This is a genomic window from Streptomyces sp. NPDC127092, assembly GCF_042722475.1.
GTDB lineage: Bacteria > Actinomycetota > Actinomycetes > Streptomycetales > Streptomycetaceae > Streptomyces.
This window is the reverse complement of sequence record NZ_JBHXFE010000019.1, coordinates 57,156-113,830: the sequence shown is the minus strand read 5'-3', so window position 1 is coordinate 113,830 and position 56,675 is coordinate 57,156. Positions and strand designations below refer to the sequence as shown.

Annotated in this window: 49 protein-coding genes (2 of these 49 cut by a window edge); 22 read left to right on the top strand and 27 right to left on the bottom strand. The window is 73.7% G+C overall.

Annotated features, from left to right (window positions below; all coding sequences use genetic code 11):
• The 9 genes from ACFWJO_RS17990 to ACFWJO_RS17950 form a co-directional block, all read right to left on the bottom strand.
• A protein-coding gene (locus ACFWJO_RS17990) for a [LysW]-aminoadipate kinase (protein WP_386866148.1) crosses the window boundary here: on the bottom strand, positions 1-387 show its start. Its footprint begins 486 nt before the window's first position; the window shows 387 of its 873 coding nt (coding positions 1-387); its start codon is at positions 385-387; the stop codon falls past the left edge of the window.
• A 21-nt stretch (positions 388-408) separates the two neighbouring features.
• Positions 409-1,434, bottom strand: a complete 1,026-nt coding sequence (argC, locus tag ACFWJO_RS17985) for an N-acetyl-gamma-glutamyl-phosphate reductase (RefSeq protein WP_386866146.1) — start codon at positions 1,432-1,434, stop codon at positions 409-411.
• Positions 1,435-1,543: 109 nt separating this feature from the next.
• A complete protein-coding gene (lysW, locus tag ACFWJO_RS17980) occupies positions 1,544-1,723 on the bottom strand; it encodes a lysine biosynthesis protein LysW (RefSeq protein WP_384411245.1) in 180 nt (59 codons plus the stop codon).
• 54 nt (positions 1,724-1,777) lie between these two features.
• A complete protein-coding gene (locus ACFWJO_RS17975) occupies positions 1,778-2,746 on the bottom strand; it encodes a transketolase family protein (protein WP_386866144.1) in 969 nt (322 codons plus the stop codon).
• A complete protein-coding gene (locus ACFWJO_RS17970) occupies positions 2,743-3,588 on the bottom strand; it encodes a transketolase (protein WP_386866142.1) in 846 nt (281 codons plus the stop codon). The genes ACFWJO_RS17975 and ACFWJO_RS17970 overlap by 4 nt, the downstream gene beginning before the upstream one ends.
• Positions 3,585-4,880, bottom strand: coding sequence for a DegT/DnrJ/EryC1/StrS family aminotransferase (locus tag ACFWJO_RS17965; RefSeq protein WP_386866140.1), 1,296 nt, complete (start codon positions 4,878-4,880; stop codon positions 3,585-3,587). Before ACFWJO_RS17965 ends, ACFWJO_RS17970 begins: the two co-directional genes overlap by 4 nt.
• A 43-nt stretch (positions 4,881-4,923) precedes the next feature.
• The gene (locus ACFWJO_RS17960) at positions 4,924-5,976 is read right to left on the bottom strand and encodes a BtrH N-terminal domain-containing protein (RefSeq protein ID WP_386866138.1); all 1,053 of its coding nucleotides are present in this window, start codon (positions 5,974-5,976) and stop codon (positions 4,924-4,926) included.
• A complete protein-coding gene (locus ACFWJO_RS17955; RefSeq protein WP_386866136.1) occupies positions 5,973-6,557 on the bottom strand; it encodes a hypothetical protein in 585 nt (194 codons plus the stop codon). Before ACFWJO_RS17955 ends, ACFWJO_RS17960 begins: the two co-directional genes overlap by 4 nt.
• A gap of 158 nt (positions 6,558-6,715) precedes the next feature.
• A complete protein-coding gene (locus ACFWJO_RS17950) occupies positions 6,716-7,447 on the bottom strand; it encodes a sulfotransferase family protein (RefSeq protein WP_386866134.1) in 732 nt (243 codons plus the stop codon).
• A gap of 278 nt (positions 7,448-7,725) precedes the next feature.
• Here ACFWJO_RS17950 and ACFWJO_RS17945 point away from each other — a divergent pair, with 278 nt between their 5' ends.
• Genes ACFWJO_RS17945 through ACFWJO_RS17925 form a run of 5 tightly spaced genes read left to right on the top strand, consistent with a single transcriptional unit; the run spans position 7,726 to position 16,143 of the window.
• Positions 7,726-8,604 (top strand): RimK family alpha-L-glutamate ligase, encoded by an 879-nt coding sequence (locus tag ACFWJO_RS17945; RefSeq protein WP_386866132.1) that lies wholly within the window; start codon positions 7,726-7,728, stop codon positions 8,602-8,604.
• A complete protein-coding gene (locus ACFWJO_RS17940; RefSeq protein ID WP_386866130.1) occupies positions 8,601-9,722 on the top strand; it encodes a M20/M25/M40 family metallo-hydrolase in 1,122 nt (373 codons plus the stop codon). Before ACFWJO_RS17945 ends, ACFWJO_RS17940 begins: the two co-directional genes overlap by 4 nt.
• Positions 9,719-13,825 (top strand): amino acid adenylation domain-containing protein, encoded by a 4,107-nt coding sequence (locus ACFWJO_RS17935; RefSeq protein WP_386866128.1) that lies wholly within the window; start codon positions 9,719-9,721, stop codon positions 13,823-13,825. The genes ACFWJO_RS17940 and ACFWJO_RS17935 overlap by 4 nt, the downstream gene beginning before the upstream one ends.
• 10 nt (positions 13,826-13,835) lie before the next feature.
• Entirely contained in the window at positions 13,836-14,990 is a 1,155-nt protein-coding gene (locus ACFWJO_RS17930; protein ID WP_386866126.1) for an acyl-CoA dehydrogenase family protein, read from the top strand.
• Between the two features lies 1 nt (position 14,991).
• Complete coding sequence (locus ACFWJO_RS17925; protein WP_386866124.1) at positions 14,992-16,143, top strand: acyl-CoA dehydrogenase family protein; 1,152 nt, start codon at positions 14,992-14,994, stop codon at positions 16,141-16,143.
• A 91-nt stretch (positions 16,144-16,234) separates the two neighbouring features.
• Here the strand turns inward: ACFWJO_RS17925 and ACFWJO_RS17920 are convergent, their stop codons facing one another.
• Positions 16,235-16,885 carry a response regulator gene (locus tag ACFWJO_RS17920; RefSeq protein ID WP_384411266.1) on the bottom strand — a complete coding sequence of 217 codons (651 nt, stop codon included), beginning with the start codon at positions 16,883-16,885 and terminating at the stop codon, positions 16,235-16,237.
• A gap of 486 nt (positions 16,886-17,371) precedes the next feature.
• Between ACFWJO_RS17920 and ACFWJO_RS17915 the strand changes: the two genes are divergently transcribed.
• Positions 17,372-18,415: an inosamine-phosphate amidinotransferase 1 gene (locus ACFWJO_RS17915; protein ID WP_386866122.1), complete on the top strand. Its 1,044-nt coding sequence runs from the start codon at positions 17,372-17,374 to the stop codon at positions 18,413-18,415.
• Here the strand turns inward: ACFWJO_RS17915 and ACFWJO_RS17910 are convergent.
• Complete coding sequence (locus tag ACFWJO_RS17910; protein WP_386866120.1) at positions 18,412-19,164, bottom strand: class E sortase; 753 nt, start codon at positions 19,162-19,164, stop codon at positions 18,412-18,414. The two genes, ACFWJO_RS17915 and ACFWJO_RS17910, sit on opposite strands and share 4 nt — an antisense overlap.
• 253 nt (positions 19,165-19,417) lie before the next feature.
• Here ACFWJO_RS17910 and ACFWJO_RS17905 point away from each other — a divergent pair, with 253 nt between their 5' ends.
• Positions 19,418-20,593, top strand: coding sequence for an aromatic acid exporter family protein (locus ACFWJO_RS17905; RefSeq protein WP_386866201.1), 1,176 nt, complete (start codon positions 19,418-19,420; stop codon positions 20,591-20,593).
• A 63-nt stretch (positions 20,594-20,656) separates the two neighbouring features.
• Here the strand turns inward: ACFWJO_RS17905 and ACFWJO_RS17900 are convergent, their stop codons facing one another.
• Both ACFWJO_RS17900 and ACFWJO_RS17895 read right to left on the bottom strand, forming a co-directional pair.
• A complete protein-coding gene (locus tag ACFWJO_RS17900; RefSeq protein WP_386866118.1) occupies positions 20,657-21,523 on the bottom strand; it encodes a potassium channel family protein in 867 nt (288 codons plus the stop codon).
• Complete coding sequence (locus ACFWJO_RS17895) at positions 21,520-22,905, bottom strand: nicotinate phosphoribosyltransferase (RefSeq protein ID WP_386866116.1); 1,386 nt, start codon at positions 22,903-22,905, stop codon at positions 21,520-21,522. Before ACFWJO_RS17895 ends, ACFWJO_RS17900 begins: the two co-directional genes overlap by 4 nt.
• A 282-nt stretch (positions 22,906-23,187) precedes the next feature.
• Here ACFWJO_RS17895 and ACFWJO_RS17890 point away from each other — a divergent pair, with 282 nt between their 5' ends.
• Positions 23,188-23,610: a ribonuclease domain-containing protein gene (locus ACFWJO_RS17890; RefSeq protein WP_386866114.1), complete on the top strand. Its 423-nt coding sequence runs from the start codon at positions 23,188-23,190 to the stop codon at positions 23,608-23,610.
• Between the two features lie 96 nt (positions 23,611-23,706).
• Here ACFWJO_RS17890 and ACFWJO_RS17885 read toward each other — a convergent pair whose 3' ends face one another.
• Together ACFWJO_RS17885 and ACFWJO_RS17880 are read right to left on the bottom strand one after the other, a co-directional pair.
• Entirely contained in the window at positions 23,707-24,501 is a 795-nt protein-coding gene (locus ACFWJO_RS17885; protein ID WP_386866112.1) for a DUF2470 domain-containing protein, read from the bottom strand.
• A gap of 90 nt (positions 24,502-24,591) precedes the next feature.
• On the bottom strand, positions 24,592-25,698 hold the full coding sequence (locus ACFWJO_RS17880; RefSeq protein ID WP_386866110.1) for an MFS transporter: 1,107 nt from the start codon (positions 25,696-25,698) through the stop codon (positions 24,592-24,594).
• A gap of 246 nt (positions 25,699-25,944) precedes the next feature.
• Here ACFWJO_RS17880 and ACFWJO_RS17875 point away from each other — a divergent pair, with 246 nt between their 5' ends.
• The 3 genes from ACFWJO_RS17875 to ACFWJO_RS17865 all read left to right on the top strand — a co-directional run bounded on the left by ACFWJO_RS17875 (position 25,945) and on the right by ACFWJO_RS17865 (position 29,990).
• Positions 25,945-26,697 carry an AraC family transcriptional regulator gene (locus ACFWJO_RS17875; protein WP_386866108.1) on the top strand — a complete coding sequence of 251 codons (753 nt, stop codon included), beginning with the start codon at positions 25,945-25,947 and terminating at the stop codon, positions 26,695-26,697.
• 86 nt (positions 26,698-26,783) lie between these two features.
• Positions 26,784-28,640, top strand: coding sequence for an ABC transporter ATP-binding protein (locus tag ACFWJO_RS17870; protein ID WP_386866106.1), 1,857 nt, complete (start codon positions 26,784-26,786; stop codon positions 28,638-28,640).
• A 165-nt stretch (positions 28,641-28,805) separates the two neighbouring features.
• Positions 28,806-29,990 carry an aminotransferase class V-fold PLP-dependent enzyme gene (locus tag ACFWJO_RS17865; RefSeq protein WP_386866104.1) on the top strand — a complete coding sequence of 395 codons (1,185 nt, stop codon included), beginning with the start codon at positions 28,806-28,808 and terminating at the stop codon, positions 29,988-29,990.
• Here ACFWJO_RS17865 and ACFWJO_RS17860 read toward each other — a convergent pair.
• The 4 genes from ACFWJO_RS17860 to ACFWJO_RS17845 form a co-directional block, all read right to left on the bottom strand.
• Positions 29,981-30,436, bottom strand: coding sequence for a MaoC family dehydratase (locus ACFWJO_RS17860; RefSeq protein WP_386866102.1), 456 nt, complete (start codon positions 30,434-30,436; stop codon positions 29,981-29,983). The genes ACFWJO_RS17865 and ACFWJO_RS17860 overlap by 10 nt on opposite strands.
• Before the next feature lie 127 nt (positions 30,437-30,563).
• Positions 30,564-32,060 carry a long-chain fatty acid--CoA ligase gene (locus ACFWJO_RS17855; protein WP_386866100.1) on the bottom strand — a complete coding sequence of 499 codons (1,497 nt, stop codon included), beginning with the start codon at positions 32,058-32,060 and terminating at the stop codon, positions 30,564-30,566.
• Between the two features lie 11 nt (positions 32,061-32,071).
• A complete protein-coding gene (locus ACFWJO_RS17850; protein WP_386866098.1) occupies positions 32,072-32,959 on the bottom strand; it encodes an amidohydrolase family protein in 888 nt (295 codons plus the stop codon).
• Positions 32,956-33,885, bottom strand: a complete 930-nt coding sequence (locus ACFWJO_RS17845) for an SDR family NAD(P)-dependent oxidoreductase (RefSeq protein WP_386866095.1) — start codon at positions 33,883-33,885, stop codon at positions 32,956-32,958. The genes ACFWJO_RS17850 and ACFWJO_RS17845 overlap by 4 nt, the downstream gene beginning before the upstream one ends.
• A gap of 153 nt (positions 33,886-34,038) precedes the next feature.
• On the opposite strand from ACFWJO_RS17845, the gene ACFWJO_RS17840 reads away from it, so the two are divergent.
• Entirely contained in the window at positions 34,039-34,485 is a 447-nt protein-coding gene (locus ACFWJO_RS17840) for a MarR family winged helix-turn-helix transcriptional regulator (RefSeq protein ID WP_386866093.1), read from the top strand.
• A 4-nt stretch (positions 34,486-34,489) separates the two neighbouring features.
• On the opposite strand, the gene ACFWJO_RS17835 is transcribed toward ACFWJO_RS17840, so the two are convergent.
• Entirely contained in the window at positions 34,490-35,311 is an 822-nt protein-coding gene (locus ACFWJO_RS17835; RefSeq protein WP_386866091.1) for an alpha/beta fold hydrolase, read from the bottom strand.
• Positions 35,312-35,391: 80 nt separating this feature from the next.
• Positions 35,392-36,729 carry a hypothetical protein gene (locus tag ACFWJO_RS17830; protein ID WP_386866089.1) on the bottom strand — a complete coding sequence of 446 codons (1,338 nt, stop codon included), beginning with the start codon at positions 36,727-36,729 and terminating at the stop codon, positions 35,392-35,394.
• 113 nt (positions 36,730-36,842) lie between these two features.
• Between ACFWJO_RS17830 and ACFWJO_RS17825 the strand changes: the two genes are divergently transcribed.
• Positions 36,843-37,481: a LysE family translocator gene (locus ACFWJO_RS17825; RefSeq protein WP_386866087.1), complete on the top strand. Its 639-nt coding sequence runs from the start codon at positions 36,843-36,845 to the stop codon at positions 37,479-37,481.
• Between the two features lie 73 nt (positions 37,482-37,554).
• Here the strand turns inward: ACFWJO_RS17825 and ACFWJO_RS17820 are convergent, their stop codons facing one another.
• Entirely contained in the window at positions 37,555-40,008 is a 2,454-nt protein-coding gene (locus tag ACFWJO_RS17820; protein WP_386866086.1) for a discoidin domain-containing protein, read from the bottom strand.
• Between the two features lie 205 nt (positions 40,009-40,213).
• Positions 40,214-41,254 (bottom strand): LacI family DNA-binding transcriptional regulator, encoded by a 1,041-nt coding sequence (locus tag ACFWJO_RS17815; protein WP_386866084.1) that lies wholly within the window; start codon positions 41,252-41,254, stop codon positions 40,214-40,216.
• A gap of 154 nt (positions 41,255-41,408) precedes the next feature.
• On the opposite strand from ACFWJO_RS17815, the gene ACFWJO_RS17810 reads away from it, so the two are divergent.
• The 6 genes from ACFWJO_RS17810 (at position 41,409) to ACFWJO_RS17785 (ending at position 49,841) form a co-directional block, all read left to right on the top strand.
• On the top strand, positions 41,409-42,704 hold the full coding sequence (locus ACFWJO_RS17810) for an ABC transporter substrate-binding protein (RefSeq protein WP_386866082.1): 1,296 nt from the start codon (positions 41,409-41,411) through the stop codon (positions 42,702-42,704).
• A 14-nt stretch (positions 42,705-42,718) separates the two neighbouring features.
• Positions 42,719-43,591, top strand: coding sequence for a carbohydrate ABC transporter permease (locus tag ACFWJO_RS17805; protein WP_386866080.1), 873 nt, complete (start codon positions 42,719-42,721; stop codon positions 43,589-43,591).
• A gap of 3 nt (positions 43,592-43,594) precedes the next feature.
• The gene (locus ACFWJO_RS17800) at positions 43,595-44,437 is read left to right on the top strand and encodes a carbohydrate ABC transporter permease (protein WP_386866078.1); all 843 of its coding nucleotides are present in this window, start codon (positions 43,595-43,597) and stop codon (positions 44,435-44,437) included.
• Positions 44,438-44,482: 45 nt separating this feature from the next.
• Complete coding sequence (locus tag ACFWJO_RS17795) at positions 44,483-45,742, top strand: glycosyl hydrolase (RefSeq protein WP_386866076.1); 1,260 nt, start codon at positions 44,483-44,485, stop codon at positions 45,740-45,742.
• A gap of 176 nt (positions 45,743-45,918) precedes the next feature.
• Positions 45,919-48,954 carry an alpha-mannosidase gene (locus ACFWJO_RS17790; protein WP_386866074.1) on the top strand — a complete coding sequence of 1,012 codons (3,036 nt, stop codon included), beginning with the start codon at positions 45,919-45,921 and terminating at the stop codon, positions 48,952-48,954.
• Positions 48,955-49,046: 92 nt separating this feature from the next.
• Positions 49,047-49,841, top strand: coding sequence for a maleylpyruvate isomerase family mycothiol-dependent enzyme (locus ACFWJO_RS17785; protein WP_386866073.1), 795 nt, complete (start codon positions 49,047-49,049; stop codon positions 49,839-49,841).
• Between the two features lie 29 nt (positions 49,842-49,870).
• Here ACFWJO_RS17785 and ACFWJO_RS17780 read toward each other — a convergent pair whose 3' ends face one another.
• Positions 49,871-50,806, bottom strand: a complete 936-nt coding sequence (locus ACFWJO_RS17780; RefSeq protein WP_386866071.1) for a ketopantoate reductase family protein — start codon at positions 50,804-50,806, stop codon at positions 49,871-49,873.
• On the bottom strand, positions 50,803-51,357 hold the full coding sequence (locus tag ACFWJO_RS17775; protein ID WP_386866069.1) for a winged helix-turn-helix transcriptional regulator: 555 nt from the start codon (positions 51,355-51,357) through the stop codon (positions 50,803-50,805). Before ACFWJO_RS17775 ends, ACFWJO_RS17780 begins: the two co-directional genes overlap by 4 nt.
• A gap of 204 nt (positions 51,358-51,561) precedes the next feature.
• Here ACFWJO_RS17775 and ACFWJO_RS17770 point away from each other — a divergent pair, with 204 nt between their 5' ends.
• The 3 genes from ACFWJO_RS17770 (at position 51,562) to ACFWJO_RS17760 (ending at position 55,333) form a co-directional block, all read left to right on the top strand.
• Entirely contained in the window at positions 51,562-52,782 is a 1,221-nt protein-coding gene (locus tag ACFWJO_RS17770) for an ROK family protein (protein WP_386866199.1), read from the top strand.
• A 342-nt stretch (positions 52,783-53,124) separates the two neighbouring features.
• Complete coding sequence (locus ACFWJO_RS17765) at positions 53,125-54,588, top strand: ABC transporter permease (RefSeq protein ID WP_386866067.1); 1,464 nt, start codon at positions 53,125-53,127, stop codon at positions 54,586-54,588.
• 52 nt (positions 54,589-54,640) lie between these two features.
• Entirely contained in the window at positions 54,641-55,333 is a 693-nt protein-coding gene (locus tag ACFWJO_RS17760) for an ABC transporter ATP-binding protein (RefSeq protein WP_386866065.1), read from the top strand.
• Between the two features lie 12 nt (positions 55,334-55,345).
• Here ACFWJO_RS17760 and ACFWJO_RS17755 read toward each other — a convergent pair whose 3' ends face one another.
• Both ACFWJO_RS17755 and ACFWJO_RS17750 read right to left on the bottom strand, forming a co-directional pair.
• Positions 55,346-56,335, bottom strand: a complete 990-nt coding sequence (locus ACFWJO_RS17755; protein WP_386866063.1) for a M23 family metallopeptidase — start codon at positions 56,333-56,335, stop codon at positions 55,346-55,348.
• Positions 56,336-56,349: 14 nt separating this feature from the next.
• Positions 56,350-56,675: the final stretch of an SPFH domain-containing protein gene (locus tag ACFWJO_RS17750; RefSeq protein ID WP_386866061.1), read on the bottom strand. 847 nt of this gene lie beyond the right edge of the window; only the last 326 of its 1,173 coding nucleotides appear in the window; the start codon falls outside the window, past its right edge; the stop codon is at positions 56,350-56,352.

Genomic DNA, 56,675 nt, shown 5'->3' with positions numbered 1-56,675 from the left:
CGTCCTGCCGTCCACGACGGACCGGACGGCGGCCTTGCGGCGGGCGCGCAGCATGCCGCCGTCCAGGCCGGTGAGGCCGACCGAGGGCACGCCGAGCCGGGACAGCTCGGCGACCATCTTCGGCTTGACCGAACCGGCCAGGGCGAGGACGACCACTTCGAGGGTCGCCGGGTCGGTGTACCTGGTGGACACGTTGTCCGGGGCGACCAGCCGGCGCTGCGGCACACCGAGCTTCCCGGCCAGCCGGGCGATCTCCGCCGAGCCCCCGTGCACCAGGAGAACGGATTCCCCGGCCCGGACGAGCGCGGCGACGTCGGCGCAGATGCCCGCGGCGTCGACGGCCGGGTTGCCGCCGCACTTGACGACGGTCAGCGGTCTGGTGGTCACAGTGTCTCCAGTCGCCGGGGCTCAGACGGGATGCAGGCCGGGGAAGGACAGGCCGAGGTTCTCCGGCCAGCCCATGCGGATGTTCAGGCACTGGACCGCGTTGCCCGCGCCGCCCTTCATGAGGTTGTCCAGTGCGGCGATGGTCACCAGCCGGCCGGCCTCCTCGTCGACGGCGAAGCCGACGTCGCAGAAGTTCGACCCGAGCAGGATCTTCGGCTCCGGGTAGCGGAACGTGCCGCGCTGGTGCGCCACGACCCGGACGAACGGCTCGTCCCGGTAGTGCTCGCGGAACGCCCTGCGCACCGCGGACCTGTCCGCGCCGGGGCGCAGCGTGGCGTGGCAGACGGTCTGCACGCCGCGCACGGCCTCGACCCCGGTCGCCGTCATCGCGGCCGAGATGCCCAGGTGCCGGGAGATCTCGGCCTCGTGCCGGTGCCCGGTCGGGGCGAACACCCGCATGGCGCCGCTGCGTTCGGCATGGAGGTTCGCCTCGCCCGCGGTGGCGCCGGAACCGCTCGAACCGGTGCGGGCGTCGAACTGCGCCTCCGGCTCGACCAGGCCCTCCGCCGCGAGCGGGTGCAGCGCGAGCACGCCCGCCACCGCCATGCAGCCCGGCACGCTGACCAGGTCGGCGGTGCGCAGCCGGTCCCGGTACAGCTCGGGGATCCCGGGCACGAAGTCGCCCAGGAGGTGCGGCGCGGCGTGCTCGGTGCCGTAGTAGCGCCGGAAGACCTCGGGGTCGTCGAGCCGGAAGTCCCCGGTGAGGTCGAAGACCTGCTTGGCCTGTCCCGTCCAGCGTTCCATCTGGGTCATGGCGGCGCGGTGCGGCGTGGCGAGGAAGACCACGTCGCACTCCTCCACCTCGTCCGCCGTGCAGAACGTCAGGTCGGTGGCGGACCGCAGGTTCGGGTGCACGCCGTCGACGCGCCTGCCGGGGAACCGGGAGGACACCGCGTGCGCCACCTCGACCTCGGGATGGCCGATGAGCAGGCGCAGCAGTTCCCCGCCGATGTAGCCGGCCGCGCCGACGACCGCGACGCGGATCACGTCGTACGCCCGGTGAGCGCCGTACGTCCGGTGGGCGCCGGGCGACCGGTGGGCGCCGGGCCGCTGGTGAGCGCCGGGCCGCCGGTGGGTGTCGTCCGTCCTCGCACGGTCACTCGCCCCAGTCCTCTTCGACCTCGGGCGCGAGGGCGAGGACCGCGGGGCTCAGCGCCACGATCTCCAACTCGCTGCGGCAGCCGGCGCACTCGACGATCTCGTTGAGCCGCACGGACGCGCTGAGCTGCACCTCGTCCTCGCACTCGGGGCAGGCCTGGGTCGTTGTGGTCGTCATCGGTGGTGTCCCTTCGGGTCGGTGGTTCCTCGGTGGTGCCTCGGTGGTGGTGGCTCAGTGGGGGGTGCCGGCCAGGGCCGTGGGGCCGGGGGCCGTCCTGTCGAGCGCGGTGCGGACCGTCCTGACGACCCGCTCCGCGGTGAGGTCGTAGTGCGCGACGAGGTGTTCCTGGTTGCCGACCTCGTCGACGAACCGGTCGGGCATGCCCAGCCGCAGCACGCGCGTGGGTGCTTCCTCCGCCAGCGCCTCGGCCACCGCGCCGCCGAGGCCGCCGCCGCGCCAGTGCTCCTCGAGCGTCACGACGAGACTGGCCGGTCCGGCCGCCGCCACGAGCGCCTCCGTGTCGAACGGCCGCAGCGTGTGCAGGTTCAGGACGGTGGCCTCGATGCCGAGCCCGGCGAGGGTGTCCGCGGCGTCGAGGCAGGCGAGCACCGGGTACGGACCGCAGCACGCGAGGACCACGTCGCCGCCCCGGCGCAGCGTCTGCGCCCTGCCGATGACCGGGGGAGGGGCCGTGTCCGGCAGCGCGGGTGACGGCTTGCGGCCGAGCCGGACGTAGAGCGGTCCCGCCAGGTCCAGACTCTGCTCGACGAACGCCTCCGTGGCGGCGGCGTCGGCGGGCACGACCACGGTCATGCCCGGCAGCGTCCGCATCACGGCCAGGTCCTCGAGTGCCTGGTGGGTCGGGCCGAGGTGACCCGCGGCGAGACCGCCGTGGGTGGCCATGACGCGCACCGGCAGCCGGTTGTAGGCGATGTCGATCTTGATCGCTTCCAGGGCGCGGGACGTCGCGAAGGCGGCCATCGTGTTGACGAACGGCATCCGCCCGCACGCCGCCATGCCCGCGGCGATGCCCATGAGGTTGTGCTCGGCGATGCCGAGGTTGAGGTACTGCTCGCCGGCCGCCGCCGCGTGGTCCGCGCTGAACAGACCGGTGTCGCTGTCCAGGCAGATCAGTCCGGGGTTCGGGCCGAGCAGGGAGAGGAGGGAGTCCCGGTAGGCCTCTCGGGTCGCGCGGCTCATCCTTCGGCCTCCGAGGTCTTTCGTAGCGCGGCCGTCGCCCGCGCGTGGTTGCGCGGGGACAGCGTCACGTAATGACTGGCCGCCCGTCCGGCGAGGAACGGCAGCCCCTGGCCCTTGACCGTGCGGGCGATGAGCACGCTCGGCTTGCCCGGTTCCCACGGCCCGGCGGACAGGTGCTCCGCCAGCTGGTCCGCGTCGTGGCCGTCCACCTCGCGCACCGACCAGCCGAAGGCGCGCCAGCGGTCGGCCAGCGGTTCCATCGGGGCGATCCGCTCGGTGGAGCCGGTCAGCTGCAGCCCGTTGCGGTCCACCACGGCGACCAGCCGGTCCAGGCGCAGTGACGCGGCCGCGATGGCCGCCTCCCACACCGAGCCCTCCTGGAGCTCGCCGTCGCCGAGCAGCACGAAGCTGCGCGCGTCACGGCCCGCGTACCGGTGGGCGAGCGCGAAGCCGCAGGCCAGCGCGAGACCGTGGCCGAGCGAGCCGGTCGGCAGCTCGACGCCGGGCACCGCGCGCACCGGATGGCCCATCAGCCGGCTCCCCGGCCGCCCGTACGTGGCGAGTTCCCCGACCGGCAGGAAGCCCCGCTCGGCCAGCGTCGCGTACAGGGCGACGGCGGCGTGGCCCTTGCTCAGCAGGAAGCGGTCGCGGTCCGGGTCGTCCGGCCGCTCCGGGTCCACGTTCATCACCGAGAAGTACAGGGCGGTGAGCACCTCGGTGGCGGAGAACGCACCGCCCAGGTGCCCGCCCTCCGGCCCCGCGCACATGTCGACGACGTGCGCGCGGATGCGTGCGGCGACCGTCTCCAGCGACTCCCGCGTCGGAGTCCGGGTGGCGGTCACGACCGGGCCGCCGCGAGGGTCGCCACCATGTCGCGGTTGGCCCACACCTTCTCGAAGGCGTCCGCGTAGAGGCGGAGCAGCTCGCCGGAGCCGGGATGGAGGTGACGCTTCTGCAGGGTCAGCGAGTCGGCGATGACCGCCCGGGCCACCGGGTAGCCCTCGCCCTTCACCGGTGCCGGCGCGCCGGTCACCGTCCACGGGTAGCCGGAGCCGAAGCCGACCCGGTCGACGAACACCTTCTGGTCGGGCAGCGGCATGAGCTGGTACTGCGACATCGGCACGCCCTCGGCGCGCAGCAGCCGGCGCAGCGCCGAGCGCAGCGCCTCGGGCCGTACCCCGTCGAGGCCGAACGCGGCCGGGTCGAAGCGGAACCGCAGGATGTGCCAGGCGTGGGTGGTGTCCGGGAGCGCGGTCGGCACGCGCAGGCCGGGCAGCTGCGCGAGCCGGCCGAGGAACTCGGTGACGTTGCGCTGCCTCATGTTCTCGTAGTCGTCGAACCGGGCGAGCTGGGCGTCGGTGAACGCGGCCTGGAGGGCGTTCATCTTGTGGTTCCAGCCGAGGCCGTACGAGATGTAGTCGCGGTCGCGGCCGGCCTCGATCACCTCGCCGAACTGCCTGCCCTTGCGTACGGCTTCGGCGAGACCGGCGTCGCCGGTCACGAGCAGTCCGCCCTCGCCGCAGGTGGGGATGTTCTTCGTGGCCTGGAGGCTGAACGCGCCCGCGTCGCCGATCGAGCCGACCGGCCGCCCGCGGTGGGTGGCACCGGGCGCCTGCGCGGCGTCCTCGACCACGGCGAGGCCGTGCCGGCGGGCGATGTCGGTGATCCGGTCCATGTCGGCGGGGGCGCCGTGCAGGTGCACCGGGACGATCGCCCTGGTCCGGTCGGTGATGCGGCGCTCGATGTCGTCCGGGTCGATGTTGAACGTGACCGGGTCGATGTCGGCGAACACCGGAACGGCCATCTGGTGCACCGGCGCGAGCCCGGTGGCGATGAAGCTCATCGCGGGGACGATCACCTCGTCGCCCGGTCCCACGCCCAGCGCGGCCAGCGCGAGGGAGAGCGCGGCGGTGCCGGTGGACACCGCGACGCAGTGCTCGTGGCCGAAGTGCCGTGCCCAGCGCTCCTCGAGCGTGGAGACCGGGTTCGCGCCGTCCGAGTTCGACACCAGCCTCGCGCCGTCGAGCGCGTCGAGGACGGCCTTGCGGTCCTCGTCCTCGACCAGCGGCCAGTCCACGTGGCGCCGGTCCCTCGGCACGGCCGCGGTACCGCCGAACGCTGCCAGCTTGCTCATCACTGTCCTCTCGACATGGTCACGGTGGTCGGCCGGGGCACGGTCACAGGCGGGTCGCCGCCGCGCCGACGGCGTCGACCGCGGTCGCGTACCGGGCGCGCAGCACGGTGGCGTGGTGCGCGATGTCGGCCGCGACCCCGCGGGGGTCGTCGAGGCCGTGCGCGCCGGTGATCCGCAGGCCGGTCCACGCGTGGGCGACGGCCTCGACCGCGCGTCCGGCGCCGGCCAGCTCCGGGTCGCCCCATTCCCGGCCGCAGCGGCGCAGCAGCTCGCCGTGGAGGGCGGCCTGCGCCTGCATGCCCCAGCCGAACGGGTACAGCTCGCGCAGCGCGTCCGCGTCACCGGCGCGGCAGCGGCCGGTGAGTTCCGCGGCGAACGCGTCGAGTCCGGCGAGTCCGGTACGGGCCGGGCCCGCGGTGGTGAAGCCCTCGACGTCGGTGCGCAGGAAGCCGCCGAGCACCTCCGGAGTCAGCGGCGGCGGCACGGCGTCGAGCCGGACGTCGAGGCAGCGCCTGCCGATCCGCGAGTCGCTGAAGAACGCGTCCTGGTGGTCGGTCGGGTTGGCCGAGCCCCAGCTGCGCAGGAAGGCCTCGACGGGGACGGCGCCGCGGAAGGCCGGCGGCATCGCGTCGGAGACGTACACGACCCCGCGGACCTCGTCCAGGCCGTAGACCACCACCAGGTGGGCGGCGTGCACGTCGCTGTACGCGGGCCGGAACGGCAGGTGGTAGTTGTCCACCGCGGCGATGACCGGCCGGTCGTCGGCCAGGCTCTCGCGCACCTCCCGCCAGACGTCGTCCTCGTCGGCCGGCTGCCACCAGCGCGCGTGCAGGTCGTGGTGCGGCGCGAGGGCGGCGCCGAGGTCGGTCTCACCGGACTCGCCGGGCAGGCACGGGTAGTAGAACTCCTCGGACCTGACGTCCCCCGGCAGGTGCAGGAACCGCCAGCCCGCGCCGAGCACGGCCAGCGGATCGGCGCCCGCACGGGCCACGATCGCGCCGAAGGTGGACTGCAGGCAGCTGATGGGGTCGCGGTACCACAGCTCGGGCTCCGGCCCGGTGATCAGGTACGTCCTCGCCGTCACGTCGCTCGTCATGCCCCGGCCTCCGTCCGCTGCAGGGTGACCGCGAAGACGTGCACCGCGATGTTGCGGGGCAGCCGGACGCCGGTTAGGCCGGCCCGCCGGGTGACGGGCACCCGCTGCGCCCACATCAGCGCGGAAACGTTGCGCTGCACATGGTGCGGGTAGTGCATGACGAGGCTCTCGAAGGCCTTCACCTCGCCGAACCACGCGGGCGCCGCCCAGAAGTCGGAGACCCGCAGCGGCTCCAGGTCGACCGCGCCGTCGGCGAAGTGCATCCCGACGGTGTCCTCGCAGCGCCGCTCCGAGGCCGCGAGCACGTGCACCCAGTCGTAACGGCCCTCCGGCACCTCGAGGAACTGGCCCTCGCACCGCACGTTGTCGGGACCGTCCAGGACCGGAGGGAACCGGAAGGGAACGCCCGCCACGTGCACGAGGCTCCCGCCCGCGGGCAGGTATTCGGCGGCGAACGAGTTCCCCCAGACGTTGAACCGCCCCGCCTTGGTGTCCGTCGCCGCGGAGACGGCGGTGTTGTTGCGGTGGCCGGAAATGTCGACCGGATCGCACAGCCGGGTGACGGCGGAAGAAACCGGCATGTCCGTCACGTGATCCCCCTCACTGGAATGCCGTTCGGAGTTCCCGAACGAGGCCGCTGATTCGCGCTGTTCGTCCACACCGTGATGACCTCGAATGCCTGAAATCGGCGCCCCGTCCCAACCGACGGGGAATTTCGCCGGCCATTCCGGCGGGGCGGTCACGGGCGAAGTGCGGCGGCGCGCAGCTCCTCGTAGAACGGCAGGTGGTAATCGCGGTAGGCCCGCAGCACCGGGTCCGCCTCGACCGTCTCGGCGCCGCGGCCGGAGCCGCGCGTGAAGCCGGCGGTCCGGCTGGTCGACTCGTGCCAGCGGCTGGTCGCCTCCCACTCCGAGCGCATGCCGGGCTGCCAGTTCAGCGCGTCCGGCAGGAAGGGGATGCCCACCGCGTCGCAGTACGCCCGCACGGTCTCGGCCGGCCGGTCGAGCAGGTCGTCCGAGTCGATCACGACCGGCGTGACGCCGGTGGCGGCCCGTACGGCCAGGAAGATCTCGTGCAGCCGGGCGAAACCGATCTCGTCACGGCCCAGGTCCGGGTTGAGCTTGTGGTGGGAGGCGATGGCCTCGGCCGGGTGACGGATGATGAAGGTGTGCGTCGCGGCCGCGAGGAAGGCCTCGTCGGCGAGCAGCGCCGGATAGGCGAAGTCGGTCGTGTCCTTGAAGAACACCGGCTGCCGGGCCGCGATGCCGCGCAGCTCCGCGAGCACGTCCTGCTCGCTGCGCGCGACCCGCTCGCCGACCTTCACCTCGCCGAAGTCGACCACCTGGGAGAACGGCTCGTGCACGACGACGCGGTCGCCCCGCTCCGCCATCATCCGCGCGAACGCGGTGGAGCGGGATCGGGGCGCGCTCCACAGCGCGAGCACCGGTATCCGCTCTGGTGTGTGGTCCACGATTTCCCCTTCGCTCTGGCCCGCCCGTCGTGAAACCGGACGGAAAGCGCGCGGTGAACTCCGCGGTCCCCGGCCGGAATCCCGTCAAGCGTGACACGGGTGGCGGCCGGCCCGGGTAAGCGAAATGAGCAGCCGGAGGAGAGCAAAGTAAACACAATGCGTCCCCGCCGTTGAACTTGTCGCGGACGCGCGCCGCGGCGACTCGCCCGTAACGTCCCTCCGACGCGGCAGACCGGTCGTGCCGTCCGGTCCACCAGTGGTCCTACTACGGAGGTCACGTGTCAGCGACAGCAGAGCACCCGGGCGACGGCGGCATCGCCGTACTCGCCAGCAGGGTCGGCGCGGACGAGAAACGGCTGTTCGACGCGTTCGACCGGCGCGGCGTCGCCTTCCACCACGTCGACACGCGCACACAGTGGTTCCCGGCCGGACAGCGCGACCTCCCCTGGAGCCTCGCCCTGAACCGGGAGATCGGCCAGGCCCGCGCGGCGTACGCGGCCCGCTGCCTCGCCGCGGCCGGGGCCGAGGTGGTCAACAGCGCGGAGGCGACCGAGGTCTGCGGCGACAAGTGGCGCACCACACTGGCCCTCCAGGCGGCCGGACTGCCGATCCCGCGCACCGCGCTCGGCCTCACCCCGCAGGCCGCGCTCACCGCCCTCGACTCCCTCGGCTACCCCGCGCTGATCAAACCGCTGGTCGGCTCCTGGGGCCGGCTGATCGTCCCCCTGAACGACCGGGCCGCCGCCGAAGGCGTGCTCGAATACGTCGGCGCGCTGCCGAGCCCGCAGTCGCACCTCGCGTACGTGCAGGAGCTCGTCGACAAGCCCGGCCGGGACATCAGGGCCGTCGTCGTCGGCGGCGAACTCCTCGGCGCCGTCTACCGGACCGGCGAGTCGACCCGCACCAACGTGGCGCTCGGCGGCCGGACCCTGCCGTGCGAGGCGACACCGGAGCTCACCAAGCTGGCGGTCGAGGCCGCCGCGGCCGTCGGCGCCGACATCGCCGGCGTCGACCTGATCGAGGACCGCGACGGCCGGCTGCTCGTCCTCGAGGTCAACCACCGCGTCGAGTTCTCCGGCTTCCAGTCCGCCCTCGGCGACCGGGTCGACGTCGCGGACCGCATCGTCGAACACCTACGGGAGCGAGCGCAACGATGAACTGGGCATTCACTTCGTCCGGCAACGTCACCGAGACGTGCGCCGTCGGGCTGCTGCGCGGGATGCTGGAGATCCCCTCCTCGTCCTACCAGGAGCGTGCGCTGGCCGACTACCTGGCCGAGGCCATGACCGACCTGGGCTTCCAGGCCCACATCGACACCGTGGGCAACCTCATCGGCGTGATCGAACGCGGCGACGGCCCGACCCTGATGCTGCTGGGCCACCTCGACACCGTCCCCGGCCAGATCCCGGTCCGCTCCGAGGACGGCCGGCTGTACGGCCGGGGCGCCGTCGACGCCAAGGGACCGCTCGCCGCGATGATCTGCGCCGCCGCCGGCGCCGCCGGCTTCCCCGGCCGGATCGTCGTCATCGGCGTCGTCGAGGAGGAGACCCCCAAGTCGCGCGGCGCGATGGCGATCCGCGCCACCCACGACCGGCCGGACGCCCTGATCGTCGGCGAACCCAGCGGCTGGTCGAGCGTGGTGATCGGCTACAAGGGCAAGCTCGACCTGCGCTACACCGTCACCTGTCCCGCCACCCACCCGAGCAACCCGGAGCCCAAGGCGTCGGAACTGGCCGTGGAATCCTGGAACGCGCTGGTCGACCTGCTCGGCCCGGACGCGGGCCACGACGCCTTCGCCAAGCCCGGCGCCACGCTCGTCCAGCTCAACGCCGACCTCACCTCGGCGACCGTCGACCTCAGCGTCCGCACCCCGCCGGGCTTCGACGTGGAAGGGCTCGTGACCGGACTGCGCGAGCGGCTGCCCGCCGGCCGGCTGGAAGTGCTGAACTCGGTGGAGGCCTGCCGGGCCGACCGCTCCAACCCGGCGGTCCGCGCGCTGGTCTCCGGCATCCGCCGGGTGCACGCCCAGCCCCGGCTCGTGGTGAAGACGGCCACCTCGGACATGAACACCCTCGCCGAGGTCTGGGACATCCCCATGGCGACCTACGGCCCGGGCGACAGCAGACTCGACCACGCCGACACCGAGCACATCGTGCTGTCCGACTTCCTGCGCGGCATCGACGTCCTGTCCACCGCCATCGCGGAACTGGCGGACCTGCCCGTCCGCCCCGACGCCCAGGCCACCGACGCGCTGCCCGAAGGGAGTCTGCGTTGACCGGAACGACCCAGCGCCTCGCCGCGCTGCCCGCGGAGCGCCGCGCACGGTTCCTCGCCCTGCTGAAGGCGACCGTGGAGGAAACCGCGGCGCAGGGCCCGACGCCCCGCGGGAACACCGGCCCCGCACCGCTGTCCGCCACGCAGGAGACCCTGGGGGAGCCCGGCCGCCCGGCGGCCGACGGCCCCGCCGACCGGCTGCCGCTGTGCCTGCGACTGCGCGGCGACCTGGACGCGGGCGCCCTGCGAACGGCGCTCGCCGCGGTCGTGGCCCGGCACGAGGCGCTGCGCACCGCGGTCGTCCCGCGCGAGGGCGGCCCCGTGCAGGTGGTCGCCCCCCAGGTCCGGGTCGACCTGACACCGGCCGAGGCGCCGGGCGACGACCACGAGCGGCGGCTCGCCGCCGCCCGGGCCCTGGTCGAGGAACGGATCGCGGAACCCTTCGACGTGGGCCGGGCGCCGCTGTGGCGCGCGCTGCTCGTCCGGGTCGCGCCCGACGACCACCTGTTCCTGTTCGTCGCGCACCGCGTGGTGTGCGACGAGCGGTCGCTCGCCCTCCTGGCCGGCGAACTGGCCGAGGTCTACCGCGCGTCGAAGGACGGCGACGCACCGCGGCTGCCCGCGCTCCCCGTGCAGTACCCGGACCACGCGGCGTGGCAGCGCGACCGCCTCGACGGCGCCGAGCTCGACCGCCTGGCCGGCTACTGGCGCGACAGGCTCGCGGGCGCCGAGGTCCTGGAGTTCCCCACCGACCGGCCGCGCGGCGACACGCCCGCGTACGCCGGCGACGCCCTCGGCTTCACGGTCGGACACGAGGCCCTGGAGCGGGCGAGGACCCTGGCCCGGGAGGAGGGGACGACGCCGTACGACGTCCTCCTCGCCGCGTTCTTCACCCTGCTGCACCGCTACTCCGGCCTGGAGGACCTGGTCATCGGCTCGCCCGACGCGAACCGGCGGCACGCCTCCGTGGCCTCGGTGATCGGACCCTTCGCCGACACGACGGTGCTGCGCGGGGACGTCTCCGGCGACCCGGCCTTCCGGGAACTGGTCCGACGGGTCGGCCGCGTGGTCTCCGAGGCGCACGAACACGGCGGACTGCCGTTCACCGAGCTGGTCCGCGCCGTCGACCCGGCCCACGACCCCTCGCGCTCACCGCTGTTCCAGATCGTGTTCGCGGCGCGGGAGGCGGACGCGCCGGCGGAACTGCCCGGCCTCACGACGACCCGCGAGGACGTCCCCACCGACACCTCCCGGCACGACATGAGCTGGACCCTGGTCGAGCCGGCGGCGCCCGGCACCGACGCCGTCCTGCACATCGCGTTCAACACCCACCTCTTCGACGGCGAGAGCATCGCCCGGTTCGCCCGGCACTACGACGGACTCCTGCACACCCTGACCGCCGACCCCGACGCGCCGCTGTCCGCGGCCGACGTGCTCAGCCCGGCCGACAGGGAGTTCCTCGACCGGGTCGGCAGCGGGCCGGTGCGCCCCGTGCGCGAGACCACCGTCGTCGAGCAGTTCGAGGCCCGCGTCCGGGAGGCCCCGGACCGCGTGGCGCTCGTCGTCGAGGACGTCCCCACGAGCTACGCCGAACTCAACGCCCGCGCGAACCGGCTCGCCGCCCTGCTGCGCGAGCGCGGCGCCGGGCCGGGCACGCGGATCGGCCTGTGCCTGCGCAGGAACGCGGACCTGACCACGGCCATGCTGGCCGTCCTCAAGACCGGCGCGGCCTACGTGCCGCTCGACCCGACGCACCCGCCCGCGCGCGTCGCGGAGATCGCCGCCGACTCCGGTCTGCACACCGTGGTCGCGCACGCCGCCGTCGCCGCCGCCGTCAGCGCGGTCACGGCGCCCGTCGTGACCCTGGACGAGGTCCGCGCCGACCTCGCGGCGATGCCCGACACCGACCCGCCGCTCGCGGCGCAGCCCGGCGACCTCGCGTACGTCATCTACACCTCCGGCAGCACCGGACGGCCGAAGGGCGTCCTGCTCGAACACCGCGGCGTGGTCAACTTCATCGACTCCGCGCGCGAACTGTTCGACCTGACACCGGCCGACCGCGTGCTCGGCTTCGCGTCGATCACCTTCGACGTCTCCGTGTTCGAGACCTTCTCCGCGCTGCTCACCGGTGCCCGGCTCTGCCTGGCGACCGACGACGAACGGCTCTCCATCGACCGGCTGCAGTCGCTGATGGAACGCGCCGGCATCACCGTCATCGACCTGCCGCCGACCGTGATGCCGCTGCTCGCCCCGGAGAGGTTCACCGACCTGCGGATCGCGTTCGTCGGCGGCGAGGCCTTCAGCGGCGAGCTGGTGAACCGGTGGAACCCGGGCAGGCGGCTGTTCAACGGCTACGGCCCGACCGAGTGCACCGTGACGATGATCGTCGAGGAGTGCCCCGGCACCTGGGACGCCTCGCCCCCGATCGGCCTGCCCATGACCAACCACGTCGCGCACGTCCTGGACCGCGACCTGCGCCAGGTGCCGGTCGGCGTGCCCGGCGAACTGGTCATCGGCGGCGCCGGACTGGCCCGCGGCTACCTCGACCGGGACGAGCTGACCGCGGAGAAGTTCGTCGCCGACCCCTTCGGCACCGCCCCGGGCGGCCGCCTCTACCGCACCGGAGACCTGGTGAAGCGGCTGCCGGACGGCCGCCTCGTCTTCCTCGGCCGGATCGACCAGCAGGTCAAGATCCGTGGCCTGCGGATCGAACTCGGCGAGGTCGAGTCGGCACTGGCCGGAGTGACCGGCGTCGGACAGGTCACCGTGCGGCCGTGGACCGACGACGCCGGCGACAAGCACCTCGTGGGCTACCTGACGGGCGTCGCCGAGGAGCAGCTGCCCTCGGTGCGCGAACAGCTCGGCACCGTCCTGCCCTCGTACATGATCCCGTCGTACTTCGTCGTCCTCGACGAACTCCCGCTCACCAGCAGCGGCAAAGTCGACTGGCGCAAACTGCCCGCGCCGGACCCGGAGTCGGCGGGCGACGGCGCGGGCGACGAGCCGCGCACCGCGACCGAACGGGTCCTGCTCCACGACGTGCTCGGCCCGCTGCTGCGCAACGCCCGCCTCGGCGTGCACGACGACTTCTTCCTCGCCGGCGGCAACAGCCTCCAGGCCGCCCAGCTGATGTCGGCGATCAACCGCCGGTTCGGGGTGGAGATCGCGCTCGGCGACTTCTTCGCCTCGCCCACCGTCGCCCACCTGGCCGCCACCGTCGACGCCGGCCGCGCCGCGCGGCGCGGCGCGGACGACGATCCGCTCGGCCACCTGGAGCACCCGTCCGACGAACCGGACCGGCACGCCGCGGGGGCCGCGGCCGGCGACCGGGCTCCGGTGCTGATGCGCCCGCCCGGCCCCGCGCAGGTCGTCCTGCTGCACCCGTCCGGCGGCGAACTGTTCTGCTACGTACCGCTGGTCAGGGCGCTGCGCGAGGGCATCGGCGTGGCCGGCTTCGCCGCCGACCCACGGGACGCCGCCCTGCCACCCGAGGACGGTGTGACGGCGACCGCCGCCCGGATCGCGCGGGCGCTCGTCGCCGCCGGACCGCCGGAGGCGTACTGCCTGGCCGGCTGGTCCTACGGCGGCGTGCTCGCCTTCGAGGTCGCCCGGCAGCTGGAACGCGACACCAGGGCACGCCCGCCGGTCGTCCTCCTCGACGCCTCCTACGACGAGGACCTCGTGCCGCTCGACGAACGGACGGTACGGCAGCGGTTCGTGCACGACGTCGCCCGGCTGGCCGGCCAGGACGGCCCGGCGGTACGCGCGGTCCTCGACGACCCGGCGGCCGGCGAGGCCGGCATCCGGCGGACGCTGACCGCGCTCGGCGTCGAACTCGAGCTCGGGGACGAGGAACTGGCCGCCCGTTACGCGACCTTCCGCGCCTGCGCCCTCGCACAGCAGGCGTACCGCCCCCCGAGCCCGTACGGCGGACCCGTCACGCTGCTCACCGCCTCCAACCACGCGGCCGTCGCGGCGGAATGGCGCACCGCGTGCACGGGCCCCTTCCGGTCCGGCGAACTGCCCGGCGACCACTACACGCTGTTCACGGAACCGGCGCTGAGCCGGATCGCCGCCGCGATCGAATGCACACTCGCCACCTGAGGAGACGCCCATGCGGTTCGGATTCACCGAGGAACAACAACGGTTCCGGGCGGACGTGCGCAGGGCCCTGCGCTCCGCCGAGGTGCGCGCCGCGGTCGCGGACGCCACCCCCGCGGACGGCGTCGAGCCGGACCAGCGGCCGCTGTACCGCCTGCTCGGCAAGCTCGGCCTGCTCGCCGTGCACTGGCCCGCCGAGTACGGCGGATCGGGCCGGCCGTTCACCGACGCCGCCATCGTCGCCGAGGAACTGGTGCGCGCGGACGTGCCGGACACCCTCCACGTCAACACCATCCAGATCATCGGCCAGTTCCTCCTCATGGCCGGCAGCACCGAGCAGAAGCGACGGCACCTGCCCGCCCTGGCGAGCGGCGAGCGCTTCGGCTCGGTGCTGTACACCGAACCCGACGCCGGCTCGGACCTCGGCGCCCTGAGGACGGTCGCCGAGCCCGACGGCGACGGCTACCGGATCACCGGCACCAAGGTCTTCAGCCTCAAGACCCGCTTCGTCGACCTGGGCCTGTGCGCCGCCCGTACGACACCGGGAGCCGGCAAGTACCAGGGCATCAGCCTGTTCCTGGTCGACATGAACGCCCCCGGCGTCACCGTGACCGTCATCCCCAGCGTCAACGACGAGCAGTTCCACCACGTCGAGCTCGACGGCGTCGCCGTGTCCGGCGACGACCTCATCGGCGCACGCGACCAGGGATGGCCCCTGCTCAACCAGGCCCTGGCCATCGAACGCACCGGCCTCGACTACCACCTCAAGGCGGAACACTGGCTGGACGCCGCCCTCGAGGCGCTGGTCGACCAGGCGCCCGACGCGCCGCACGACGCCCACCTCGAACGGATCGGCCGCTGGGACGGCGCGCTCCTCGCGGACCACGCCCTCGCCTGGGAGGTGATCACCGGACTCGCGCACGACCGCGTCGACGAGGTCGCGGCCGCCGTCGCCAAGTACCACAGCAGCGAACTCGCCCAGGACATCGCCGCGTGGGCCGCCGACATCCCGAGCCCCCGGCAGCGGGCCGACCGCACCAGAGCCGCCGTGATCCTCGACTCCGCCGGCCGGGAGGCGCCCGGCCTCACCCTGTCGGCGGGGACCTCCGAGGTAATGCTGCAGATCATGGCCGCCGCGTTCGACTCCATCGGACAGGAGAAGCGCTGACATGGACCTCACCCCCGATCCGCTGCTCGTCCAGCTGCGCAAGGCCGTGCGCGGCTCGCTCGCCGCCCTCCCCGTACGGCCGGAGGTGCACGGCGCGCCGGTGGCCGACGGAGCCTCCGGCCCCGCGCGGACCGTGCTCGACCGCCTGGGCGCGGACGGCTTCGAACGGCCCGCCGCGGCCGGCGGCCTCGACCTCGGTCTGACGGCCGGCGTGCTCGTCAGCGAGGAACTCGGCCGCGCGGCACGCGGCAACCCGTACCGGGCCGACGCGCTCGCCGCCGACGTGGGCGGCCCGCCGGGCGCGGCCCTGGCCGGCCTGGAAGCGCTGCCGGCCGGCACCGGGATCACCGCCCGACCGCGCGACGGCGGCTGGGAGCTGACCGGCACCGTCACCGTCGACGACCCGGAAGCCGGGCGGCCGCTCCTCGTGGCCACCAGGACGGACGCCGGTCCGGTGCTCGTCGCGGTGCCGGCCGGTGCACCCGGCGTCCGCGTCGACGGCGGGTGCTGGCCGCCGGCCGTCCGCTTCGAGGCCACGCCGGTCACCGCGGCCGACGTCGTCGGCTCGCTGGACGACGCCCCGGCCGGCCCGCTCGCGCGGGCCCGGCTCCGGCAGGCCGCCTATCTGCTCGGCATCGCCGACGGCGCGCACGAGATCGCGGTGCGCTACGCCGGTACCCGGCGGCAGTTCGACACCAGACTGCGCGATCTGCCGGCGGTGGCCTTCCCGCTGGCGCGTGCCATGGTGGCCCTGCGCGCGACGAGGGCGGCGGTGTACCGGGGCGCCTGGCTGGTCGACGCCGCGCACGACCGGACGGCCACCGGCGAGGTCGCGGACGCCGCAGGCGGCACCGAGGGCCTCGGCAGCGTGGACGCCGCCGCCGGCACGGCGCCCGTCGTGGCGCTCGCGACGGCCGCCGAGACCGCGCGCGACGTCGTACGGCTGTGCATGCAGAGCTGCGGCGTACGGGCGATGACGACGGAGCTCGGTCTGCACCGGTACTTCCGGCTGGCCGCCGCCGAGTCGAGCCGGTACGGCGAGCCCGCCGCGCTGTGGCGGCTGGCCGGCGCCGCCCGCCTCGACCGGGCCCGGCGCGCCGTCGGGGAGAACGGCGCGGGGCGCTCGGTCGTGGCGGCGGGCCGGCCGGGGTGAGATCCACCCCGCCGAAGTCTGGCCGCGCCCCTGGCCTTCCGCCGGCCGGTACGCGTCCGATGAGCCAGGCGCTGATCCCGCCGGACAGGCCCTAGATCAGCCCGGACTGGTAGGCCAGAGACACGAGCTGGGCGCGGTCGCGGACGCCGAGCTTGGTGCGCACCCGGTAGAGGTGGGTGCGCACGGTGGCCACGCCGATGGTGAGCTCGCGGGCCACCTCCTCGGTCGACATGCCCCGTGCCACCATCTGGGTCACCTCCCGCTCCCTCGGCGTCAGTTCGGTGACCTCCGGGTACGGCGCCGACTCCGGCGTGTCGGGCTGCTCGCGGAACCACGTGACCAGGCGGTGCGCGATGTCCGGTGCGAGCATGGTCCGGCCGGCCGCCGCCGCCCGGATCGCCGTGACCAGTTCCTGCGGGCTGGCGTCCTTGCCGAGCAGGCAGCTCGCGCCGGCGTGCAGTACGTCGCTGACCGTCTTGTCGGTGTCGGACCGGGTGAACACGACGATGTTCGGCCGCGTCTCCTCCTTGCCGAGCCTGCGGATCATCTCCAGTCCGTCGATGGTCCGCAGGCTGAGATCGGTGACTATCACGTCCGGGCGTTTGGTGCGCACCAGGACGATGGCCTCCATGCCGTTGTCGGTCGTGCCGATCACGTCGATGTCGGGCACGGCGTCGAGCAGGGTCCGTAAGCCGTCCCCGATGACCGGCAGTTCGTCGCAGATGAGTACACGAATGGTCACTGTTTCCGCCTTTATGGGGGTGTAGGTGGAAGTCCGTTTGCTGCCGCGGGCCTGGGTCTCAGGCGGTTCGGCAGCCTTGTCGTGCACCTCGCCGCCTCCGGTGCGGACCGCGAGGCTGGTTCCTCTCCAGCCTGCGCGGGCAGCCGCTTCAGTGTCCACACTGCGGACGAGGCGACACGAGAAGTTGATCGCGAACGCGCCAATGCTGAGTCGGGAAGGACGGCTCTGTTCCTGCGACGAATCGTGCCCATGGAGCCATGGGCAACTGCGGTTCCGTGGAGCTGTGGAGCGGGCCCATGAGGTTCTAAACCACGCCTTGATCGAGTGTCAAGCAGTCTCCTCCGGTCGTGTCCCGCGGGCCGCGGAGGCGGCAACTGCCCTGCACAGGACCACACTTGACCAATATGACCATGGCATGTTGACCGCTTCGACCGCAGCGTGTTTGAGTCGGCTGGCCCTGGCCTCCGCAGAGAGGAAAGACCCCCGATGAGCCTCGTCGACGTGCACACCGAATGGGATCCGCTCGAAGAGATCGTGGTGGGGACCATGGCAGGCGCACGGGTGCCGGTCCCGGACAGAAGCCTGGTCGCCGTGGAGTATCCGGGGAAGGCGGACGACCCTCAGCGGATTCCCTCCGGCCCCTACCCGGGCCATGTCGTCGAGCAGACCGAGGCCGAGCTCGAGGAACTGGTGGACATCCTCACCGGCCTCGGGGTGAAGGTGCGCCGGCCCGGCGGCCGGGACCACAAGTCCATGGTCTCCACGCCCGACTGGAGCACCGACGGCTTCTACGACTACTGCCCCCGGGACGGCTTCCTCACGGTCGGCACCTCGCTCATCGAGTCACCGATGGTGCTGCGGTCCCGCTTCCTCGAGGGCTTCGCCTACAAGGACCTCTTCGTCGAGTACCTGGAGAGCGGTGCCCGCTGGCTCTCGGCGCCCAAGCCCCGGCTGACCGACGACCTGTACGAGCCGGCCGCGCCGCCCGGCGAGCGGCTGCGGGACCTGGAGCCGGTCTTCGACGCGGCCAACGTGCTGAGGTTCGGCACCGACCTGCTCTACCAGGTCTCGGACAGCGGCAACAGGATGGGCGCGCGCTGGCTGCAGGCGGCGCTCGGCGACCGCTACACGGTGCACGCCTGCGAAGGCCTGTACACGTCCACCCACATCGACTCGACGATCGTGCCGCTGCGCCCCGGCCTGGTCCTGGTGAACCCGGCGCGGGTCAACGACGCCAACATGCCGGACTTCCTGCGGGGCTGGGACCGGATCGTCTGCCCGGAGCTCGTGGACACCGGCTTCGTCGGCGAGCACCCGAAGTCGTCCGTGTGGATCGGGATGAACTTCCTGGTGGTCGCGCCCGGGAAGGCGATCGTGGACAAGCGCCAGACGGGTCTGATCCGGGAGCTCGAACGCCACGGCGTGGAGGTGATCCCGGCGCAGCTGACCCACTCCAGGACCCTCGGCGGCGGCTTCCACTGCGTGACGCTCGACGTGCGCCGCAGGGGCGAACTCGCGACCTACCGCTAGCGGACGGCGACCAGGACGCCGATCTTGTCGATCCGGTGCTCCGGGTTGCCCTGGGCGTCGCGCCACGTGTTGCCCGCGGCGTCGTCCTCCGGGGTCGCGCAGGTGGACAGCGTGATCATCGCCCGGGCGGGGCGCTCGCCCGGAGAGCCCGGCACGGCGGCGCGCTGCTCGGCCAGCGAGCGGGCGGAGCGGAAGGAGGTCCAGCGGGTGCCGGTGATCCGGTACTCGTAGACCCGGCCCTCGGCCGTCACGAACACGCGGTCGCCCACGGCCACGTCCGGCAGCTCGCGCAGCGGCCCGCCGGCGGACAGGCGGTGCGCCGTCACCAGGTAGTTCCCGACGTCCCCCGGACCCACGCCGCCCCGCTTCCCGTACGGGCTGGCCGCGATGCCACGGTCCTGTATGCGGGTGCCGGGGCGGTCGTCGGTCGTTCCCTCGTACGGGACGACGCGCAGGTCGTCCACCCCGATCGACGGGATGTCCAGCTCGGCCACCGGCGGCCGGACGGCGGACTCCGAGGGTGCCGGGCGGTCCGCCGGGGACGGGGGAGCGGAAGGGGCCGGAGGCCCCGCGGGAGCCGGCGGCGGCGCGGGCGCCACGGAAGCGGGCGGCGGCGCCGGCGCCGTGGACGGCGCGAGGGACGGGCCCGCGAGGTCCGCCGGCGTGCAGCCCGTCAGCAAGCCGAGAACCGTCGCCGCGACGGCCGCGGCGACGGCGACGCCCTTGTGGGCCCGACCGGATCGGGACATGGGCCAGTACCACCACCCGAGGCTCTTCCGGACAACCGACACTTCCACGCTACGGCGATCGCCCCCGGAGGTCAGCCCCGGGGCCGGTCCGGAGCCGCGCGCACGGCGTGCCGGGCGTGCCCGGACGCGGCTCGGGTGGCACGGTCGAGCGGAACGGCAGGTTCGGGCGTGGTGCCGGTGACCGGGAGCGAGGCGGGAAGACGTGACGCGACGCAACAGGTGGGGTGCCCGGCGCGATGCGGCCGGCAGGTGGCTGGAGCGGCTGCGGCGCGACCCCTTCACGGTGCAGACCGTGCGGTCCACGGCGGCGGCGACACTGTCGTACGTCGTCGCGCTCCAGCTCAGCAGCGAGCCGGCGCCGCTCACCGCGCCGCTGACGGCGCTGCTCGTCGTCCAGGTGACGCTGTACTCCACGCTCACCACGAGCCTGCGCCGGGTGAACTCCGTCGTCGTCGGCGTGCTCATCGCCATCGCCTTCAGCGTGCTCGTCGGACTCTCCTGGTGGAGCCTCGCCCTGATCATCCTGGCGTCCCTCCTCGTGGGGCGGCTCGTGCGGGTCGAGGAGTTCATCCCGGAGGTCGCCATCAGCGCGATGCTGGTCCTCGGCGTCACCCAGGTCGCCGACACCGCCTGGGACCGCGTCCTGGAGACGCTGATCGGCGCCGTCGTGGGCATGCTGTTCAACCTGGTGCTCGCCCCGCCCGTGTGGGTGGACACCGCGGGCGACTCGATCGAGGACCTGGCCAGACGGATGCGCAGGCTCCTTCTGGAGGTGGCCGAGGAGTTCGGCGGGGCGCCGCCGGTCGAGCGGGCCGCGGCCCGGCTGCACGAGGCGCGGCGGCTCGACAACGACGTGGCCGAGGTGGACGCCGCGCTGCGCACCGCCGAGGACAGCCTGCGGTTCAACCCGCGCGTCAAGGAAGGACTGCTGCACCGCATCGTGCTGCGCACCGGGCTCGACACGCTGGAGATCTGCGCCGTGGTGCTGCGGGTCCTCGCCCGTACCTTCACCGACCTGGCCAAGGAGCGGGCCGGCCGGGAGCTGCTGCCCGGCCCGACCGCCCTCGCGCTGCGGGAGGCGGCACAGCACACCGCCGACGCCTTCGTCAGCTACGCCGTTCTCGTCACCGCGTCCGGCAGCGAGGCCGCCGAGTCGGCCGAGGCCCGGCTCGCGGGCGAGCTCCGCGCCGCCCGCACCTGCCGCGACCGCGCCGCCGGCCTGCTCCTCGCCGTCGCGCTGCGCGAACCGGACCGGTGGCAGCTGTACGGGGCCATGCTCGCCGAGCTCGACCGCGTCCTCGACGAGCTCGACCCCCAGCACCGCGGTCTGCGCCTGATGGAGGAACTCGACCGGCACACCCGCGAGCGCCGCGAGCGGCGCCGCCGGCTCACCTCCCGGTACCGCCTCGGACGGGCCGGGCGCGCCTGACGCGCCGGGACGCTCCCCGGGCCCGCGCGGCAGGACGCGGCGCTCTCCGCGACCGCACCCCGCTCAGGAGCGCCCGTGGTCCCGCGCGTACGCCGCGAAGACCTGCTCGGGACCGGCTCCCGTCCGCGTGAAGCGTTCGTCGAGCACCTCGGCCAGGTCCTGGAGTGCCGTGCGGAGCACCGAGGCGGAGAGCCGGACGTCCGGGTGGCGGGCGCGGGCCGCCCGGTCCGTGAGGTCGAGGGCGTGGTCGAGCTGGGCGGGCAGGGAGGTGTTCCGGTCGATGTCGTAGAAGTAGTACGACTCGGGGTACTGCAGGAAGTCCACCGTCACCGTCGACAGCGCCGTGGCGAGACCGTCGAGGACGGCGGCGCCGCCGGCCGAGTCCAGGGCGTCCTCGTCCACGTCCGCGCGACGCAGGTGCGAAAGCCGCAGGGCGAGGGCCCTGCGGCGGGCGAGGGCGGGGTAGATGCCGAGGATCCAGGCGACGGTCGCGGACAGCAGGGCGAAGCCCACCAGGGCCTCGACGGGGGCGAGCACCCGCAGCCAGCCGGAGGTCGGGGCGATGTCGCCGAGGCCCAGCGTCGCCAGGGTGACCAGCGAGACGTACAGCGCGTCCACCGGTCCCGCGTGGTCGCCGGGCGCGAGCCCCGTGGCGTACGAGAAGTCCTCCGGCATCCGGGGCCAGTAGAGGAGCGCCCAGCCGACGGCGACCGTGAGCGCCCAGGCGACGACGACCGCCATCATGCCCGTCGGCCCGGCGAGTCCCGCCGGGCGCCGCCGCTCGCCGTGGTGGGCCGACAGCCGCCACACGCCGCGCATGACCAGCCGGCTCAGCCCGCCGTGGCGCGTCGGATGCCACAGCGTGTGGAAGACGTCACGCAGGATGAAGAGGATCAGGACTGCTGCCAGGAGCGTGAGCGGCCAGGTCATCCCGGCACCGCCCGCACGCCGCCCGCCCCGCCGTCCGTGCCGCCGTCCCTGCGCCCGGCGCCGGTCCGCACCTCGATCCGGTGGCGGACCACGGTCGTCAGGACCGTCAGCCGCGTCGACACCGACGGCACGGGCGCCACGGGGTCCGTCACCCGCCGGGCCTCCTCGGGCAGCGCGGCGGCGTCGGCCTCGAACCGGGCGCGGGCGGCCGCCAGGGTGTCCGGCGGGTCCGTGCGCAGCCCGCCGCGCATCACGGTCCTCAGCAGCGGTTCCGTGCCCTCGGGCGGCTCCTCGTTGGCGAGGCCGATGACGTCGCGCAGACCGGGGCCGCGGAAGACCTGCTTGGGACCCGGCGCCGTCACCTTCGCCGAGGACAGCTTCATGACCGGCCGGCCGTCGTACTCCACCAGCTTGTAGGCCGCGTCCAGGTACGGGGCGTCCGCGGCCGTGCCGACCTTCGTCCCGACGGCGTACGCGTCGATCGGCGCCCCTTCCCGCACGAGCCGGTCGACGGCGTACTCGTCCAGGCCACCGCTCGCGATGATCCGGACCTCCGCGAGCCCCGCCGCGTCGAGGGCGGCGCGGGCCCGCCGGGCGAGCGCGCCCAGGTCGCCGCTGTCGAGGCGGATCCCGCAGCCGGGCCCGAGCCCGAGGTCCGCGAGGACGCGCGCCGCCGTCGCCACGCCCCGGTCGGTGTCGTACGTGTCCACGAGGAAGGTGACCGGGCCCGGGTGGGTCCGGGCGAAGGCCCGGAACGCGGCCTCCTCGGAGGCGAAGGCCTCGACGTACGAGTGGGCCATGGTGCCGGCGGCCGGGAGGCCGTAGCGACGAGCGGCGGCGACGTTGCTGGTGCCGGCGAAGCCGACGAGCGCGCCGAGGCGCGCGGTCTGCGTACCGGCCTCGGGGCCGTGCGCCCGGCGCAGCGAGAAGTCGACGACCGGCCGCCCGGCACTCGCCAGGACGCACCGGGCGGCCTTGGAGGCCACCGCGGTCTGGTGACAGACCAGCGACAGCAGATACGTCTCGACGAGCTGGGCCTGCGGCAGCGGCGCGGTGACCTCCAGGAGCGGTTCGCCCGCGAACACCAGCCGTCCCTCGGGCACGGCGCGGACCTGTCCGTCGAAGGAGAGCCCGTGCAGCGGTTCGAGGTCCTCGACGGGCCGCCGCAGCGCGTCGGCGAACTCCTGCAGGTCGGCGCGGCCCATCCGGAACCGGGAGAGGAGGTCGAGGGCCGGTTCGAGGCCGGCGGCGACGAGGAAGCCGCGGCCGGGCGGCAGCTCGCGCACGAAGAGACTGAACGTGGCCGGTGCCCGCATGTCCTCGCGCAGGTACGAGAGCGCCATCGTGACCTCGTACAGGTCGGTGGTCGTGACCTCGGACATGCTTCGAGCATGCGCGGACCCGCGCCGCCCCGCACGGGGACGGCGCGCGCGACGGCGTGCCGGGGCACCCGTTCGCCCCCGCCCTCCGTGCGGTCGGCGGGCATCGCGGCGTCCGTGGTCCTCGGCACGGCGGGCGCGGGCAGGTCGCGGGCGGGTCGCGGGCGGCGCGATGCGCAGGGGATGCGCAGGTCTCGGGAACCGCCGTGGACGTGCGGTGAACGTCCGTGGAACTGAAGGGAGTTGGGCTTCCCGGCAGCGGTCTACGCGCGTCAGCATCGCCGTATGAGAATCCCCCCACGTCTCACCGTCGCCGCCGCACTCGTCTCCTCCCTCCTGCTCGGCGCCCCCGCGGCCGCGACCGCCGCTCCCGCCGCGCCCCCGGCCTTCGCGCCCGTCGCCGGCACCTCGACGACCGCGTCCGTCGGCCGCATCTGCTCCTCCGACCTGCCGGCCCAGGCGCACGACACGCTGCGGCTGATCGACGCGGGAGGTCCTTTCCCGTACCGGCAGGACGGCTCGGTGTTCCAGAACCGGGAGGGTGTCCTCCCGTCGCACGCGGCCGGCTACTACCACGAGTACACGGTCAGGACGCCGGGCAGCACCACCCGTGGTGCCCGCCGGATCGTGACCGGGCAGGAGTACCGGGAGGACTACTACACGGCCGACCACTACGCCACGTTCGACCTGATCGACCACGACTGCTGACGAGGGCTCGGCGCTCCGCCGCGGCCGGCGCGACGCGCGCCGGCCGCGGCGCCGTTCGTCGCCGTCGCGGACCGGTCCGAGCCACTCCGGGGCCGGTCAGGCCGGCAGGTGGGTGTGCGAGGAGCGGCGGGCCGCGGCAAGCAGGGCGTGGATCTGGAGCCCGGCCTGGTCGACCTCGGTGAGCGGCGTGGGGAACGGAAGCCGCACGTCGCGCTGCGTGGCGGCGTACTCGAGCCGCAGGGTGAGGCCGTAGCGGTCGATGGCCAGCGGCAGGGCGCGCACGAGGCCCCGCCGGGCGGCCGGTGCCACGAGCCGGAGCAGCAGGGTGACGAGCTCGGGGTGGCCGGCGACGAGATGGTGGAGCATGGCGGCCTCGCAGTCGGCCAGCGGGTCCGGCTCCGCGGCCTGGAGCTGCTCCAGCGTCACGTACGTCCGCCCGTGGGCGTCCTGCAGCACCGCCTGGCCGAACTCCATGCAGGTGCTCTCGCCGGAATCCGCGTCGTACGGCGCCGCCACGAGACCCGAGAGCGTCACGCGGGCCCGCACCCGGTCGCGTACGGGGACGGGCGAGACGTCCGTGAGCTCCAGGCGGATGGGGATGCGCGCCGCGCCGCAGGGAACGGTGGTGCCGCTGTCCGCGCCGGTGCCGGTGCGGTCGCCTTGGGTGCGGTCGCCTTCGGTGCGGCCGGAGGGGCCGAGGAACGCGAAGGACTCGAAGGACTCGGCCGGTTCGTGGAGGTGGACGCGGCCCATCGGGCCCGTTCCGTCGAGGCTGTGGACCTCCTCGTACCGGCCGTCGGTCACCACGGTCATGGAGTGCGCGGAGGCGATGACCGACCGCAGACGCTCGGCAGGGGTCGGCTGGGTGGAGCGGGCGGTGTGGGGATGCATGCGTGTTCTCCCGGCGGATGCCGTAGACGCTCGACGTCTACTTAGGTATGCCTAACCTAACCTATCCGTCGCCGGGTGTCAGCAGCGCCGTCAGCTCCACGACGGGGCCGCGGGTTCCGGGAGGCGCCGGGTGAGGAGCCAGCCGATCGCCGGGAACACGATCAGCGGCAGGAGGGCCGTCCGCAGGGACGTGGCGTCGGCGACGGCACCGACCAGCGGCGTCGCCACCCCGCCGACGCTCACCGCCAGGCCGAGCGTGACCCCGCTCGCGGTGCCGACGCGCGACGAAAGATAGTCCTGTCCCAGCGTCACCTGGAGCGAGAACGGCACGTACAGACCGGCCGACGCCAGCGCCACGCACCCGAACAGCGCCGGACCCGGCACCAGGACCACGCCCGCGACGGCGAGCACCGTCGCGGCGTACGACCGGCGCACCACGCGCACCCGGTCCCAGCGCGCCGCCAGCCGGCCGCCGAGCACGGTGCCGACCGCGCCGCCCAGGTACAGCACGAAGAGCGCCGCGGCGCCCGCGGTCGTGCCGCCGCCGGTCCGGTCCGCGACATGGAGCGGGACGAAGGCCGCCAGGACGACGAAGACCACCGAACGGCAGACGACGGCCAGGCTCAGCCGCACGAACGAACGCCGGTCGTCCGGCGCCGCCGGACCCCCGGCGCCCGGCCCGCCCGCCCCGTCGGCCGCCGGACGGCGGCGGCGCAGCGCGAACAGCGCCAGCGCCGTGCCGGCCATCGCGGGGACGGCCAGGACCGGGGTCGCGCGCAGCCCGCCCGCCGCGACCACCGGCGTGACGAGCAGCGGGGCGAGCGCGAACCCGAGGTTGCCGCCGAGCGAGAACCAGCCCATCGCGGTGTGGCTGCCCCGGGCGGCGGCCCGCGCCACCCGCGCCGACTCCGGGTGGTAGGCGGCGACTCCCAGCCCCGCGACCGCCACGCACAGCAGCGTCAGCGGATAGGAGGCGCTCACGCCGCTGAGCGCGATCCCCGTCCCGGCCGCGGCCGTGCTCAACGGCAGCAGCCACGGCATGCGGTGACGGTCGCTCAGTGCCCCGAAGGCAGGCTGCACCAGCGAGGAGAGCAGCGAGGCGGCCAGGACCACGCCGGCGGCCGCGGCGTACGAGTAGTGCCGCTCGGCCACGAAGAACGGCACCAGCGCCGACACGGCTCCCTGGTACACGTCCACGCACGCGTGCCCGACCGAGAGCAGGGCGACCGGCCCGCTGCCACGGGCCCGGCCGTCGCTCCGGCCGCCGCCCCGGTCATGGCTCCGATCATGGCTCCGGGCACGGTCCCGGGCATGGCTGCGGCCGCGGCTGCGGAACGGCCCGGACGGGCGGCGTGCGGGAGGGGGAGGCGGTGCTGTCGGTGTGGGCATGAGCCGATCGTCGTCGCGGCCCCCGCCCGTCGGCTTCCGATAAAGTGCCGACTCATGCCGGAAATCCGCCACACGCCGAAGGCCGTCACCTGGATCCGGCCACTGGCCGCGGGGCAGGCCGTCGAAGCCCACCGGCACGACGAGCACCAGATCGTCTACGCCGGTCGCGGCGTGCTCGCCGTCACCACCGACTCCGGCACCTGGATCGCCCCCGGGAACCGCGCCCTGTGGGTGCCGGCCAGCACCACCCACGCGCACCGCGCCCACGGCGACCTCGACCTCCACACCGTCGGCCTGCCCGCCACCGTCAACCCGCTCGGGCTCGCGGCCCCCACCGCCCTGACCGTGTCGCCCCTGCTGCGCGAGCTGATCCTCGCCTACACCCGCGACCACGTGGCGGAGGCGCCCGAGCGGCCCGAACGCCGGCGCATGCGCGCCGTCCTCCTCGACCAGCTCCGCGCGTCACCCCAACGGCCCATGCACCTGCCCACTCCCGCCGACCCGAGGCTCGCGGCGGTCTGCGCCCTGCTGCACGACGACCCGGCCGACGGCCGCACCCTGTCCGCACTCGGCGCGCGGGCGGGCGCGTCCGAGCGCACCCTCAGCCGGCTCTTCCGGACCGAACTCGGCATGACCTTCCCGCAGTGGCGCACCCAACTCCGGCTCTACCACGCCCTGGTGATGCTCAGTGAGGGCCACTCCGTGACCGCCGTGGCGCACCGCTGCGGCTGGTCCTCGACCAGCGCCTTCATCGACGTCTTCCGGCGGTTCTTCGGACACACGCCGGGCGCCCGTCCACGCGACTGAGCCGCCGAAAAACGCTTGGACGGCGGACGGACCGTCACGGGACACTGCGAACCTTGTCCCTGAGGGTCCGACTAAGCAGGGTTGCAATGGATTCGCCTGAATCACTCAAACGTTCGCCGGGCCGAGGCCCGGTTCTCCTCGCACTTCGCTACTACGCGAAAGAACTGGCCCGACTCCGCCGGATGACCGTCCCCGCGCTGCTGCTCCCCGCGCTGGGCAACATCGGCATCGCCTACGTCGCGCCGCTCATCGTGGCCAAGCTCGTCGGCCGGATCGCCGGCGGCGACACCGGCGGGAGCGGCGGCACCGGTCTCGACGCGATGCTGCCGTACGTCCTCGGCTTCGCCGGCGTCCTCCTCTTCTCGGAGGCGCTGTGGCGGGTCGGACTGCACTGTCTCAACCGTCTGGACGCCCTGGGCATCGAGCAGCTGTACGTGCTCGGCATGGACGAACTTTTCGCCAAGGACGCGGCGTTCTTCCACGACAACTTCGCCGGCTCGCTGACCAAGCGCGTACTGAGCTTCGCCTCCCGCTTCGAGGAGTTCGTCGACACCCTGACGTTCAACGTCATGGGCAGCTTCGTGCCGCTGCTGTTCGCCTCGGTGGTGCTCTGGCAGTACGAGCCGCTGCTCGTCGTCGGCCTGCTCCTGATGATCGCGCTCACCGCGTTCTGCGTCGTCCCGCTGATCCGGCGCCGCCAGGCACTCGTCGCCCAGCGCGAGGAGGCCATCGCCCGCGTGTCCGGGCACGTCGCCGACAGCCTGATGAACATGGACACCGTCCGCGCCTTCGCCGCCGAGGAGCGCGAGGCGGCCGAACACCGGTCCCGCGTCGCCGAGTCGCGGCGGCTCACGCTCCGCTCCTGGGACTACGGCAACCTGCGCATCGACACGCTCGTCGCGCCGATGTCCGTGCTGACCAACGTCCTCGGCCTGGTCGTCGCCCTGCTGCTCGGCGCCGGGCAGCACGGCGTGGAGGCGGTCATCGTGGCCTTCACGTACTACTCCAACGCGACCCGGATCATGTTCGAGTTCAACCAGATCTACCGCCGGATCGAGAGCTCGATGACGGAGGCGGCGCAGTTCACCGAGCTGCTGCTCACCCCGCCGACCGTCACCGACCCGGACTGCCCGGAGCCGCTGCGCTCCCGGGCCGGACACGTGCGGTTCGAGAAGGTGACCTTCACGCACGGAGGCGCCGGGAGCGGCGCCGGGCCGCTCTTCGAGGGCCTCGACCTCGACGTGCCGGACGGCACGAAGATCGGCCTGGTCGGCCGGTCCGGCGGCGGCAAGACGACGCTCACCCGGCTCCTGCTGCGGATGACCGACGTCGACGCCGGCCGGATCCTGATCGGCGGCCAGGACATCAGCCGGATGAGCCAGTCCGATCTGCGCGGACTGATCGCGTACGTGCCGCAGGAACCGGCCATGTTCCACCGCACCCTGCGGGACAACATCGCCTTCGCCCGGCCGGACGCCACCGAGGCGGAGATCCGGCGCGCGGCGGAGGCGGCGCACGTCACGGAGTTCGCCGACGCGCTGCCCGACGGCTTCGACACGATGGTCGGCGAACGGGGCGTCAAGCTGTCCGGCGGCCAGCGCCAGCGGGTCGCGCTCGCCCGGGCGATCCTGCGCGACGCGCCGATCCTGCTGCTCGACGAGGCCACCAGCGCGCTCGACTCCGAGAGCGAGATCCTGGTCCAGGACGCGCTGTGGAAGCTGATGGAGGGCCGCACGGCCCTCGTGGTGGCGCACCGCCTGAGCACGGTCGCCGGCATGGACCGGCTGGTCGTCCTCGACCGCGGCCGGGTCGTCGAACAGGGCACCCACCAGGAACTGCTCCTCGCCGACGGCCCGTACGCGAAGCTGTGGCAGCACCAGTCGGGCGGCTTCCTCGACGACACGCCGGCCACGGCGGAAGTCAGCGGGGTGGAAACGAGCTGAACCGGGGGCGAGCGGGTCGGGGCACGAGCGGGTCGGCCCCGGCCCGTTCCTTATCCGGCGCCGTCGACGGAGGCCGGGCCGCGCGGCATACTTCGGCGGCGTAGGGAGCGGCGCCCGGGCGGGCCGGGTGTCGAAGGGGCGGGGCGAGAAGGAGACGAGCGGGTCATGGCGACAGAGCGGATGACCGCGTCCGGGGCCGCCGGTCCCGCCGCGTTTCCCGGCGGTGTGGAACTGTTCCGGCTCGATCCGGCGGTCGCCCACCTCAACCACGGTTCCTTCGGAGCCGTACCGCTCCCGGTCTCCCGGGTCCGCGAGGCCCTCGCGGCAGAGGCCGACGCCGACCCGGACGCCTTCTTCCTGGCCGTGCCCGCACGGCTCGCCGAGGCCCGGCGGCGGATCGCCGCCCACCTCGGTGCCGATCCCGAGGGCATCGCCCTCGTCAGCAACGCCACCGAGGCGGCCAACCTCGCGCTCGGCGCCCTCGACCTGGGCCCCGAGGACGAGGTCCTGGTCACCGACCACGGATACGGCACCGTCACCGGCGCCGCCGCCCGCCGCGCCCGTGTCGCCACCGTCGCCCTCGACCCGGAGCTGCCGGACGAGGCCGCGGTCGCGGCGGCGGTGCTCGCCGCGGTCACGCCCCGTACGAAGGTGGCGCTGCTCGACGCCATCAGCTCGCCCACCGCCCGCACCGTCGCCGGACCCGCGCTGCTCGCAGCACTGCGCGAACGCGGGGTCGTCACCGTGGTCGACGGCGCCCACGCGCCGGGCATGCTGGCCGAACCGCTCGCCGGAAAACCGGACTTCTGGTTCGGCAACCTGCACAAGTGGGCGTACGCGCCCGCCGGCAGCGCCGTCCTGGCCGTCGCCCCGCGCCACCGCGACCGCGTGCCGGCCCCCGTGCCGTCCTGGGAGGACGAGCACGGCTTCCCGCGCGCGGTGGAGTACCGCGCGACCACCGACTACACCGGCCTGCTCGCCGCACCCGAGGGCCTCGACCTGCTGGCCGCGCTCGGCGCCTCGAAGGTGCGGACGCACAACGCCGAACTCGTCGCGTACGGCGCCGGTCTGCTGGCGGAGCTGCCGGGCGTGACGGCCCTCCCGTACGAAGCGTCCCTGGCCATGCGCTCCCTCCGGCTGCCGCGCGGGCTCGCCCGGACCCACCCCGAGGCCGCCGCCCTCCGCGAGCACATCGCCGCCCGCCTCGGCTGCCGCGTCCTCGTCTGGCCCTGGCCCACCGGCGGCGGCATCCGCGTGAGCGCCCAGATCTACAACCGCCCGGAGGAGTACGAGCGCCTGGCGCGGGGCCTCGGGGAACTGCTGGCCCAGGGTGTGCCGCCCTACGCGTAGAACCGCGACAGGCTCCGCAGCACGCACGCCGGCTTCAGTTCGCCCTCGATCTCGATCGTGCCGTCGACCGCTGTCTGGACGCCGCCGGGGACGTCCTGGACATCCGCGAGGCGGGCCACCAGGCGCAGCCGGGAGCCCGACCTGACCGGGGAGGGGAAGCGGACCTTGTCGAGGCCGTAGTTGACCTTGGTGGTGACGCCGCGGACGTCGAGCAGTTCGGTGAAGAGCGGGATGAAGAGCGACAGCGTCAGAAAGCCGTGGGCGATGGGCGCGCCGAACGGGCCCTCCTTCGCCTTCTCCACGTCCACGTGGATCCACTGGTGGTCGCCGGTCGCGTCGGCGAAGCCGTCGATCCGGTCCTGGGTGACGTCGATCCAGTCGCTGGTGCCGAGCTCGCTGCCGGCGAGCTGCTTCAGGGCGTCGATGCCGTCGACGGTGAGGGTCATGGGAAACCGTTCCTTTCGGAAGTCGGAGGAGTCGGAGAAGTCAGAGGAGTCGGAGGAGTCGGAGGAGTCGGAGAAGTCAGAGGAGTCGGAGGAGTCAGGGGAATCAGAGGAGTCGGAGGATCGCGCGTCAGCCGCTGCCGTAGCGGGCGCGCAGGGAGTGTTTGAGGAGCTTTCCGGACGCCGTGCGCGGCAGCGCGTCGACCAGGAGCAGGGTCCTGGGGATCTTGTACCTGGCGAGCCGTCCGGTCAGGGACGCGAGCACGGCCGCCGGGTCGGGCGCGGTGCCCGCGCGGGCGACGACGATCGCGCGGGCCGTCTCGCCCCACTTCTCGTCCGGCACGCCGATCACCGCGCACTCGGCGACGTCGGGGTGGGCCAGCAGCGCGTCCTCGACCTCGGCCGGGTAGATGTTCTCCCCGCCCGAGATGATCACGTCCTTGAACCGGTCGACGATCGTGACGTAGCCGTCGGCGTCGACCCGCGCCGCGTCGCCGCTGCGGAACCACCCGTCGGTGAAGGCCGCCGCGGTCTCCTCCGGCCGGCCCCAGTAGCCGGCCATGACGTGGGGGCCGCGGATCAGCACCTCGCCCGTCTCGCCGGCCGTCACCGGCGTGAGGTCGGGCCGCACCACCCGTACGTCCGTGAAGAAGTGCGGCACCCCGGCCGAACCGGCCTTCGCGACCGCGTGTTCCGCGTCCAGGAACAGCGCCCCGGGCGAGGCCTCGGTCATCCCGTAGCCCTGGAGGAAGGCGAGCCCCCGCTCCTGGTACGCGGCGATGAGCGAGGCCGGCACGGGCGCGCCGCCGCAGGTGAGCAGCCGCAGGCTGGACAGGTCGGCCGTGGCCCAGCGCGGATGCCGGGCGATCTGGTCGAACATCGTCGGCACCCCGAACATGAAGGTGACGCCGTGCCGTTCGACGAGGTCGAGGGTGCCGCCCGGGTCGAAGGACTCGGTGAGGACGCAGGTGCCGCCCTTGAGGAGCACCGGCAGCGTCAGCATGTTGAGCCCCGCGGTGTGGAACAGCGGCGCGGACACGAGGGCGGTCTCGTCGGCGAGCAGATCGTGGTCGACGAGGACGTTGACCGCGTTCCAGACGAGGTTGCCGTGGGTGAGCATCGCGCCCTTGGGACGCCCGGTCGTGCCCGAGGTGTACATGATGATGCCGACGTCGTCGGGCGACACCGGCTCGTCGACCGGCTCCGCGGAGCCCGCGGCGAGCAGCTCCTCGTACGTGGCGCCGCCCGCCTCGACGACGGTCCGCACCCCGGTCACCGTCTCCGCCGTCGTGGCGTGGGCGGGGGAGTGGAGCAGGACGCTCGCGCCCGAGTCCTCCAGCTGGTAGGCGATCTCGGGCGCCGCGAGCCGGGTGTTGAGCGGCACGAAGACCGCGCCGAGCAGCCCGGCGGCGAACAGGGTCTCCAGGAAGGCCGGATGGTTGGGGCCCAGATAGGCGATCCGGTCGCCGCGCCGGACGCCGGCCGCGCGCAGGGCGTGCGCGAGCCGGGTGGTGCGCTCGTGCAGCGCGCCGTAGGTGACCGTGGTGGAGCCGTGGATCAGAGCGGTGCGGTGCGGGGTCTTGCGGGCCCGGCGTGCGGGCCACGACCCCAGTCCCTCGTTGCGCATCACGGGCCCTTTCAGGCGGAGGGTTCGGTCAGTCCGAGCAGCCGGGCGGCGTTCTCCTTGAGGATCTTCGGGCGCACCTCGTCCTTGACCGGCAGCTTCGCGAAGTCGGCCAGCCAGCGGTCCGGGCTGAGCACCGGGTAGTCGGAGCCGAAGAGCACCTTGTCCTTGAGCAGGGTGTTGGCGTACTGGACGAGCTGCGGCGGGAAGTACTTCGGCGACCACCCGGAGAGGTCGATGTGCACGCCCGGCTTGTGGGTGGCGACGGCCAGCGCCTCGTCCTGCCACGGGAAGGAGGGGTGCGCCAGGATGATCTTCAGGTGCGGGAAGTCGGCGGCGACGTCGTCCACGTGCAGCGGGTTGGAGTACTTGAGGCGGATCCCGCCCCCGCCCGGCACGCCCGCGCCGATGCCGGTCTGCCCGGTGTGGAAGAGGGCGATGGCGCCGGTCTCCTCGATGACCTCGTACAGGCCGTACGCGAGGCGGTCGTCGGGGAAGAAGCCCTGGATGCTGGGGTGGAACTTGAAGCCCTTCACCCCGTACTCCTCGACCAGGCGCCGGGCCTGCCGCACTCCCGCCCGGCCGCGGAACGGGTCGACGGAGGCGAAGGGGACGAGGACGTCCGGGTGGGCGGCGGCGGTCTCGGCTATCTCCTCGTTGGGGATCGGTGCGGTGCCGGTGGCGTGCTCGGCGTCCACCGTGAACACCACCGCGGCCATGCGCCGCTGCCGGTAGTAGGCGGCCATCTCTTCCAGGGTGGGCCTGCGTTCGCCCTCGACCTTGAAGTACGCGCCGGAGGCGGCGTGCAGGTCGTCGGAGAGCGAGGCGTGGCCCTTGGCGGAGACCTCGCAGTGGGTGTGGACGTCGATCGCCTCGAGGGCGGCGACGTCGAGGCCGGTCACCGGGTCTCCGGGAGCTTCGGCGCGGGGATGCCGACGGTCTGCGGTTCGCGGCCCACCGAGGTGTGCCAGGCGGCGGCGATCGTGTCCGGCGTCCAGCCGCCGTCGGCGTAGGCGGTCGCCACCTCCTGCGGGTGGGACCACAGGGCGAGCCGGTCGCCGCCGATGCCGACGCACTGCCCGGTGATCCCGCGGGCGGCGTCGGAGGCGAGGAAGGGCACGAGGGCCGCGCAGTCCTCGGCGGTGCCGAAGCCCTCGCCCTTGCGCAGGGCGTCGGGCAGCGGCTCGCCGCGGCGCATCGCCTCGACGTACGGGGCGAAGACGGGGATCGTCCCGGTCATGGCGGTGGCGGCGACGGGCACGATCGCGTTGACGGTGATGCCGGCCCTGGCGAGCTCCATCGACCAGGTGCGGGCCATGGCGGCGATGCCGGCCTTGGCCGCGGCGTAGTTGGTCTGGCCGAAGTTGCCGCGCTGGCCGGCGGGGGAGCCGACGAGGATCAGCCGCCCGCCGTCACCCTGCTCGCGCATGCGGACGGCGGCGGCACGGGCGCAGGTGAAGGTGCCCTTGAGGTGGGTGGTGACGACGGCGTCGAAGTCCTCGTCGGTCATCTTCCACAGCACACGGTCGCGCAGGATGCCCGCGTTGGTGACGAGCACGTCGATGCGGCCGAAGGCCGAGACGGCCCGGGCGACGAGCCGGTCGGCGGCCTCGGCCGTGCCGACGGCGACGGCTTCGGCCACGGCCCGGCCGCCGGCCTCGACGATGGTGTCGGCGGCCTTCCGCGCGGTGTCCTCGTCGAGGTCGTTGACGACGACCGCGGCGCCCGCGGCGGCGAGCGCGGAGGCGTAGGCGAGGCCGAGGCCCCGGCCGGAGCCGGTGACGACGGCGACCTTCCCGGTGAGGTCGACGCTGGCGTTGTGCGGCATGGAGGTCCCTTCGGGAGGCGGGAGGGAACGGCAGGCGCGGCGGACGGGAGAGCTCGCGCTCGATCGGCGTCGGTCCGCTGAAAGGAAGCTAGGACCAATCATTGTTGACGTCAATGGTTGTCGTCGGCACCGACCTTCGGGCATGCTGGTGCCATGGACGACAGGGACCACCCATGGATGCTCGGACTGCACGCCGACGCCGGCTATCTCCTCTACCGGCTCGGCCTGCGCTCCGGGCAGCTCTTCAACTCCGCGCTCCAGGAGTCGGGCCTACGGCTGCGCCACTACGCCGTACTCCGCTACCTCGCGACCGTCGACGGCGCTCTCCAGCGTGAGCTGAGCACCCGGCTCGGCTACGACCCGAGCGCCATCGTCGGCCTCGTCGACGACCTGGAGCGGCTCGGACTCGTCGAACGCCGGCCCGCGCCCGGCGACCGGCGCAGCCGGATCGTCGTCCTCACCGACGCCGGCCGCGACTTCCTCAAGGACAGCGACCGCAGCAGCCGCCGCGTCACCGACAGCCTCCTGGCACCCCTGTCCGACGAGGAGCGGGCCGTGCTGCACGGGCTGCTGCGCAGGATCGCCGAACCGGGAGACTGACGTCCTACGACCGGGCGTTGCCGGCGAGGAACGAGGTCACCACGGCCGTGAACTCCTCGGGGTGCGTCACGTGCGCCATGTGGCCCGCGCCCTCGAACACATGCGTACGGGCCCCGGGCAGCGCCCCGGCGACCCGGTCGAGGGCCGCGCCGAACAGCGCCGGACTCTCCGAACCGCCGGTCAGCAGCGCGGGCACGCCGCAGCCCCGCAGGGCGGCCAGGTCGAGCGCCGCCCATTCCGGGTCGCTCTGCTCGTCCAGGAACGTGGGCGCGTGCGTGACGAACATGTCCCGCTGCTCCTGCGGGAGCTCCTCCCACGCCCCCGGCCCCGCGGCCACCTGCTCCACGAACGAGCGGGCCCCGGCCAGGTCGTCGCCCTCCCGCACCAGGTCCGCCGCGTGCCCGAGCCGCTGCCGGGTCACCGCGACCTCCTCGCGGACGGCCGGCACGTCGGCCGCCAGGTCGAGCAGCGGCGGCTCGTGGACCACGAGCCCCAGGAACAGCTCCGGCCGCCGGGCGGCCAGCCTCAGTGCGATGGACGCGCCGAGGGAGTGGCCGACCACGTACGCGGGGGCGAAACCGACCGTCTCCATCAGGGCGGCCAGGTCCTCCTCGTCCTCACGGAGCGAACCCTGCCCCTCGGGCCGGTCGCTCTCGCCGTGCCCGCGCCGGTCGTAGACCAGCACCCGGTGGCGCAGGGCGAGGCCGTGGACGACGAGGTCCCAGTTGTGGTGGTCGAACCACGAGCCGTGCACGAGGACCAGCGGGTCCCCGTCACCACCGGCCTCGCAGAACAGCCCGACACCGTTGACCTCGACCCTCGTCATGCGCGCTCCCTGCCCGTGTCCCGCGGTGACCGGCGGACGAAGGAGCCGGAAACCGCCGTCCATTCTCGGGACCCGTCCGCTCAGGTGTGGGAGAACACGCAGGCCATGCGGGTGTCGGGATTGCTGCTCATGCCGACGATCGCCCCGCCGTCCGCCCGGTTGGCCCGGGCGTGCGCGCCCGCGTAGCCGTGCGAGGTGAGGAAGACGCCCAGCGCCGCGATCCACTCGTCCGCCGTGCCCGACGCGGGGTCGTGCACCGGCTCGGAACGGGGCACCACCCGCTCCTGGACCAGATAGCCGCGCCCGGCGGCCCTGTCCAGCGCCTCACGCCACTCCGCGTCGGTGCACTCCCAGCCGACGAAGGTGTCCAGGCCGCCGTGCCCGCCGCCCGGCTTGAGGATCAGCTGCTCCCTGCGCTCCCTGCACTCGTCGAGGAGACCCGCGCCGGCCGCGCCGCCGAGCGGGCGGCTCCACGGCAGCACCCGGTCGACCAGGGCCCGCTCGGCGGCGTCGAAGGCGCCCGCCCAGCGCGGGTCGGAGAGCAGACCGAGGGCGTTCTTGTGGGCGTACAGACCGCTCTCCAGCGAGGTGAACAGCACGGTCCGGCCCGCCTCGTGGGCCCGGAACAGCTCCTCGGCGACCTCGGGACCCGCCGGGTCGTCGAGCAGCTGGCTCGCACCGAAGTTCCGCAGCACCAGGTCCAGCGGAGCGCCGTCCAGCGTCAGCTTGCCGTCCACCCGGGTGCGCAGCTGCCCGACCTCGCCGATCCGCAGGTCGAGGCCCTGCGCCGCCATTGCCTCCTGGAAGGCCCGCATCAGCCTCCCGTACGGGCCGACGGCGCCGTTGCCCTCGACGAGACCGATCACCGGCTCCCGCCCGCCGCCCGGGAGCGCGGGACGGGCCCGCTCCCGCAGGTCCTGGGCGAGCAGCGCCGCCGTGTCGACGTACGCCAGGCCGTGCGCGGCGGCGAAGTCCGCGAACTCCCCGACTCCGAGCAGTGCCTCGTTGCACACCGCCATGTCCAGGCCGCCGACCTCGCTGCCGAGGTTGAACTCCAGGAGCCGGTAGCCGCGGCCGTCGTGGTACGCGTCGGCGCGTCCCAGCTTCGCCGGGCGCCCGTCGGCGGACCGCCGCAGCAGGGCCGCGTGACGCGGCGTGATCCCGAGCTCCGCCGCGTACCGCGCGTGGTCGCCGCCGAAGAGCCGCTCCGGCAGCGAGACGAGCAGCTCGAACAGGTCCTCCAGGTCCCGCGCGAAGGCCCGTATCTCCTCGGCCCGCACGAACCAGGGCCGCGGCAGCAGATGGCGCCGCCACGCCGTGTCGAAGGCCGGCGGCAGCCCGGCGCGCGCGACCGCGTCCCGCAGCCCCTCGTTCCCGTTCAGGCACTCGTCCACATAGTCGCGGCTCAGCATCCTCATGCGCCCCAGTCGACCATGGACGGCGGCCCGCGCGACAGGCCGCGTGACGCGGTCATCCCGTCCCTGGCCGAACCGCACCGCGGCGGATCCGGCGCGGATGGCACACTCGCCGCATGGTGTACGAACTCCTCGCCGCCGCAGGCGTGCTCGCCCTGCTCACGATGGTGCCCGGACCGGACATGGCGGTCGTGACCCGGCGGGCCGTCGCCGCCGGCCGGGGCGACGGGCTGCGGACGGTGGCCGGCATCACCACCGGCCTGCTGGTCTGGGGCGTGCTGTCCGTGGCCGGTCTCGCGGCCGTCCTGGCCGCGTCCGCCACCGCGTACACCGTGGTGAAGCTGGCGGGCGCGGCCTACCTCGTGTTCCTCGGCGCGCAGGCGCTGCTCGCCGCCCGCCGCGGCCGGGGCCGTACGGACGACGCGGCGACGCCCTCCGCGCAGCTGCCGCCGCCGGCCGGGAACCCCTGGCGCACCGGGCTCGTGAGCAACGTCCTCAACCCGAAGATCGCCGTCTTCTACACCGGTCTGCTGCCGTCCCTCGCGCCGCACGGCCTCGCCCCGCACACCGGCATGGCGCTGCTCGTGCTGATCCACGCGGCGCTCACCGTCGGCTGGCTCGGCGCGTACGTGCTGCTGCTCACCAAGGCCCGGGCGTTCTTCGCCCGGACCTCGGTGCGCCGGGCCATGGAGCGGATCACCGGCGTCGTGCTCATCGGCTTCGGCGTGAAGGTCGCCACGGCCTCGCAGGCCTGAAGGGCCGCCGTACCCGTCCTGAGGGCGGCCGTCGCGGTCCTGGCGGCGGCCGCCCGCGCCCCCGGGTCAGGTGCTACGAGCCCCAGGCCTCGAACTCGTAGATGCGGGCGGCCGGGTCCGTCGTCTGCGTGGGTCTGGTGACGGTCAGGCGGACGTGGCGGGCGGTGACGGAGACGGGGTGGGTCGTGGTCGCCGCCGTGTTGCCGGTGACGGTCACGGCCGTGGTCCACGCGGCGGTGGTGCTGTCGCGCACCTCGATCCGGAAGTCCCGGGTGTTCCAGTCGGCGCTCTCGCCGCCGGCCGCCGCGTGCTTCACCACGAAGCGGTCGAGCGCACGCGGTGAACCCAGGTCCACCTCCAGCCACTTGGCGGTCGTGGTGGTGCACCACTTGTCGCCGGTGCCGCCGGACACGCTGCCGTTGACCGCCTTGGCCGGGGTCTCGGCGCCGTTGCACTGGCCTGACGCCGTCGCGGGACGGTTCAGGGCCAGATTGGTGCCGGCCGTCGCCGACCAGGTGACCGTGGTGCTCGCGGCGGGCGAGCGGCCGAACTCCGTGGACACCGCCTCCACGTCGAGCGTCGTCGACGCCTCCGTACCGGCGCGCTCCAGCTTCGGCACGAAGTAGCTGTCGTTCGGCGTCGCGCCCAGGAAGGTGCGGCCACCGTCCGGGTCGCGGCGGTACACCTCGTAGTGGTGCACGTCCCCGGCCGACGACGCCGTCCAGGCGAGCCGCAGCGACTTCGTGGCGGCGCCGGTGTCCGTGCTGCCGAGGACGGTCGGCGCCGTCGGCGCCGAAGGGGCGTCCACCGTCCCGTCGTACAGGGCGAGCTGCCCCACCTTGATGTCGTAGGAGGCGGTGGTGCCGGTGGTCTGGAGACCGATCTGCGCGACCGTCTTCCCGGCGTACGCGGACAGGTCGAGCGTCCTGCGCTCCCAGCCCGTCGTCGTGGTGGAGCCGAGGTCGAGCGTGGTGAAGGTGGTGGGGGAGTCGGTGAACGACACCGCGGCCTTCAGCCGCGTCGGTCCGGCGGCCGGGGTCTTCACCACGACCGAGAGCTTCGTGTCGGCGGCGACCGGAAGTCGCGACTGGTAGAGCCGTACGGTGTTCACCGCGTCCAGGACGCCGGTCAGGCGCAGCGCGGAACCGCCCTCGTAGGCGTCGGTGAAGTCGATCGACGGCTTCAGCTTCGTCCCGCCGGACCGCACCAGCCAGCGGTAGGTCGGCGGCACGTCCTGGAGGGAGAGGTTGTTCCAGCCGGACGACGAGACGCGCACGCCGCCCGAGTGGTAGAAGTCGCCCTGTCCCGCGTCGAAGGAGGTCACGAAGGGCTTGGCGGTGACGGGCGACGACTCCGCGACGTAGGTCGCGAGCCCCTTCCAGGAGGACGTGGTCGTGGTGTCGGACGGGTCGCCGTTGGCGCCGTCCCAGAACCGCGCCTCACGGGCGTACGAATCGGCCCGGTCCGTCGAGGAGTTGTGCGTCCACTCGGGGCGGTAGAGGCCCAGCGAGGTGGTGTGCGGCCGGCCGTCCGGGAAGACCGCGCTCCACGGGACGCCCGTGTTGTAGCCGTTCGCCTCCGTGTCCACGCCCGCGAACAGCTCGTACTCGCTGCGGCCGAGGCTCCGGGCGAGGGTCCGCGAGGAGTCCAGCGCGGAGGCGCCCCAGCCGAAGTCGAGGAACATCGAGTCGCTCGTGCGCTGCGAACCCTCCTGGAGGAAGGCGTCGTTGGCGCTGGTGAGGGCGTCCTGCCAGCTGACCGAGCCGGACTCCGTCATCGCGTCGTACCACATGAACTCGACCGGGCCGAGCGAGCGGGCGTAGCGCATGGCGTTGCGCATCTCGGTGGCGAGGGCCGTGTCGCCGCCGGCCGTCTCCTGGTTGACGAACCAGCCGTCGAAGCCGTAGTGCCGGGCGACCTGGGCGAGCTTCTCGGCGACGGGATAGCGGGTGCCGGACTTCTGGACGAAGTCGCGCACCCACTGGATCTGGCCGCCGTAGGCGGTGGGCGGGAAGAACACCGTGCCGTAGACCTTCACGCCGTTGCGGTGGGCGGCGTCGATCACGGTCGGGTTCGGCGCGAGGATCAGCCCCTCGCCGGCCGAACCGCCCCAGAACACCAGCTTGTCGACGTACTGCCAGTGCCCGAAGGCGTAGTAGCGCGGATCGGACGAGCCCTGGGAGGGGTTGTTCGAGGTGGGCGCGAAGGAGACCAGCGACACGACCTCGCCCTCGCCGGCGCGGGCGTTGGCGTTCGCCTTCAGGGCGGGGTCGGAGACGCGCGGTGCGAGCGGCACGCGCGAGCGGTTGAAGCGGGCGTCCGGGTCGGTGGCCGGGTCCCAGTCCAGGATCGTGTTCGGGTACCAGTAGGAGGCGTACGGCTGGTTGCCGGCGGCCGCGACAACGTTGTCGGGCCTCGCGGGTGACGCCGATGCCGATGCCGATGCCGACGCGCTGGGCGTGGTGGCCAGGCCGAGCGCGGCCGCGGACAGGGCCGCGGCCAGCAGGAGGTGCAGGGGTCTTCTCATCGGAGCTCCGGTCCAGCAGAGGGGGAAGGGGCTGGTGGTGCCGGTGGCGCGATGGTGCGGGGTCGAAACCTGCCGGGCGGACGTCGCGGGTCAGGCGCATGACGGCCCGTCAGGCGGATGGCGGCCCGTCAGGCGGAACGCGTCCCGACGGGCCCAGGTCCGGTGCGGAGGCTAAAGGGATTTAGCGACGACGGTCAAGAGGGCGTCACCCCTGCGGCCGGCCCTCCGCGGGGGCCGCCGTGCTCTCGCGCACCGTGAGCCGCGGCGTCGGGTTCCTGACGTCCCGCGCCGACGACGGGTCGTCGATCACCGCGAGCAGGGCCGTGGCCACCTGCTCGCCGAGGGCGAAGGTGTCCCGGGACAGCGCGGTGAGCGAGGGGTGGACGATCCGGGCGAGCGCCGAGTCGTCGAACGACACCACCGACACCTCGCCGGGCACCGCGACCCCCATCTCCGCGGCGACCCCGAGGCCCGCCACGGCCATCACGTCGCTGTCGTACACGATCGCCGTCGGCCGCCGCCGCCCCGGCCGGGCGAGCAGCGCCCGGGTCGCCGCCGCGCCCTCCGCGTCGCTGAAGTCCGTCGGCACGGAGACCGCCTCGTCGAGCCCGAGCCGGCGCGCCGCGTCCCGCACCGCCCGGATCCGGCGCTGCGTGTGCTGGAAGGCGGGCAGACCGGCGAGATGGGCGATCCGGCGGTGCCCGAGGGCCGCCAGGTACTCGACGATCGACGTCATCGCCTCGCGGTCGTCGGCCCAGACGGCGGGCAGCCGCCCGTGCCTGCCGGGCCCGCCGAGGACGACGGTCGGCACGCCGAGTTCCTCGAGGACGGGGATGCGCGGGTCGCGCACCTGGAGGTCGACCAGGACGAATCCGTCGACCCGGTGCTCGGAGGTCCACCGCCGGTAGACCTCGGTCTCCGCGGCTGTGTCCTCGACGACGAGCAGCTGGAGGGCCGTCCCGTGGGCGGAGAGCGCGGCCTGGAGTCCCGAAAGGAGCTGGCCGAAGAAGGGTTCGAGCCCGATCGTGCGGGCCGGCCGGGCGAGCACGAGACCGACTGCGCCGGCCCGCGCCCCGCCCAGGGCCCGAGCGGCGCTGTGCGGGCGCCAGTTCATCCGCTCGGCCACCCGCAGGATGCGCTCCCGTGTCGCCTCGCTGACGCCCGGACGGCCGTTGAGCGCGAAGGAGACGGCGCCCTTGGAGACGCCCGCCTCCCTGGCGATGTCGGCGATGGTCGGTCGGGCCATCGGGCGCTCCCTCGTCCTGCGCGTTTCCGCACGCTCTCTTGACACCGGAGTTTAGCCGGGAGGATAGTCCCGCATCGCTAGAGCGGTTTAGTCAAGCAAGCCGAGCAAGGTCCGCGCACTTCCCCCGCGACGATCCGAGCAAGGAGACACCCTCGTGCGACACATTCGAAGGAGCCCGTGGGCCCGGTGGACCGCCGCCGCCCTGGCCGCCGTGACCCTCGCCGGCTGCGGACTCGGCGGCGCCGAGGACTCCGGCACCCCGGGTCCGGCCGGCACGGGCGGCGAGGTCAAGGGCAAGGTCTCGCTCCAGACCTGGGCGCTCAAGCCGAAGTTCACCGCCTACATGGAGGGCGTGATCTCCGGCTTCGAGAAGAAGTACCCGGGCGTCGAGGTCGAGTGGCTCGACCAGCCGGGCGAGGGCTACTCCGAGAAGGTCCTCAGCCAGTCCGCCGGCGGCACCCTCCCCGACGTCGTCAACCTGCCGCCGGACTTCGCCCTGCCCCTGGTGAAGCAGAACCTGCTGCTCGACATCGGCAAGGCCGACTCCGCGGCCGCCGCCGACTACGTCAAGGGCGGCCTCGACGCCTACCGCTTCCCCGGCCACGACGGCACCTACGGCTACCCCTGGTACCTGAACACCGACGTCAACTACTGGAACGGCGAGCTGTTCACCAGGTTCGGCCTCGACCCGAAGAAGCCGCCGGCCACGCTCGACGAGCTGGTCAGGGCCGCCCGTACCGTCAAGGAGAAGTCCGGCGGCCAGACGTATCTGATGAGCCGCAAGCCCAACCTCATCGACCTCGCCAACGCCGGCGTCCCGATCATGTCCGCCGACGGCAAAACCTTCACCTTCAACACCCCCGAGGCCGCCGCCGTCCTCGACACCTACCGCGAGGCCTTCAAGGAGGGCCTGCTGCCCAAGGACGTGCTCACCGAGACCTACGCGGGCAACACCAAGCTGTTCAGCTCCGGCACCGCCGCCTGGACCACCGCCGGCGCCAACTACATCACCAGCCTCGCCGTCGACAACCCGACGCTGGCCCCCAAGGTGGTCTCCTCGCCGGCCATGGGCACCCCGCCGCTGTACGTCCAGGGCCTGTCCGTCCCGAAGGACACCAGGAACCCGGCCGCGGCCCTCGCCCTCGCCCGCTGGGTGACCAACGCCGAGAACCAGGCCGCCTTCGCCCGCGAGACCAGCATCTTCCCCTCCACCACCGCCTCCGCGGCCGACCCCTTCTTCAGCAGGAGCGACGGCAGCAACGCCGGCGACGCCAAGGTCACCGCCTTCCGCTCGCTCGCCTCCGCCCGCGTCCTCGAACCCGTCCAGGCCAACGAGGCGATCAAGACCCTGATCAACCAGCAGATCGCCCTCGCCGTCAGCGGCCAGACCGGCTCCAAGGAGGCCCTGGACACGGCCGTCGCCCGCGCCAACCAGCTGCTGAAGGACTGAACGGAAGGTTTCCCATGACCCACCGGCGCTGGTTCACGCCCTGGCTGCTCGCCGGTCCCGCACTGGTCTGGCTCGCCGTCTTCAACCTGTGGCCCGCGGTCAACACGGTGATCCTGTCCTTCACCAACGCCCGGCCGCTCGGCGGCGGACACTTCACCGGACTGGAGAACTACCGACGGGCCCTCGACGACGAGCAGTTGACCGACGCCCTGGTCAACAGCGTCATCTACCTCCTCGTCTGCCTGCCCCTGCTCACCCTGCTGCCGCTGCTGCTCGCGCTCCTCGTGGAGAAGAAGCTGCCCGGCATCACCTTCTTCCGCACCGCGTTCTACACCCCGGTCGTCGCCTCCGCGGTCGTCGTCGGCCTCGTCTGGGGCTGGGTGCTCGACGACCGGGGACTTCTCAACGGCATGCTCCACCAGCTCGGCCTGGCGGACCGGCCCGTCTCCTTCCTCACCGACCGCTGGCTGCTGCTCTTCAGCGCCATCGCCCTCACGGTGTGGAAGGGGCTCGGGTACTACATGGTCATCTACCTGTCCGCGCTCGGGAACGTCGGCCGCGAACTCCACGAGGCCGCGGCCGTCGACGGCGCCTCCGCCACCCGAAGGTTCTGGCACGTCGCCCTGCCCGGCGTCCGCCCCGCGATGCTGCTGATCTCGGTCCTCATCTCGGTCTCCGCACTGCGGATCTTCTCCGAGCTGTACGTCCTGTCCAACGGCACCGGCGGACCCGGCGGGCGCGACATGTCGGTGGTCATGCTCATCCAGATGTACAGCCGCGGCTTCACCGGACACATCGGCTACGCCTCCGCCCTCAGCATCCTGCTCTTCGTCCTCACCGTCGGCCCGATGCTCGTCCTGGCCCGGCTCAACCGGAAGGCGGCCTGACGCATGACCACCCCGGGCCGCGCCCCGCGCGCCACCGAGCGGGCGGTGCGCTACCTGCTGCTGCTCCTCGTCCTGCTCCTCACCATCGGCCCCTTCCTCTGGCAGCTGTCCACCTCGCTCAAGGGACCCGGCGAGGACGTGTGGTCCCGAACCCCCTCCTTCCTGCCGGACGACCCCACGCTCGCCAACTACGCGCAGGTCGCCGACACCATCCCGGTCTGGACCTACGCCGCCAACTCGCTGGTCGTCGCGGGCATCGCCGTCGCCGGCAACGTCGTCGGCGCCACCCTCGCCGGCTTCGCCCTCGCGCGCCTGCGGTTCAAGGGCGCCCGCCTGGCGTTCGGCCTCTTCGCGGCCACCCTGGTGCTGCCCGGCGAGGTCACGATCGTCTCCCAGTACGTGACCGTCCGCAGCCTCGGCCTCACCGACACCCTCCTCGGCGTCGCCCTGCCCGGCGCGATCGGCATGCTCAACGTACTGCTCATGTACACCGCCTTCCGCGCCGTGCCGCCCGAACTCGACGCCGCCGCGCTGGTCGACGGCGCGAGCGTGTGGCAGCGGCTCGTGCACGTGGGCCTGCCCAACGTCCGCGGCATGCTGAGCGTCGTGGTGATCTTCACGTTCATCGCCGCCTGGGACGACTTCCTGTGGCCGCTGATCGTCCTCAACGATCCCGGCCGCTACACCCTCACGGTCGGCCTCCAGTACCTCGACGGCACCTTCTCCGCCAATCCCCGCCTGATCGCCGCCGGCACCATGATCGCCTTCCTGCCGATCGTGGCGGTGTTCGCGGCACTCCAGCGCTTCTTCTTCAAGGGAGTCGAGGAGGGCGCGATCAAGGGCTGACCCGGCCGTCTCCCCACCCTCCATCGCGAAGGAACCACACCTCGCATGACGAACCCCCAGAACACCACCGGTCCGCGCTTCGGCGTCAACTACACCCCCAGCCAGGGCTGGTTCCACCACTGGCTCGACTTCGACCTCGACGCGGTCCGCGCCGACCTGGACGCCGTCGCCGCCCTGGGCCTCGACCACATCCGCGCCTTCCCGCTCTGGCCCCTCTTCCAGCCCAACCGCACCCTGATCCGCCCGCGGGCCGTCGAACACCTGGGCGCGCTCGTCGACGCCGCGGCCGAGCGCGGACTCGACGTGGCGGTGGACGGCCTCCAGGGCCACCTCTCCAGCTTCGACTTCCTGCCGTCCTGGACCCAGACCTGGCACCGGCGCAACCTCTTCACCGATCCCGAGGTCCTCGACGGCCAGACCGCCTACCTGCGCACCCTCGCCGCCGCCCTCGCCGACCGTCCCAACTTCCTCGGCATGACCCTCGGCAACGAGATCAACCAGTTCTCCGGAGACCCCCACCCCGACCCCGACCGCATCACCCCCGACCAGGCCGAGAGCTGGCTGCGCCGGATGCTCGCCGCCTGCGAGGACGGCGCACCCGGCCGGCTCCACCTGCACGCCGCGTACGACGCCGCCTGGTACCTGGACGACCACCCCTTCACCCCCGCGCACGCCGCCCGCATCGGCGGCGCCACCGCCGTCCACTCCTGGGTCTTCAACGGCACCGCACAGCGCTACGGCGGCGACTCCTTCGCCGCCGGGCAGCACGCCGCGTATCTCGTCGAGCTCTCCAAGGCCTGGGCCGAGGACGCCCGCCGCCCCGTCTGGCTCCAGGAGGTGGGCGCCCCCGCCCCGCACGTGCCGCCCGAGCGCGCGGCCGAATTCACCCGGACGACCGTCGCCGCCGCGCTCGACTGCCCCGATCTGTGGGGTATCACGTGGTGGTGCTCCCACGACGTCGACCGCGCGCTCGCCGACTTCCCCGAACTCGAATACGGCCTCGGCCTGTTGACCACCGACGGCCGGACCAAGCCGGCCGGAGGGGCGCTGGCCGAGGCGGTCGCCGAGGCCCGCGCCACGTACTCTCCCGCACCGCAGCGGACGACGGCACTGGTCCTCGACCTCCCGGAGGACGGAACCAAGCGCTCGGAGTGCGCCCCCGGAGGCCGCTGGTTCGAGGCCTTCATGCGCCTGGCCGCGGACGGCGCCCGCCCTGCCGTGGTCCTGGCGGCCCGCACCGCGGACCGCACCCACCTGGCCGCCCGCGGCATCACCGAACTCGTCACCCTGGACGACCTCGGGTAGCGAAGACCGGCCGCCGCGCTTGATGCTGCCCGAGGCCCCCGGTCCGGAGGCCCCCGCCCCGGCGGCGACCCTCGCGAACCCGGCCGCCCGACCCGCGCCGCCCCGACCCGACCCGCCCGACCCGACGTGCCGACCCCGACCCCGTATCCGCACCTCCCACCCACGGAGTGCTCCGCATGCATGACGACCGAAGCCTCGTCGAGTCCCGCCTCAAGCGCGTCCTCGACGAACGCGTCCGACCGGCCGTGTACCCCGAGTCCGTCCCCCTCCAGGCCGGCATCTGGACCGCTCCCGGCGAGCCCGTCCCGGTCGCCCAGGGCCTCGCCGCGCCCCGTGCCCCGATCGCCGTCGGCGACGCCTGGGGCGCGCCCTGGGGCACGAGCTGGCTCACCGTCTCCGGGAGGGTGCCCGAGGAGTGGGCGGGCCGCACCGTCGAGGCGCTGATCGACCTCGGCTTCGACGCCAACATGCCCGGCTTCCAGTGCGAAGGCCTCGTCTACCGCCCCGACGGCACCCCGGTGAAGGGCCTCCACCCGCGCAACCAGTGGGTGCGGATCGCCGCCCCGGCGGTCGGCGGCGAGGAGGTGCTGCTGCACGTGGAGGCCGCGTCCAACCCGGTGATCCTCGACTACCACCCCTTCCTGCCCACCGACCTCGGCGACAAGGACACCGCGGGCGACCGGCCGCAGTACCGGCTGGCCCGGCTCGACCTCGCCGTCTTCGACGAGACGGTGTGGGAGCTCGTCAACGACCTGGAGGTGCTCGGCGAGCTGATGGCCGAGCTGCCCGTCGAGGGCGCCCGCCGCTGGGACGTCCTGCGGGCCGTCGAGCGCGCCCTCGACGCGGTCGACCTCCAGGACGTGAACGGCACCGCCGCCGCGGCCCGCGCCGAGCTCGCCGGCGTCCTCGCCTCGCCCGCCGAGCCCTCCGCCCACCGCATCAGCGCCGTCGGCCACGCCCACATCGACTCGGCCTGGCTCTGGCCGCTGCGCGAGACCGTGCGGAAGGTGGCCCGGACCACGGCCAACATGACCGCGCTCCTGGAGGACCAGCCGGACTTCGTCTACACGATGTCCCAGGCCCAGCAGTACGCCTGGATCAAGGAGCACCGGCCCGAGGTCTACGCCCGGGTCAAGAAGGCGGTCGCCGAGGGCCGCTTCGTCCCGGCGGGCGGCATGTGGGTCGAGTCCGACACCAACATGCCCTCGTCGGAGGCGATGGCCCGTCAGTTCGTGCACGGCAAGCGCTTCTTCCTCGACGAGTTCGGCGTCGAGAACCAGGAGGCCTGGCTGCCCGACACCTTCGGCTTCGCCGGCGGACTCCCGCAGATCATCAAGGAGGCCGGCTCGAAGTGGCTGCTCACCCAGAAGATCTCCTGGAGCCAGGTCAACTCCTTCCCGCACCACACCTTCTGGTGGGAAGGCGTCGACGGCACCCGGATCTTCACCCACTTCCCGCCGATCGACACCTACAACTGCTCCATGCAGGGCAAGGAGATCGCCCACGCCGTACGGAACTTCAAGGACAAGGGCCGTGCCCGGCACTCCCTCGCACCCACCGGCTGGGGCGACGGAGGCGGCGGCACCACGCGCGAGATGATCGCCAAGGCGGCCAGGCTGCGCGACCTCGAAGGCTCGGCCACGGTCCGCTGGGAGCGGCCCGCCGAGTTCTTCGCCAAGGCCCAGGCCGAGTATCCCGAACCGCCCGTCTGGGTCGGCGAGTTGTACCTGGAACTGCACCGCGCGACCCTCACCAGCCAGGCGCGCACCAAGCAGGGCAACCGGGCGAGCGAGAACCTGCTGCGCGAGGCCGAGCTGTGGTCCGCCACCGCCGCCGTCCGGACCGGGTTCCCCTACCCGTACGCCGAGCTGGACCGCATCTGGAAGACGGTGCTGCTGCACCAGTTCCACGACATCCTGCCCGGCTCCTCCATCGCCTGGGTGCACCGCGAGGCCGAACGCACCTACGCCGCCGTCGCCGAGGAGCTCGGCGGGATCATCGACCGCGCCCAGCGCGCCCTCGCGGGACCGGGAGACACCGAGGTCGTCTTCAACGGCGCCCCGCACGCCTCCGCCGGTGTCCCCGCGGGCGGCGCCCGCCGCGCCGGCACCCTGCCCGCCGCACCCGGCCGCTGCACCGTCGAACCCCGTGACGGAGGCGGCTTCGTCCTCGACAACGGGCTGCTGCGGGCCGTCGTGGACGGGCGCGGCCTTCTCGTCTCCGTCGTCGACCTCGGCACGGGACGCGAGACCGTCGCCCCCGGCACCGCCGCGAACCTCCTCCAGCTGCACCCCGACTTCCCCAACATGTGGGACGCCTGGGACGTCGACCGCTTCTACCGCAACACCGTCACCGACCTGACCGACCTCGACGACCTGACCGTCGTCGCCGACTCCCCGGACGCCGTGTCCGTCCGCGTCACCCGCTCCTTCGGCGCGTCGACCGCCGTCCAGACCCTGACCCTCACCGCGGGCGCCGGCCGCCTCGACCTCGGCACCGAGGTGGACTGGCACGAGACGGAGAAGTTCCTCAAGGCCGCCTTCCCGCTCGACCTGCACACCGACCGCTACGCCGCCGAGACCCAGTTCGGGCACCTGTACCGCCCCACCCACACCAACACCAGCTGGGAGGCCGCCAAGTTCGAGGCCTGCAACCACAGGTTCGTCCACTTCGAGGAGCCCGGCTGGGGCGTCTCCCTCGTCACCGCCTCCACGTACGGTCACGACGTCACCCGCACCGTACGGCCGGAGGACGGCGGCACGACCACCACCGTACGGGTCTCCCTGCTGCGCGCCCCCCGCTTCCCCGACCCGCACACCGACCAGGGCCTCCACCGCTTCCGGCACGCCCTCGTGCCCGGCGCGGGCGTGGGCGACGCGGTCCGCGAGGGCTACCGGATCAACCTGCCCGAGCGGCGGGTGCCCGGCGGCGCCGACGTGGCGCCCCTGGTGGGCGTCGCCGACGAGGCCGTGGTCCTCAGCGCGGTCAAGCTCGCCGACGACGGCAGCGGCGACGTCGTCGTCCGCCTCTACGAGTCGCGGGGCGGCCGCGCCCGCACCCGCCTCACCGCCGGCTTCGCCCTCGCCGGCGCCCGGCCCTGCGACCTCCTGGAGCGGCCCAGGGACGAGCAGGAGGTACGGGTCGAGGGCGACGGCGTCCTCGTCGAACTGCGCCCCTTCCAGCTGCTCACGCTGCGGCTCGCCCGGGCGTGAGGGAGGACGGGTGGCCCCGGCCCTGGGCAGGTGCCGGGGCCACCCCCTACTCTTGCGCCCTGATCCATCGGGGCGGGTGAACTGGGGGAGACATGGGCGTGCTGCCGGAAGGACTCGGCGAGGCGATACGCGGCACCGCACGGGACGTCGCCGAGGTCGTACGGGCCGCGCCCGACACTGCATGCGCGGTGCCGCGGCTGACCTGGACCTTCGGTGAGACCGCGGCCCATCTCGGCCAGGCCAACGACCTGATGGCGGACCTGGCCGCGGGCCGGCCCCGCCCGTACGGCGACGGCAGCCCGCGGAGCATCGCGGCCGCCAACGAGGAAGCCCTGGCGGCCTTCCCCGAGCGGGCCGCCGGGCCGCTCGCGGACCTGATCCACGACCAGGCCCTGGCCTTCCTCGACGCCGTCGAGGAACGCGCGCCCGACGAGGTCGTGGAGACCCCGATGGGCCCGTTCGGCCCGGCCGGGCTCGGCGCGTACCTCCTCACCCACATGCTCGGCCACGGCTACGACCTGGCCCGGGCGCTCGGACGCCCGCACATGCTGGACCGCCGCCGGGTCGAGCTGACCCTGCCGTTCCTGGTCGCCGCGATGCCCCGGGTCGCGGACCCGGCCGCCGTCGCCGGACTCACCGCCCGCTACCGCGTACGGCTGTGGGGCGGCGCCGAGTTCGGCGCGACGGTCGCCGACGGGCGGGTCACGACCGTCGAGGGCCCCGTCGACCGCGCCGACTGCACGATCCTGACGGAGCCCGTCGCCTTCCTGCTGATGGCGCTGGGACGCATCGACCCGGTCCCCGTCATGGCGACCGGCAGGGCGCTCGCCTGGGGCCGCAGACCCTGGCTCGGCCCCCGCTTTCCCCGGCTCTTCGTCGCTCCCTGAGGCCCCTAGGCCCTCGGGCTCTCGCGCCCTCAGGCCCCTGAGGTGACGCGCGCCTGGTGGATCCGCAGGTGCAGGGTCGCCAGGTCGAGCAGGGGCGTCGGCACGCCGAGTGCGCGGGCCCGGTCCGTCAGGTCGCCGAAGAGGTGCTCGACCTCGGTGGGACGGCCCGCCGTGAGGTCGCGGTAGAGCGACGGCACCATGGGGGAGCCGGTGGCCGTCACGACGTCCAGGCTCGCCCGGCGCTCCGCCTCGGGCACCGGGTGGCCGGCGGCGGCCGCCACGGCCGAGGCCTCGTCGAGGAGGCGGGTCGCCAGCTCCGTGCCGCCCGGCTGCCCGTTGATCTCGCCGACCGTGCCGCGCATCAGGCTGGTGAGGGCGCCGAAGGTGGTGATGAAGACCCACTTGTGCCACATGGCGGTGAGCACGTTCTCGGGTGCGCGGGTGTCGATGCCCGCGTCGGCGAGGACCTTGCGGATCGCCTCCACGCGCGCCGAGACGGTGCCGTCCTGCTCGCCGAGGGTGAGGTGCGCGAGCGGCGCGAGCCGCAGGATGTCGCCCTCGTCGTCGAGGGTGGTGACCACCTTCGAGACCCCGCCGAGCACCCGCTCGGCGCCGAACCGGGCGGTGAGGACGTCGAGATGGGCGAGCCCGTTGAGCTGCGGGACGATCGCCGTGTCCGGTCCGACGGCCGGGGCCAGGTCCTCCGTCGCCGCCGCGAGGGCGGTCGCCTTGACCGACAGCAGCACCAGGTCGTACGGCTCGGGCGCGGCGGCCAGCTCGTCGGCGGTGAGCAGCACGGGGTCGACCCGCCACTCCTCGTTCCTGCCCACGACCCGAAGGCCGCGCCGGCGCAGCGTTTCGGCGCGGGCGGGGCGGACGAGGAAGGTGACGTCCTGTCCGGCGCGGGCGAGCATGGCGCCGAAGTAGCCACCGGTGGCTCCGGCGCCGACGACCAGGATCCTCATCGTTCTACGACCTCTCTGTGGGCGGGTTGGGGGAGAAGCGGGGTGAGCAGCCGGTGCGGCCGGGCCAGCGCGGCCGTCACGGGATCGGCGTCGGGCCCGGCGGGCGCCAGGCCGGGCCCGGGGGTGACGACCAGGTCGGCCACATGGACGGAGCCACCGCAGCCCGTGCAGCGGCCGTCCTCGCCGACCGGGGCGTCGTCGGCCACGTGGACGTAGACGCGGCGCGGCCCGCCCTCCGCCGGGTAGAACCGGTCCCCCCACTCGCTGAGCGCGCGGACCGCGGGCCAGAGTTCGACGCCCTTGGCGGTGAGCACGTACACCTCGCGCCGGCCGGTGTCGGGACGGCGTTCGAGCACCCCGGCCGCGGTGAGCGTGGCGAGCCGGTCGGTGAGCACGGCACGCGGGACCGAGAGATGCGCGGCGAACTCGCCGAAGCGGCGCACGCCGTGGAACGCGTCCCGCACGATCAGCAGGGTCCAGCGCTCACCGACGATCTCCATCGAGCGGGAGAGGGCGCAGCTCTGCCCGCTGTAGGTGCGCGGAAGTGTCATGGACAGACCCTAACGCAAAGAGTTCGGTGACCGAACTGGTTTTGCCGCGCGGCCGAGGAGGCATCCGCCCGGGCGGCCGGGGAGGCATCCGACCGGGCGGCCGTGGAAGTATCCGCCCGGTATCCGCCCGGAAGTCCGCCCGGTATCCGCCCGGAAGTCCGGCGACGTATTCGACCGGCCGTTCGGCAGCCATGCGGTTAGGCTCTGGCCACGATGAAGACCCCCAAGGGCACCCCGGAACCCAAGGCCGGCAAGGCGGGCGTACGCCGGCACAACCTGAGCCTCGTGCTGCGCACCGTGCACGAGGCGGGCGAGACCACGCGCGCGGCGGTCGCCGCCCGCGTCGGCCTGACCCGCGCCGCCGTGTCCTCGCTCGTCGAACAGCTCCTGGAAAGCGGCCTGCTCGTCGAGTCCGGCAAGACGTTCAGCGGCCAGGCGGGCCGCCCGGGCACCGTCCTCAAGCCCGCGGACACCGGACCCGCCGGGCTGGGCGTCGAGCTCAACGTCGACTACGTCAGCGTGTGCGTCGCCGACCTCGGCGGGGCCGACCGGGTCCGCCGCACCGTACGCCTCGACAACCGCGCCCTCGCGCCCGTCGAGGTGCTGCGCCGCGCGGCCGGCGTCGCCGCGGACGTGCTCGCCGAGGCCGCAGAGCGGGACCTGCGGCCCACCGGCGTACGGCTCGCGCTGCCCGGCCTGGTGGCCGGCGGCACCGTCCAGCAGGCACCCAACCTCGGCTGGAACCGGGTCGACGCGGACGCCCTGTTCGCCCGCGCGCTCGCCGCCGCCCGGCCCGCCGGGGCTCCCGCCCTGCCCGTCGCCTCCGACAACGAGGCCAACGTCGCCGCCCTCGCCGAGCTGTGGTTCGGCGACCTCGGTGACGTCCGCAGCTTCCTGCACGTCACCGGCGAGATCGGGGTCGGAGGAGCGGTCGTCCTCGACGGCGAACTGCTGCGCGGCGCCCACGGCTTCGCCGGCGAGATCGGCCATCTCACCGTCAGGCCCGACGGGCCGCGCTGCCGCTGCGGCTCCAACGGCTGCCTGGAGCGGTACGCGGGCCAGTCGGCGCTGCTGCGCGCCGCCGGGGCGCGCGGCATCGACGTGCTCGTGCGGCGGGCCGAGGAGGGCGAGCCGCGCGCGCTGGCCGCGCTCGACGAGGCCGGCCGGATGCTCGGCGTCGCCGTCTCGGGCGCGGTGAACCTGCTCGACCCGCAGGCCGTCGTCCTCGGCGGGACGTACCCGCGCCTCATGCCGTGGATCGCGCCCGCCGCCGAGGCCGAACTCGCCCGCCGTGTGGTCTCCGGCCTCTGGGCCCCGGCCAAGGGCCGACTCCGCGCGGCCACCGGCACCGCCGACGCCGCCCGCGGCGCGGCCGCCCTGGTGCTCCGCGACATCCTGTCCGACCCGCTCGCGTACGGCGGCTGACCCCCGGTCACCCGCCCGAGCGCCCCACCCGGGCGCTGCCGCCGGACCACGGCCCGGTGCTGCCGCCCGAGTGACACGGCCCGGTGCTGTCACCCGACCACGGCCCGGTGCTGTCACCGGACCACGGCCCGGTGCTGTCGCCCGAGCGCCCCACCCGGGTGCCCTCGGCCCAGAGCCTTCGCCCGTCCGCCCCGGCCCGCCGTCCGTCCGCCTTTGCCGAGTGCCGTCCGCCCCGGCCGTGCGCCGTCCGCCGGGCGGGGGTGAAGGCCGGGCCGCAGACTCTCATCCCGCTCTCACCCGGGCCTTATCCGCTCATCACGGGGCGCTCCTAGTTTCGCGCCCATGTTCTTCACCTACCTCCGGCGCGAGCTGCGCCGTCGCAGAAAGGCGGCGCTGGTCGTCGCCTCCGGGCTCGCGCTCGGCATCGCGCTGGTCATCGTCGTCAACTCCGTCTCGTCCGGCATGAAGCAGGCCCAGGACAAGGTCCTCGAATCGCTCTACGGGCTCGGGACGGACCTCACGGTCACCAAGGCGCGGGAGCAGCCCGAGGCCGGGCAGCGGCCCCGCTTCGAGTTCAAGGGCCGGGACGACGGCGAGGAACAGAGCAGCGACCGGCTGATGGTGCAGGGCTTCCAGACCCTCCCCGACTCCACCGTCGCCACCGTCGCGAAGCAGGACGGCGTCGCCAAGGCGGTCGGCGGCCTCAGCCTGGTCAACCTCAAGATCAACGGCGAGTTCAAGCGCGGCGAGATCCAGCGCGGCCAGGCCGTACAGCCCGGCGGCCCCGGAGGTCCGGGCGGCGGCTCCGGCCCCGGTGACACCGTCACCGGCGGCGGCGCGGCCTTCGACGTCGACTCCTTCACCCTCTACGGCACCGACGTCACCACGCCCGACCTCGGCCCCCTCACCACCTCCGCCATCACCTCGGGCCGCGGCTTCACCACCAAGGAGACGGACGCCAAGGTCGCGATCCTCGACAGCGCCTACGCCAAACAGGCGGGCCTGTCCGTCGGAAAGACCCTCACCGTGAAGGGCGTCGAGCTCACCGTCATCGGGATCGCCACCGCCGACAGCGGCCAGGCCGCCGCCCAGGTCTACCTGCCGCTGAAGCAGGCCCAGACGCTCTCCGGCTCCCAGGGCAAGGTCACCACGGTCTACGTGAAGGCCACCGACTCCAAGGAGATCGACGCCGTCAAGGCCGCCATCCAGAAGAACGTCACCGGCACCACCGTCACCACCTCCGCCGACCTCGCCCAGACCGTGTCCGGCTCGCTCGACACCGCCGCCGGCCTCGCCACCACCGTCGGCCGCTGGCTTTCGTACGCGGTGCTGCTCGCCGCCGTCCTCGTCGCCGGCCTCCTCACCTCCTCCGCCGTCAGCCGCCGCGTCCGCGAGTTCGGCACCCTCAAGGCCCTCGGCTGGAAGAGCGGCCGGGTCACCCGGCAGGTCGTCGGCGAGGCCCTGGTCAACGGCCTGATCGGCGGCGTCCTCGGCATCGCGGTCGGCCTCGGCGGCGCCTGGCTCGTCACCGCCTTCGGCCCCACCCTCACCGCCGAACTCGGCGCGGGCGGCGGCCCGGGCGGACCCGGCGGCGGGCGGCTGGTCGTGGGCGGCGGACCCGGCGGACCCGGCGCCGCCGAAGCCCTCGGCAAGACCCTCGACATCGCCCTCACCGCTCCGGTCAGCCTCACCACCGTCGGCCTCGCCGTCCTCCTCTCCCTCGGCGGCGGCCTCGTCGCGGGCGCCTTCGGTGCCTGGCGCGCGTCCCGGCTGCGCCCGGCGGACGCGCTGCGCCGCGTCGAGTAGCCCCGCGGGCGCCGCCCGCCCGACCCCACCCCGTACCACAGGAGTTGGAACCATGTACGAACTCACCGGCGTGACCAAGCAGTACCGGCGCGGCCAGGAGAGGGTCGACGCCCTCGACGGCATCGACCTGACCGTCCGGGAGGGCGACCGGCTGGTCATCCAGGGCCCCACCGGCGGCGGCAAGTCCACGCTGCTGCAGATGCTCGGCGGCCTCGACCGGCCCAGCTCGGGCAGCGTCCTGCTGGACGGCACCGACCTGGCGACGATCTCCGAACGCCGCCTCACGGACCTGCGCAGCCGGCTCATCGGCTTCGTCTTCCAGAGCTTCAACCTGATCCCCACGCTCACCGCCCAGGAGAACGTGGAGACCGCGCTGGTCCCGCTCGGCGTCCGCGCGTCCGAGCGCCGTCGCCGCGCCGCCGAGGCCCTGGAGTCCGTCGGCCTCGGCGAGCGTGCCGGCCATCTGCCCTCGGAGCTGTCCGGCGGCCAGCAGCAGCGCGTCGCCATCGCCCGGGCCCTGGTCAAGCAGCCCAAGGTGCTGCTCGCCGACGAACCCACCGGCAACCTCGACGAGTCGATGCGCGACGAGATCGTGGACCTGCTCGAAGGGCTCTGGAAGGAGCACGGTCTGACCTTCGTGATGGTCACCCACGACAGCGCCATCGCCCGCCGCGCCCCGCGCCTCGCGACCCTCCGCAAGGGCCGGATCACCATCAAGGAGAACCCCGTCCCCGCGGGCGCCTGAACTAGGGGGTGTCTAGACCCGCACTCCGTGCCCCCGCAGGTACGCCAGCGGGCTGACGTCCGAGCCGAAGTACGGCGTGGTCCGCACCTCGAAGTGCAGGTGCGGGCCCGTCACCCGGCCCGTCGCGCCGGAGCGGCCGATGCGCTGCCCGCCCGAGACGCTCCGGCCCACCGAGACGTCGATGCGCGAGAGGTGGGCGTACTGGGTGTAGCGGCCGTCCGCGTGCCGGATCACCACCTCGTTGCCGTAACTCCGGTCGTAGCCCGCGTGGACGACCCGCCCGGGTCCGACCGCGCGGACCGTGGTGCCGGACGGCACCGCGAAGTCCTGCCCGGTGTGATAGCCCTTCGACCAGGAGCCGTGCTGGCCGTAGAAGCCGGTGAAGACGTACGACGAGACCGGCACCGTCCAGCCGCGCACGGCCCCGCCCGAGGAGCCGCCCCGGGACCCGCCCGAGGCGCCGGAGCCGGCCGTGGAGCCCTGGTCACCGGCCTTCGCGCCCGTCCGCTGCTCGTACTTCCACCGGTGGCTGGTCCAGTACCAGTGGCCGCCGCTCCTGAACCAGTAGACGCGGTCTCGGGCGTCCCAGCCCTGCCGCCCACGGAAGACCGGCTCCCCGCCGGCGCGCGGCTGCCCCGCGCGGGACGGCTTCGCCTTCGGGGCCGTACCCCCGCCGTTCCGCAGGTACGTGTCGTAGTGGCTCGTCCAACGCCACGCCCCGGCCGCGTTCTTGTACCAGTACCGCGAGCCGTCCCAGCCCGCGTGCGAGGGGGCCGGTTCGGCCGAGGCAGGGCCCGCGCCGGTGCCCGCGAGCGCCACCGCGCCGAGCGTCGCCACGACGGCGCAGCGCACCCCGCGCAGCGCCGCGGGACCGCCGCCGCGCTCGGCACGCGCGGCGCTCCGGGCCGCCGCGCAGCCCGCGCAGTCGCAGCCGCCTTCGGGCATCTCGTCCGTGAACCCGGGAATCCGCAGCTCCAGGGTGTCGTCGTCCCGCACGTGCACGCGCGTCCTTCCTCTCATTCCTGTCCCTGGTCGGGCAGTCCGCCCCGCCGGGTGTAGAAGGCCACGGTCAGATCCTTGACCAGGGCCTGGCGTTCGAAGTCGTCGAGGTCGACGAGCCCGCGGGTCGTCAGCCGCGTCACCGTGTCGTCCACGGCGTCGATCACGCTCGTCAGCACGGAGTCGCGGTGCCTGGCGTCGAGCGCCGCGATCTGCCGCCGCCGCATCGCCGCCGCCACCTCGGGCGCGTACTCGATGCGGGTCGGCTGCGCCGAGAAGACCGCGATGCCGACCGGCCGGCACTCCGCGGCGAGCAGCCGGGTCAGCCGTGCGCCCACCGCCT

Bases quoted from the DNA above. Each gene is read 5' to 3' on its own strand.
- ACFWJO_RS17800 (WP_386866078.1), top strand. From the start codon at position 43,595: ATGACCACCCCGGGCCGCGCCCCGCGCGCCACCGAGCGGGCGGTGCGC.
- ACFWJO_RS17845 (WP_386866095.1), bottom strand. From the start codon at position 33,885: ATGCCGCACAACGCCAGCGTCGACCTCACCGGGAAGGTCGCCGTCGTC.
- ACFWJO_RS17965 (WP_386866140.1), bottom strand. From the start codon at position 4,880: ATGAGCAAGCTGGCAGCGTTCGGCGGTACCGCGGCCGTGCCGAGGGAC.
- lysW (WP_384411245.1), bottom strand. From the start codon at position 1,723: ATGACGACCACAACGACCCAGGCCTGCCCCGAGTGCGAGGACGAGGTG.
- ACFWJO_RS17930 (WP_386866126.1), top strand. From the start codon at position 13,836: ATGCGGTTCGGATTCACCGAGGAACAACAACGGTTCCGGGCGGACGTG.
- ACFWJO_RS17865 (WP_386866104.1), top strand. From the start codon at position 28,806: ATGGCGACAGAGCGGATGACCGCGTCCGGGGCCGCCGGTCCCGCCGCG.
- ACFWJO_RS17825 (WP_386866087.1), top strand. From the start codon at position 36,843: ATGGTGTACGAACTCCTCGCCGCCGCAGGCGTGCTCGCCCTGCTCACG.
- ACFWJO_RS17885 (WP_386866112.1), bottom strand. From the start codon at position 24,501: ATGCATCCCCACACCGCCCGCTCCACCCAGCCGACCCCTGCCGAGCGT.
- ACFWJO_RS17820 (WP_386866086.1), bottom strand. From the start codon at position 40,008: ATGAGAAGACCCCTGCACCTCCTGCTGGCCGCGGCCCTGTCCGCGGCC.
- ACFWJO_RS17805 (WP_386866080.1), top strand. From the start codon at position 42,719: ATGACCCACCGGCGCTGGTTCACGCCCTGGCTGCTCGCCGGTCCCGCA.
- ACFWJO_RS17975 (WP_386866144.1), bottom strand. From the start codon at position 2,746: ATGAGCCGCGCGACCCGAGAGGCCTACCGGGACTCCCTCCTCTCCCTG.
- ACFWJO_RS17785 (WP_386866073.1), top strand. From the start codon at position 49,047: ATGGGCGTGCTGCCGGAAGGACTCGGCGAGGCGATACGCGGCACCGCA.
- ACFWJO_RS17915 (WP_386866122.1), top strand. From the start codon at position 17,372: ATGAGCCTCGTCGACGTGCACACCGAATGGGATCCGCTCGAAGAGATC.
- ACFWJO_RS17830 (WP_386866089.1), bottom strand. From the start codon at position 36,729: ATGAGGATGCTGAGCCGCGACTATGTGGACGAGTGCCTGAACGGGAAC.
- ACFWJO_RS17835 (WP_386866091.1), bottom strand. From the start codon at position 35,311: ATGACGAGGGTCGAGGTCAACGGTGTCGGGCTGTTCTGCGAGGCCGGT.
- ACFWJO_RS17860 (WP_386866102.1), bottom strand. From the start codon at position 30,436: ATGACCCTCACCGTCGACGGCATCGACGCCCTGAAGCAGCTCGCCGGC.
- ACFWJO_RS17855 (WP_386866100.1), bottom strand. From the start codon at position 32,060: ATGCGCAACGAGGGACTGGGGTCGTGGCCCGCACGCCGGGCCCGCAAG.
- ACFWJO_RS17765 (WP_386866067.1), top strand. From the start codon at position 53,125: ATGTTCTTCACCTACCTCCGGCGCGAGCTGCGCCGTCGCAGAAAGGCG.
- ACFWJO_RS17780 (WP_386866071.1), bottom strand. From the start codon at position 50,806: ATGAGGATCCTGGTCGTCGGCGCCGGAGCCACCGGTGGCTACTTCGGC.
- ACFWJO_RS17910 (WP_386866120.1), bottom strand. From the start codon at position 19,164: ATGTCCCGATCCGGTCGGGCCCACAAGGGCGTCGCCGTCGCCGCGGCC.
- ACFWJO_RS17960 (WP_386866138.1), bottom strand. From the start codon at position 5,976: ATGACGAGCGACGTGACGGCGAGGACGTACCTGATCACCGGGCCGGAG.
- ACFWJO_RS17900 (WP_386866118.1), bottom strand. From the start codon at position 21,523: ATGACCTGGCCGCTCACGCTCCTGGCAGCAGTCCTGATCCTCTTCATC.
- ACFWJO_RS17815 (WP_386866084.1), bottom strand. From the start codon at position 41,254: ATGGCCCGACCGACCATCGCCGACATCGCCAGGGAGGCGGGCGTCTCC.
- ACFWJO_RS17870 (WP_386866106.1), top strand. From the start codon at position 26,784: ATGGATTCGCCTGAATCACTCAAACGTTCGCCGGGCCGAGGCCCGGTT.
- ACFWJO_RS17875 (WP_386866108.1), top strand. From the start codon at position 25,945: ATGCCGGAAATCCGCCACACGCCGAAGGCCGTCACCTGGATCCGGCCA.
- ACFWJO_RS17760 (WP_386866065.1), top strand. From the start codon at position 54,641: ATGTACGAACTCACCGGCGTGACCAAGCAGTACCGGCGCGGCCAGGAG.
- ACFWJO_RS17925 (WP_386866124.1), top strand. From the start codon at position 14,992: ATGGACCTCACCCCCGATCCGCTGCTCGTCCAGCTGCGCAAGGCCGTG.
- ACFWJO_RS17790 (WP_386866074.1), top strand. From the start codon at position 45,919: ATGCATGACGACCGAAGCCTCGTCGAGTCCCGCCTCAAGCGCGTCCTC.
- ACFWJO_RS17955 (WP_386866136.1), bottom strand. From the start codon at position 6,557: ATGCCGGTTTCTTCCGCCGTCACCCGGCTGTGCGATCCGGTCGACATT.
- ACFWJO_RS17940 (WP_386866130.1), top strand. From the start codon at position 8,601: ATGAACTGGGCATTCACTTCGTCCGGCAACGTCACCGAGACGTGCGCC.
- ACFWJO_RS17890 (WP_386866114.1), top strand. From the start codon at position 23,188: ATGAGAATCCCCCCACGTCTCACCGTCGCCGCCGCACTCGTCTCCTCC.
- ACFWJO_RS17775 (WP_386866069.1), bottom strand. From the start codon at position 51,357: ATGACACTTCCGCGCACCTACAGCGGGCAGAGCTGCGCCCTCTCCCGC.
- ACFWJO_RS17795 (WP_386866076.1), top strand. From the start codon at position 44,483: ATGACGAACCCCCAGAACACCACCGGTCCGCGCTTCGGCGTCAACTAC.
- ACFWJO_RS17840 (WP_386866093.1), top strand. From the start codon at position 34,039: ATGGACGACAGGGACCACCCATGGATGCTCGGACTGCACGCCGACGCC.
- ACFWJO_RS17895 (WP_386866116.1), bottom strand. From the start codon at position 22,905: ATGTCCGAGGTCACGACCACCGACCTGTACGAGGTCACGATGGCGCTC.